At 45.4% G+C, this 57,671-nt stretch carries 46 protein-coding genes and 2 riboswitches (2 of these 48 cut by a window edge); of the genes, 16 read left to right on the forward strand and 30 right to left on the reverse strand.

The window, feature by feature from the left end:
- From K0I73_RS15110 to K0I73_RS15120, 3 genes are all read left to right on the forward strand, one after another.
- A protein-coding gene (locus K0I73_RS15110; RefSeq protein WP_220061889.1) for an OmpA family protein crosses the window boundary here: on the forward strand, window positions 1–182 show its end. It extends 253 nt beyond the left edge of the window; the window shows 182 of its 435 coding nt (coding positions 254–435); the start codon falls outside the window, past its left edge; the stop codon is at window positions 180–182.
- A 481-nt stretch (window positions 183–663) separates the two neighbouring features.
- On the forward strand, window positions 664–2,073 hold the full coding sequence (locus K0I73_RS15115; RefSeq protein WP_220061890.1) for a cytochrome C biosynthesis protein: 1,410 nt from the start codon (window positions 664–666) through the stop codon (window positions 2,071–2,073).
- A gap of 134 nt (window positions 2,074–2,207) precedes the next feature.
- Window positions 2,208–2,405 carry a cytoplasmic protein gene (locus K0I73_RS15120; protein WP_220061891.1) on the forward strand — a complete coding sequence of 66 codons (198 nt, stop codon included), beginning with the start codon at window positions 2,208–2,210 and terminating at the stop codon, window positions 2,403–2,405.
- 66 nt (window positions 2,406–2,471) lie between these two features.
- Here the strand turns inward: K0I73_RS15120 and K0I73_RS15125 are convergent, their stop codons facing one another.
- The 4 genes from K0I73_RS15125 to K0I73_RS15140 form a co-directional block, all read right to left on the reverse strand.
- On the reverse strand, window positions 2,472–3,638 hold the full coding sequence (locus tag K0I73_RS15125; protein WP_258405203.1) for a sensor domain-containing diguanylate cyclase: 1,167 nt from the start codon (window positions 3,636–3,638) through the stop codon (window positions 2,472–2,474).
- A 124-nt stretch (window positions 3,639–3,762) separates the two neighbouring features.
- Complete coding sequence (gene ahpF / locus K0I73_RS15130) at window positions 3,763–5,328, reverse strand: alkyl hydroperoxide reductase subunit F (protein WP_220061892.1); 1,566 nt, start codon at window positions 5,326–5,328, stop codon at window positions 3,763–3,765.
- 177 nt (window positions 5,329–5,505) lie between these two features.
- A complete protein-coding gene (gene ahpC, locus K0I73_RS15135; RefSeq protein ID WP_220061893.1) occupies window positions 5,506–6,075 on the reverse strand; it encodes an alkyl hydroperoxide reductase subunit C in 570 nt (189 codons plus the stop codon).
- A 210-nt stretch (window positions 6,076–6,285) separates the two neighbouring features.
- Entirely contained in the window at window positions 6,286–7,029 is a 744-nt protein-coding gene (locus tag K0I73_RS15140; RefSeq protein ID WP_220061894.1) for a spermidine synthase, read from the reverse strand.
- A gap of 591 nt (window positions 7,030–7,620) precedes the next feature.
- On the opposite strand from K0I73_RS15140, the gene K0I73_RS15145 reads away from it, so the two are divergent.
- Both K0I73_RS15145 and K0I73_RS15150 read left to right on the forward strand, forming a co-directional pair.
- Window positions 7,621–8,166, forward strand: a complete 546-nt coding sequence (locus tag K0I73_RS15145) for a mechanosensitive ion channel family protein (RefSeq protein ID WP_220061895.1) — start codon at window positions 7,621–7,623, stop codon at window positions 8,164–8,166.
- A 14-nt stretch (window positions 8,167–8,180) separates the two neighbouring features.
- The gene (locus K0I73_RS15150) at window positions 8,181–9,152 is read left to right on the forward strand and encodes a magnesium transporter CorA family protein (protein WP_220061896.1); all 972 of its coding nucleotides are present in this window, start codon (window positions 8,181–8,183) and stop codon (window positions 9,150–9,152) included.
- 86 nt (window positions 9,153–9,238) lie between these two features.
- On the opposite strand, the gene K0I73_RS15155 is transcribed toward K0I73_RS15150, so the two are convergent.
- Window positions 9,239–9,976 (reverse strand): dienelactone hydrolase family protein, encoded by a 738-nt coding sequence (locus K0I73_RS15155; RefSeq protein ID WP_220061897.1) that lies wholly within the window; start codon window positions 9,974–9,976, stop codon window positions 9,239–9,241.
- 225 nt (window positions 9,977–10,201) lie between these two features.
- Entirely contained in the window at window positions 10,202–11,191 is a 990-nt protein-coding gene (locus K0I73_RS15160; protein WP_220061898.1) for a 2-hydroxyacid dehydrogenase, read from the reverse strand.
- Window positions 11,192–11,480: 289 nt separating this feature from the next.
- Between K0I73_RS15160 and K0I73_RS15165 the strand changes: the two genes are divergently transcribed.
- The 5 genes from K0I73_RS15165 to asnC all read left to right on the forward strand — a co-directional run bounded on the left by K0I73_RS15165 (window position 11,481) and on the right by asnC (window position 14,184).
- The gene (locus tag K0I73_RS15165) at window positions 11,481–11,891 is read left to right on the forward strand and encodes a hypothetical protein (RefSeq protein ID WP_220064407.1); all 411 of its coding nucleotides are present in this window, start codon (window positions 11,481–11,483) and stop codon (window positions 11,889–11,891) included.
- Window positions 11,866–12,399, forward strand: coding sequence for a class I SAM-dependent methyltransferase (locus tag K0I73_RS15170; RefSeq protein ID WP_220061899.1), 534 nt, complete (start codon window positions 11,866–11,868; stop codon window positions 12,397–12,399). The genes K0I73_RS15165 and K0I73_RS15170 overlap by 26 nt, the downstream gene beginning before the upstream one ends.
- A gap of 58 nt (window positions 12,400–12,457) precedes the next feature.
- Window positions 12,458–12,745: a hypothetical protein gene (locus tag K0I73_RS15175; protein WP_220061900.1), complete on the forward strand. Its 288-nt coding sequence runs from the start codon at window positions 12,458–12,460 to the stop codon at window positions 12,743–12,745.
- Window positions 12,746–12,830: 85 nt separating this feature from the next.
- Window positions 12,831–13,508 (forward strand): bifunctional tRNA pseudouridine(32) synthase/23S rRNA pseudouridine(746) synthase RluA, encoded by a 678-nt coding sequence (gene rluA, locus K0I73_RS15180; protein WP_220061901.1) that lies wholly within the window; start codon window positions 12,831–12,833, stop codon window positions 13,506–13,508.
- Window positions 13,509–13,722: 214 nt separating this feature from the next.
- On the forward strand, window positions 13,723–14,184 hold the full coding sequence (asnC, locus tag K0I73_RS15185) for a transcriptional regulator AsnC (protein ID WP_220061902.1): 462 nt from the start codon (window positions 13,723–13,725) through the stop codon (window positions 14,182–14,184).
- Window positions 14,185–14,263: 79 nt separating this feature from the next.
- On the opposite strand, the gene K0I73_RS15190 is transcribed toward asnC, so the two are convergent.
- From K0I73_RS15190 to K0I73_RS15205, 4 genes are all read right to left on the reverse strand, one after another.
- Window positions 14,264–18,061: a S8 family serine peptidase gene (locus K0I73_RS15190; RefSeq protein WP_220061903.1), complete on the reverse strand. Its 3,798-nt coding sequence runs from the start codon at window positions 18,059–18,061 to the stop codon at window positions 14,264–14,266.
- A gap of 310 nt (window positions 18,062–18,371) precedes the next feature.
- Window positions 18,372–19,478 carry a succinylglutamate desuccinylase/aspartoacylase family protein gene (locus tag K0I73_RS15195; RefSeq protein WP_220061904.1) on the reverse strand — a complete coding sequence of 369 codons (1,107 nt, stop codon included), beginning with the start codon at window positions 19,476–19,478 and terminating at the stop codon, window positions 18,372–18,374.
- Window positions 19,478–20,833 carry a lysine-sensitive aspartokinase 3 gene (lysC, locus tag K0I73_RS15200; RefSeq protein ID WP_220061905.1) on the reverse strand — a complete coding sequence of 452 codons (1,356 nt, stop codon included), beginning with the start codon at window positions 20,831–20,833 and terminating at the stop codon, window positions 19,478–19,480. The genes K0I73_RS15195 and lysC overlap by 1 nt, the downstream gene beginning before the upstream one ends.
- A gap of 131 nt (window positions 20,834–20,964) precedes the next feature.
- Window positions 20,965–21,138, reverse strand: a riboswitch (Lysine riboswitch).
- Window positions 21,139–21,268: 130 nt separating this feature from the next.
- On the reverse strand, window positions 21,269–21,700 hold the full coding sequence (locus K0I73_RS15205) for a DUF3293 domain-containing protein (RefSeq protein WP_220061906.1): 432 nt from the start codon (window positions 21,698–21,700) through the stop codon (window positions 21,269–21,271).
- Between the two features lie 570 nt (window positions 21,701–22,270).
- Here K0I73_RS15205 and arcA point away from each other — a divergent pair.
- Window positions 22,271–22,990: a two-component system response regulator ArcA gene (gene arcA, locus K0I73_RS15210; RefSeq protein ID WP_220061907.1), complete on the forward strand. Its 720-nt coding sequence runs from the start codon at window positions 22,271–22,273 to the stop codon at window positions 22,988–22,990.
- A 356-nt stretch (window positions 22,991–23,346) separates the two neighbouring features.
- Here arcA and K0I73_RS15215 read toward each other — a convergent pair whose 3' ends face one another.
- From K0I73_RS15215 to K0I73_RS15235, 5 genes are all read right to left on the reverse strand, one after another.
- Window positions 23,347–24,978, reverse strand: coding sequence for a sigma 54-interacting transcriptional regulator (locus tag K0I73_RS15215; protein WP_220061908.1), 1,632 nt, complete (start codon window positions 24,976–24,978; stop codon window positions 23,347–23,349).
- 351 nt (window positions 24,979–25,329) lie between these two features.
- Complete coding sequence (locus tag K0I73_RS15220; protein WP_220061909.1) at window positions 25,330–26,556, reverse strand: DcaP family trimeric outer membrane transporter; 1,227 nt, start codon at window positions 26,554–26,556, stop codon at window positions 25,330–25,332.
- 67 nt (window positions 26,557–26,623) lie between these two features.
- On the reverse strand, window positions 26,624–26,983 hold the full coding sequence (locus K0I73_RS15225; RefSeq protein ID WP_258405204.1) for a cytochrome c3 family protein: 360 nt from the start codon (window positions 26,981–26,983) through the stop codon (window positions 26,624–26,626).
- Between the two features lie 66 nt (window positions 26,984–27,049).
- A complete protein-coding gene (locus K0I73_RS15230) occupies window positions 27,050–28,726 on the reverse strand; it encodes an FAD-dependent oxidoreductase (RefSeq protein WP_220061910.1) in 1,677 nt (558 codons plus the stop codon).
- Window positions 28,727–29,693: 967 nt separating this feature from the next.
- A complete protein-coding gene (locus tag K0I73_RS15235; RefSeq protein ID WP_220061911.1) occupies window positions 29,694–31,946 on the reverse strand; it encodes a S9 family peptidase in 2,253 nt (750 codons plus the stop codon).
- A gap of 209 nt (window positions 31,947–32,155) precedes the next feature.
- Between K0I73_RS15235 and K0I73_RS15240 the strand changes: the two genes are divergently transcribed.
- Window positions 32,156–33,145 (forward strand): class 1 fructose-bisphosphatase, encoded by a 990-nt coding sequence (locus K0I73_RS15240; RefSeq protein ID WP_220061912.1) that lies wholly within the window; start codon window positions 32,156–32,158, stop codon window positions 33,143–33,145.
- Window positions 33,146–33,638: 493 nt separating this feature from the next.
- On the opposite strand, the gene K0I73_RS15245 is transcribed toward K0I73_RS15240, so the two are convergent.
- Window positions 33,639–34,133 carry a P-loop nucleotide/nucleoside kinase family protein gene (locus tag K0I73_RS15245; protein WP_220061913.1) on the reverse strand — a complete coding sequence of 165 codons (495 nt, stop codon included), beginning with the start codon at window positions 34,131–34,133 and terminating at the stop codon, window positions 33,639–33,641.
- A 281-nt stretch (window positions 34,134–34,414) separates the two neighbouring features.
- On the opposite strand from K0I73_RS15245, the gene K0I73_RS15250 reads away from it, so the two are divergent.
- Complete coding sequence (locus K0I73_RS15250; RefSeq protein WP_220061914.1) at window positions 34,415–35,305, forward strand: tyrosine-type recombinase/integrase; 891 nt, start codon at window positions 34,415–34,417, stop codon at window positions 35,303–35,305.
- On the forward strand, window positions 35,302–36,399 hold the full coding sequence (locus K0I73_RS15255) for an IS91 family transposase (RefSeq protein ID WP_220061915.1): 1,098 nt from the start codon (window positions 35,302–35,304) through the stop codon (window positions 36,397–36,399). Before K0I73_RS15250 ends, K0I73_RS15255 begins: the two co-directional genes overlap by 4 nt.
- 264 nt (window positions 36,400–36,663) lie before the next feature.
- Here the strand turns inward: K0I73_RS15255 and K0I73_RS15260 are convergent, their stop codons facing one another.
- The 9 genes from K0I73_RS15260 to K0I73_RS15300 all read right to left on the reverse strand — a co-directional run bounded on the left by K0I73_RS15260 (window position 36,664) and on the right by K0I73_RS15300 (window position 46,544).
- The gene (locus tag K0I73_RS15260; RefSeq protein WP_220061916.1) at window positions 36,664–37,128 is read right to left on the reverse strand and encodes a hypothetical protein; all 465 of its coding nucleotides are present in this window, start codon (window positions 37,126–37,128) and stop codon (window positions 36,664–36,666) included.
- A 1,667-nt stretch (window positions 37,129–38,795) separates the two neighbouring features.
- Window positions 38,796–39,428, reverse strand: a complete 633-nt coding sequence (gene cobO / locus K0I73_RS15265) for a cob(I)yrinic acid a,c-diamide adenosyltransferase (RefSeq protein ID WP_220061917.1) — start codon at window positions 39,426–39,428, stop codon at window positions 38,796–38,798.
- A 79-nt stretch (window positions 39,429–39,507) separates the two neighbouring features.
- Complete coding sequence (locus K0I73_RS15270; RefSeq protein WP_220061918.1) at window positions 39,508–41,091, reverse strand: cobyric acid synthase; 1,584 nt, start codon at window positions 41,089–41,091, stop codon at window positions 39,508–39,510.
- Between the two features lie 18 nt (window positions 41,092–41,109).
- Window positions 41,110–41,634, reverse strand: coding sequence for a bifunctional adenosylcobinamide kinase/adenosylcobinamide-phosphate guanylyltransferase (gene cobU / locus K0I73_RS15275; RefSeq protein WP_220061919.1), 525 nt, complete (start codon window positions 41,632–41,634; stop codon window positions 41,110–41,112).
- On the reverse strand, window positions 41,631–42,398 hold the full coding sequence (locus K0I73_RS15280; RefSeq protein ID WP_220061920.1) for an adenosylcobinamide-GDP ribazoletransferase: 768 nt from the start codon (window positions 42,396–42,398) through the stop codon (window positions 41,631–41,633). Before K0I73_RS15280 ends, cobU begins: the two co-directional genes overlap by 4 nt.
- A gap of 58 nt (window positions 42,399–42,456) precedes the next feature.
- Window positions 42,457–43,485, reverse strand: coding sequence for a nicotinate-nucleotide--dimethylbenzimidazole phosphoribosyltransferase (gene cobT, locus K0I73_RS15285; RefSeq protein WP_220064409.1), 1,029 nt, complete (start codon window positions 43,483–43,485; stop codon window positions 42,457–42,459).
- A 53-nt stretch (window positions 43,486–43,538) separates the two neighbouring features.
- On the reverse strand, window positions 43,539–44,612 hold the full coding sequence (locus K0I73_RS15290; RefSeq protein ID WP_434086687.1) for a FecCD family ABC transporter permease: 1,074 nt from the start codon (window positions 44,610–44,612) through the stop codon (window positions 43,539–43,541).
- Complete coding sequence (locus tag K0I73_RS15295) at window positions 44,612–45,499, reverse strand: ABC transporter ATP-binding protein (protein WP_434086688.1); 888 nt, start codon at window positions 45,497–45,499, stop codon at window positions 44,612–44,614. Before K0I73_RS15295 ends, K0I73_RS15290 begins: the two co-directional genes overlap by 1 nt.
- Window positions 45,500–45,618: 119 nt before the next feature.
- Window positions 45,619–45,810, reverse strand: a riboswitch (cobalamin riboswitch).
- 131 nt (window positions 45,811–45,941) lie between these two features.
- Window positions 45,942–46,544, reverse strand: coding sequence for a histidine phosphatase family protein (locus K0I73_RS15300; protein ID WP_220061922.1), 603 nt, complete (start codon window positions 46,542–46,544; stop codon window positions 45,942–45,944).
- A gap of 389 nt (window positions 46,545–46,933) precedes the next feature.
- On the opposite strand from K0I73_RS15300, the gene metH reads away from it, so the two are divergent.
- Window positions 46,934–50,656 (forward strand): methionine synthase, encoded by a 3,723-nt coding sequence (gene metH, locus K0I73_RS15305; RefSeq protein WP_220061923.1) that lies wholly within the window; start codon window positions 46,934–46,936, stop codon window positions 50,654–50,656.
- Window positions 50,657–50,868: 212 nt separating this feature from the next.
- Here metH and K0I73_RS19180 read toward each other — a convergent pair whose 3' ends face one another.
- The 5 genes from K0I73_RS19180 to katG form a co-directional block, all read right to left on the reverse strand.
- Window positions 50,869–51,000: a hypothetical protein gene (locus K0I73_RS19180; protein ID WP_258405205.1), complete on the reverse strand. Its 132-nt coding sequence runs from the start codon at window positions 50,998–51,000 to the stop codon at window positions 50,869–50,871.
- Between the two features lie 48 nt (window positions 51,001–51,048).
- Window positions 51,049–52,122: a DUF6765 family protein gene (locus K0I73_RS15310; protein WP_220061924.1), complete on the reverse strand. Its 1,074-nt coding sequence runs from the start codon at window positions 52,120–52,122 to the stop codon at window positions 51,049–51,051.
- 71 nt (window positions 52,123–52,193) lie between these two features.
- Window positions 52,194–52,472 carry a hypothetical protein gene (locus tag K0I73_RS15315; RefSeq protein WP_220061925.1) on the reverse strand — a complete coding sequence of 93 codons (279 nt, stop codon included), beginning with the start codon at window positions 52,470–52,472 and terminating at the stop codon, window positions 52,194–52,196.
- 23 nt (window positions 52,473–52,495) lie between these two features.
- Window positions 52,496–53,158: a hypothetical protein gene (locus tag K0I73_RS15320; protein WP_220061926.1), complete on the reverse strand. Its 663-nt coding sequence runs from the start codon at window positions 53,156–53,158 to the stop codon at window positions 52,496–52,498.
- 736 nt (window positions 53,159–53,894) lie between these two features.
- Entirely contained in the window at window positions 53,895–56,165 is a 2,271-nt protein-coding gene (katG, locus tag K0I73_RS15325) for a catalase/peroxidase HPI (RefSeq protein WP_220061927.1), read from the reverse strand.
- 787 nt (window positions 56,166–56,952) lie between these two features.
- Between katG and K0I73_RS15330 the strand changes: the two genes are divergently transcribed.
- Window positions 56,953–57,671, forward strand: partial view of a S9 family peptidase gene (locus tag K0I73_RS15330; RefSeq protein WP_220061928.1) — the start only. The gene runs 1,324 nt beyond the window's last position; 719 of the gene's 2,043 nt are visible here — the first part of the coding sequence; the start codon lies at window positions 56,953–56,955; its stop codon lies off the right edge, out of view.

Below are 57,671 nucleotides of genomic sequence, written 5' to 3' on the forward strand. Positions count from 1 at the left end.
ATCGCCGTATCGAGCGTGTTCGAAACTATTTATCACAATCTGACTATAACCACCCCATCGTCACTCGTATCCTCACCGCAAGTAGCACAGACTCACGCACATTAAGCATTCATTGGTGCCAACAGGAGCATCAGCAAACCATTGTCGCAGACGCAAACCAAACTCATCACAATCTTGAATAGTGTTAGCTTGCTCTGGCTGAGTCCACAAAATCGATATCTATTTATTTCTGAAGCCAAAAAGCGGTGCTAGTTAACACTTTGCGTACATTTCAAGATTTCCATAGCAAATCTAGAACATAAACTTAAACTCCCCTTTTTTGCACAGTAAACTGTTGCTAGGCCTGTTGAACTTTCAAGGTTGTTTCTGCAGCGAATTGTTGGGTATTCACACAAGACAGAAGCTTTGTAGTGTAGTTATTCTACATAATAAGCTGACAACGAAGTAGAAATGACCAACAAACGCTGCCCGAAGGATTCGGCGAAAACCATTTTACTCTTCGTTAAGTGAATTCTGCTTAGGTGATTAGGCTGCAATCCACTGCCTCGATTAAAGCGTTTTTGTCTCGAACAAAATTCAACCAGCAAAGATCAACAGGTTCTAGAGGATTAATCCCTTTATCATCTTGCTCTTGATTTGGTAGACACTTCCCGGGGAGGGAATATGTTAAGACCCCTTGTTTTATGTTTGTTAATACTCTTTAGTGCGATTCCATCATTTAGTCAGGCTTCTGAAAGTCAAAATCCGACGACGGATACATGGCATTATGTAGACGCGCAAGGTCAACTAAAAATCAAGTTATACTTCTTCTGGTCTAAGACCTGCCCTCACTGCGCCGAGGCTCATCCATTCATCGATGCCCTACCTGAAAAATATCCTTGGATTGAACTTGAGTCCCATATGGTTTCAGCAGAAGGAACCATGAATAAATGGCAGCAGATAGCAAGTGAAACTAAGGTTGAAGCACGTTCTGTTCCTTATATAGCCTCATGTGAAAAAGCCACCGTGGGATATAGCAGCCAAGCCGTGACGGGTGAGTATATTTTACAAAACCTCAAAGCATGCTATCTCGCATTAGGTGGAAAAATCGATGAAGCCGACACTGATATAGCGCAAGTTAATACTCCTGCAGATGATGCATCTCCATTATTTGCCACTTGTAGTGAAAGTGCAGAGGAAGGTACCTGCGATTTAGGCTTAGGCAACAACGACGAAACTCAGGTTAGCAATGTACAACCTATTGAATTGCCGCTGATTGGAGTGATTGCACCAGAAACACTGTCTCTTCCTGTGCTGACAGTAGTCCTTGCAGGAGTCGATGCATTTAATCCATGCGCCTTCTTCGTCTTACTCTTCTTACTATCGATTATGGTCAACGCCAAAAGCCGCAGTCGCATGCTGATCGTTGGCGGGATATTTGTCTTTTTCTCAGGCTTTATCTACTTCTTATTTATGATCGCTTGGCTCAATATTTTTGAGTTACTCGGCGCTGGCAGCGATGGAGGACTGATAATTCTAGGCGCAGGGCTAATGGCGCTCATTGCAGGTACGATCAATATTAAGGACTATTTTTTCACTAAAGGTGAGGTCACCTTATCAATGTCTGCTGAGAATCGCACCGGACTGATAAAGCGTATGGGCAAACTCACTAGTGCTAGCAGTATGGCGGCTATGATAGCCGGCACTGTAGTATTAGCCATCCTTGCCAACGCATACGAACTATTGTGCACAGCAGGATTCCCGATGATCTACACCAGCGTCCTTTCGATGCATGAACTCCCATCTATGGAGCGCTACATGTATTTGGTGTTTTATAATATCGTCTATGTGATCCCGCTTGCTGCCATTGTTATTGCCTTTAGCGCGACTCTAGGTAAACGTAAACTGACGGAAAAAGAGGGGCAAACCCTAAAACTGATGTCCGGCATTATGATGATTGGCCTAGGCGGAACATTAGCGGTAGACCCAACGGCGCTGCAAAATGTTACCTTAGCAATAGGCTTAATCGCGGCCTCAATCGGTTTAACCTTTGTGGTGACGCTAACGAGAAAACTGGTGACTAAAAACAGCTAATGAGTCGTTTCTTGAGGGTGAGCACTCTTGGTTAAAGTTCACCCTAAAGTTTTACTAAGCTGAGCCGATAATACTGTAGTTAAGATGTGTCATCCCATTTAGCAACAGACATACATCAGTGTAAGGCGGTAATTATGGCAGTAACAGTTGGGACAAGTAATCTTCAACCAAACCTAAGCAATGGAAGCGTTGGTGTTAAAGTCGCTCAACTTGCTAAAGAGCAACAACGGGCAGAGGGAGAGATTGCACTACAACTGATAGAGGCGGTGGATGCTGCTCCTAGCGCAGCACCTGTTGGTAATAGTGGTCACAATATCAATACAACAGCTTAGTTAGAGCTAAATCGATAAAGCCCCTCCTTTCAGAGGGCTTTTTTATGCAGGTAAAAATTAGCGCGATCATACTTGCTCAGCATCATGGGCTTTGGCTTTTCCACTGCAATAGCCGTCGCGCCCCGATGATTTAGCCTGATAGAGGAGAAGATCAGCTCCGCGAGTAACATCGCCGACCTCAAGACCTGGTTGCCACTGACAGACCCCCTGAGACACTGTGATATAAGGACTAACATCTGAATCGGGATGAGGGATCTTAACCTGTCTGAGAGCCAGTTTTATTTTATCTGCGATGTACACCGCCCCTTCAAGGGCGGTATCGGGCAAAATAATCGCAAACTCTTCACCACCATAGCGACAAGCCAGATCTCGTGGCCGAGAAGCAATACTGTGTAACAGTTCTCCAATTATCTTCAAGCACTCATCGCCAACCTGATGCCCTTCACTATCATTAAGGCGCTTAAAGAAATCGACATCAATCAAGATTAACGATAGGGGCGTACTATCACGCTCTGCAGCCTTAACTTCTTTCAGCATAACATCATCAAAATGACGCCTGTTACTAAGATTTGTCAGTCCGTCAAGAAGTGCCATCTGCTTAAACTGTTGTAAAAGCTGTTGCTTCTCAATATCACTCAAGATAGCCTTTTTAAACCATTCTATTAACACGTTTTGTCCTGAGATAATGATCACCAGCAAACAGATAAACTTAGTCACTGCAAAAATCGGGGTTTCTGGTATTTCAATCAGGCGAATGATCAGGCCGATCATCATCAAAGGTAATATACTGATGAGTAACCATCTGCGCTTTGGAAATAGTGAAATAGCGAAAGTAAACACCAAAATATCGACTATGGTTTCAGCGCTATTTAAGGCGTTGTATTCGCTGAGCACTTCGTAAGAGGTAGTGAGATAGAACTGGCCAATGATGAAGATAATCCAAGCAGCCTCTAACACTAAGATATAGCAACATACCAAGCCAAGACTACGTTTCTGTGGTTGCTTATAAATGACGCCTGCAAGCCCAAATAGAGACGCACACAGAACAGGAAGCTCTAACGTAATAAGCTGCTGAACTGTAATGATATGTGTTTTTTGCAACATAACGGCGAAGAAGATCGCCGTCAGCAAAAACATCGATAGCAACGCCACCCACTTAATCGATTGAGTAAGGTACTGATGAGTTTCTTCTATGACAGCCTCATCGAAGCTTTTTGGCATATAATTATTCACTACCTAGAAAAACTCCTCAAATTTGCCAATAAAACACAACCATACTCAATAAATTAGCTAAATTATATAGTCGAATAAAAAACAGCCAGCATATAGCTGGCTGTGTTTAACTCAATATACCGCTTTAAGCAGCAATCGTTTCGGTCGATTCGCTGTGGCGAATTAGATAATCGAACGCGCCTAATGAAGCCGTTGCACCACTCCCCATCGCAATGATGATCTGCTTATAAGCCGAGTTAGTTACATCTCCCGCAGCAAATACACCCGCAATAGAGGTTTCACCTTTGGCATCAACGATAATTTCACCTCTGTTGGTCAACTCGAGGGTATCTTTTAACCACTCAGCATTGGGTACCAATCCTATCTGAACAAATATACCGGCTAACTCGACATGATGACTTTCGCCTGTCGCTCTATCTGTGTAGTTAAGTCCATTGACGCGAGTACCATCACCCGTCACTTCCGTGGTCATCGCCTGAGTAATAATCTTGATATTACCCATTGAGGCAGCTTTGCGCTGTAAAACCTCATCGGCGCGTAATTTATTGTCAAACTCTAACACTGTGACATGTTCAACGATATTGGCTAAATCTATCGCAGCTTCAATCCCTGAGTTGCCGCCACCAATCACCGCAACTCGCTTACCTTTAAACAGTGGACCATCACAATGCGGACAGTAAGCCACACCTTTTCCGCGATACTCCTGCTCACCGGGTACGTTCATTTCACGCCAGCGAGCACCTGTTGCGAGTAATATGGTTTTACTGCGCAGCACGGCGCCACTTTCTAATTCAAGCTCAAATAGTTGACCAGATTTTAGACTCAAAGCACGCTGATTATCCATAATATCGACATCATACTCGTGAACATGGGCTTCTAAATTGGCAACCAGTTTTGGTCCCTCTGTCGCTTTGACAGAGATAAAGTTCTCAATACCGACGGTTTCAGCCACCTGCCCACCAAACTTATCGGCGACGATGCCTGTACGTAATCCTTTTCGAGCAGCGTAGATAGCCGCCGAGGCTCCTGCTGGGCCACCACCAACCACTAAAACATCGAACGCCTCTTTCTGATTAAGTTGTTCTGCCTTGCGACTACTCGCATTGACATCGAGCTTATTGAGAATTTCAACAACACTGATCCCACCAACTGAAAACGCTTTGCCATTGAGATAGACCGAAGGCACCGCCATGATATTACGCTCATTCACTTCTTCTTGAAAAAGTGAACCATCGATCATGACATTGGTAATATTAGGATTAATCGCAGCCATCATATTCAGAGCCTGCACAACTTCAGGGCAAGTTTGACAACTCAGTGACACATAGGTCTCAAATTGATATTTACCAGGTAGCGCGCGGATCTGCTCAATTAGCTCACTATCGAGCTTGAGTGGATGTCCACCCGTGTGCAATAACGCCAATACTAGTGAAGTAAATTCATGCCCCATAGGTAAACCAGCAAAGGTGATTTCACTTTGAGTTTCTTTATTGGTTACAGTCATCGACGGAGTACGCTTACCCTCTGATTCGGTCAATGACACTAAATTTGAAATAGTAGTAATATCAGTTGCTAACGACCTTAACTCTTGGGCTTTAGGGCTATCATCTGCCGACACGACAAGTTCAACTGGGCGCTTGAGGTTTTGCAGATAAGTAGTCAGCTGATTTTTTACATTCGCATCTAACATGGAAACTCCTAAAAATAAGACAATGATTAATGAATCAAGAAAACTAAGATAAAAAACCAGCTCACACTTTGCAGGGGGCGAGCATGAGCTGGCGAGGAGATAATGGGGCTTAGTTACCAACCAAGCCTTATCAGATAAGGGAGATGAATCCTCATCTGATAGGAGTTAGGCAACTAATTAGATCTTACCAACTAGATCTAAAGATGGTGCGAGTGTCGCTTCACCTGGCTGCCATGCAGCTGGACATACTTCGCCATCGTGAGTTGCAACATATTGAGCAGCTTGGATCTTACGCACCAACTCAGACGCGCTACGACCAATACCCAAGTCATGAACTTCAGCAACCTTGATTTGGCCTTCAGGGTTAATCACAAAAGTACCACGAAGCGCTAGGCCATCCTCTTCGATCATCACACCAAAATTACGTGTAATAGTGCCAGTTGGGTCGCCAATCATTGGGTAATTGATCTTGCCGATAGTGTCAGAACTATCGTGCCATGCTTTGTGAGTAAAGTGAGTGTCGGTAGATACTGAGTACACTTCAACGCCCATAGATTGTAGCTTCTCGTAATGGTCAGCCATGTCACCTAATTCAGTTGGGCAAACAAAAGTGAAATCAGCTGGGTAGAAGAAAACCACTGACCACTTACCTAATAGATCTTGCTCGGTGACAGAGACAAAGTCGCCATTGTGGTATGCAGTTGCAGAGAAAGGCTTGATTTCAGTGTTGATGATAGATTGTGTCATTTATAGCTCCATTTACGTTATTAACGGATTTTGTTACGGGTTGATGGCAACTGCCGAAACCCAGTATTCGTTGTCGATGGAGTAATAATAGCGACTGTAGATAATTAAATATAACGGATAAAAGCTATCATGCTAATCGATTTTTATAATTGAACTATGTTTTCAACTGAAAAACCGATTAGCCAAAAGATGAAGTCTTTTAAATAATAATCATTGCCAGTGCTCAAAACGAGTAAGGCTGCGCACTAAAGGAAAGTCGAGTTGTACTGATAGTTGCTGTGCATCTGCTTTCAAACCACTGCTGCTAATATCTCTGGCGACTTTGCCAGCGATCACAACCCAGTTGCCACCTCCTGTTAAGCAGGCTCTCACCTCGGAAAAGTGGATCTGCAACAAAGCTAACAATTCCCGATTTTGGCTATGTTCCTTCCAGCAATTAAGCACCAAATAACCATCGGCTTTTACCATGCTTGATGCATTAGCTATAAATGTCTCGGTCAATTGATTCTCGTCAACACCCTCTGCCCCATAGATATCGGCAAAGATAACATCGGCTTTTTTATGATCACGCTGCACTAAAAACTCAGTCGCATCTTGATGAATGAGCGAGAGCTTCTTACCTATGGGAAGTTGAAAATAGCGTTTAGCCACCTCGATCACGCTAGCCCTAAGCTCGACTGCGGTGACATTGATCGCCCGATCGTAATTACGCAATGCGTGAATAAGTCCCCCACCACCGAGACCCAATACAATCACTCGCTTTGGCTTAATAAACAGTAACACCAATAACATAGCTTGAAGGTAGGTATGTTGAGGAATATGCGGTGCGCTCTTGAGTAATTTGCTTTGTTCATCGCTGTCGCCAAATGAGAGTAAACGTATGTCTCTATCTTCGAGTACGATCACTGGCCCGAACTCATCTTCACTGCGGTGTATCGTCTGATAATCTGTCATGCAATTTCCAAAATAAGCGCATTACCATTAGCGGCTCATTTCTTTAGTACCAAAGAGCCAATATTATGAAGTAATTGCCAACGTAACACAGCAATTATCCCTAATATGCACTAACAACTTCGTCGAGCCAGTCATTAAATAAGCTGAACTCGGGTTAAGAGATGGCATAACGCTAGATGAATTAGCCGTTTTACGCTTGTTTCATCTCAAACTTGTCATTTGTTTTGCTAACAAGGCGTATTTACGCGTCAATAGGCCGCCTATTGCAAGTAAATCCAACGCAGTTAGCGGAATAAAGGGCTGTTTGAGATACGTTTATTATCCCGAGTTCAGGTGAAATAGTGATTGAGTTGAATCAACTTTATCTGCATGCGCCTTGAACCACGCCACTTAAATCCACTAAACAAAAAACTCATCACGCAAACAAGAGGAACAAGTCTAGATACCTTGTAACTGTGGTAAAAATTGTAGTCAAAGCGCAACGTGACTTGGCGATCCCAAGGCTAGAATCAATGGTTATCGAACGATTAATTGCATAAAAGTAGTCAATGTAGTATTTGTTTAAAATCTTATGTTTATAGCAATTTACCCATGACCCAATCACTACTTATTATCAGTCTTTATATTGTACTTTTTGTTTTCGGCCAACGTCTACTCAACAATTGGGTTAACAAACTGGCACAGTTAAAACAGGTCACCCACACCCGCGCTAAGTTGGTTACTCAATACATAAGCTATCTGTTTTTCAGCGTTATGGCTTGCCTAATGATAGTGTCTCTGGGGATTGAATATCAGCAGGTTTCCCTGTTTATCTCCTCTGTTTTTGCTGTATTAGGCGTCGCATTGGTCGCACAGTGGTCGATACTCAGTAATATCACCGCAGGTATACTGATCTTTTTCGTATTTCCGTACCGTATTGGCGACAAGATCAAAATCATAGATAAAGATGAAGATGTGAGTGGCGTTATTGCCGAAATCAGCCTATTTCACGTACTGATAGAACGAGAAGACAATATAGTCATTACCTACCCTAACAATTTGATGTTACAAAAAGGGGTACTAAAGTTATCCAACAAAGCCCCGAAGGCTATCGCTATCGATGAACACAAAGATCATACCCAGCAGCAAAGCGATTAAATAGAGGTGTAAGCATGATAACGACCTTACTTTACCATCCCAAAGACGACACTTTAGTCAAGGGAGATGATTCGGCTATCGCGACCTGGCAACAGAGCGAGGACAGCATTATATGGCTTAATATCGAAGGGGAATTAACCGCATCGCTGCAACAACAATTACAACAGACCTTTGGCTTACACCCATTGGCGCTTCAAGATGCCTCTCGCGACAGGCATCCCCCAAAAATTGAAGGCTTCAATGATCACACCTTTATCATCCTAAGAGGATTATCTGCTGACTCAGAATCGATAGACTGCGATAACATCCTACTGGCACTGTTTATCAGCGAACGTTTCATTATTACCCGTCATTTAGAGCGTTCGTTAAGCATTGAACGCACCATAACAGCTCTCGAATCGGGTTCACTCTCATTAAGCGCTGGCACGGGTGCAATAGCACTAAAAATAAGCCGCTTTGTGATTAAGCGCTATCATAAAATCTTGTTTGATCTTGAAGTCCGCCTAGAGGAACTTGAATCGGTAATGCTCACCACTGCCGATGATAAAGTACTCGCCGAAGTAGTACTTTATAAAACGGATCTCACACGGTTAAGACGTAATTTTCACTATCACGTGGAATTATTTAATACCTTACGCGATGAACAATTTGCACCATTCGACGCTAGCTTAGCCCATGAAATTAACGATGTATGTGAACATCAACATCGTGCCGCCAGTCTCGCGGATCTCTTCTATCAGGTCTCTAGCGATCTTATCGATGGTTATATCTCGATTAGCGCTCATAGGCTAAACAATATTATGAAGGTACTCACCATTATCACAGCTATCTTTGTCCCATTAACCTTTATCGCAGGTATTTATGGGATGAATTTTGAGTACATTCCCGAGCTAAAACATCACAATGGGTATTTCATCGTCTGGGGAGTCATGTTGACCATCACTGCGGTATTGATCTGGCTATTTAGAAAGAGAAAGTGGATTTAATTTGATTCAATAAATAGGCGAACCTTAGTTCGCCTATTTATTATGCTTCAAAAATACTAATTGGCTGGCTTGAGGTTCTCCATAGACTAACGCAGGACTCGATGGAAAAAGGCCACCGCTTGCTGATAGATCTGTAACGCCAACGCTGGATCGTACCTGTCTCCTTCGTCACGCATAAACGCATGTTGCGCATTAACCTCATGCCAACTAAATGTTCGTCCTGTCTCTGTTAGCCTGTCATAAATAAGCTTACGCCCCTCTCCAGATACATGAGGATCTTGCTTGCCGAACACCAATACTAACTCCCCCTGAATATCGGCGGTTCGACTCAAAGAGTCATTACCGTTATTGCAAGGTAGCGTATTTGAATGAATATCTGTGGGATAAAGACAAAATGCACCAACGACATCACTGTTTAGCGCAGCTCGATAGGCTAAATGGCCACCGATACACACGCCCATCGCGCCAACTAGACTGGTGCAAAATGGTTGGCTTTGGGCAAATGCGACCAAGGCTTGAGTGTCGCTATCGTGGTGCTCTAACCCTTTAGTAAACTTATCCTCATTGCCTTTATCTTTACCCGCATCATCATAGGCGAGAACGGTTCCGATAGGATTGAGTTCATGGAACACTTCAGGCACTAGGACGACAAAACCATGCCCTGCTAGCATCGCTGCCGCTCTTGCAATAGGTGCGGTCTGCTGAAATATTTCAGAATAGAAAATGATAGTAGAAAACTGCCCTTCGGCATCAGGACGATAGAGATAACATCTCATTGTCCCGGTAGGGGTATCTATATCCTGCACATCCTGTTTAACCATCATACTCACACCCTCAGGCTAATAAATTTGATTATAATCTATCAGCCCAACAGATGAATGTCAGTTATCGCTAGTAAATTAAATAAGCAATCTGATTATTGATCAGAAAACACGAACTAAAACCCAGCCCATATTAAGATAACGCGTTATTCTCATTATATAATTCCTAGCATTACCTCTCACATTATTATGTTCAACCATAACCAAATAAAAATGAGTAAGCTGTAATTAATAGAGCTGATTTGGACACACTTCGCCATTCAGTAACTGTTTGATATTAGTCAAACTAGTATGCGCAATAGCACCTAATGCTTCCTCCGTCAGGAACGCTTGGTGGCCAGTAAAGATAACATTATGACAAGCCGATAAACGTCTAAATACATCATCTTGAATGATCTCATTTGACTTATCTTCAAAAAATAACTCTTTCTCATTTTCGTACACATCTAAGCCCAATGAACCAATTTGACCCACTTTCAAGGCCTCCATGGCATCGATTGCGTTAAGTAATCCACCACGACTGGTATTAATAACCATCACTTTGGGCTTCATCTTAGCAAAGCTCTCTTGATTCAGTAGGTGATGATTATCTTCGGTCAACGGGCAATGCAAACTAATGATGTCACATTGCGGATACAGTTCATCTAAGGTGCAATATTCGACGCCTAAATCGAGCACGGCTGGATTTGGGTAGGGATCATATGCGAGCACTTTACAGCCAAAGCCAAGCAAGATTTTTATGGTGGCAACGCCAATCTTGCCCGTCCCAATCACACCAACAGTGCGGCCATACATATTAAAACCAACCAAACCCTCAAGAGAAAAGTTCGCGTCACGAGTGCGCTGATACGCCTTATGTACCTTACGATTAAGGGTCAACATCAAGGCTATGGTATGTTCGGCAACCGATTCTGGAGAATAAGCAGGTACATTGACCACTTTCAAACCTAAGCGTTTTGCCGCGACGAGATCGACATTATTAAAACCTGCACAACGCATTGCGATGATCTTGGTGCCATTTTTAACTAATTCGACTAGCACCTCCTCACACAGAGAGTCATTTACAAAGGCACAAATGACTTCATAACCCAGCGCCAACTTTACCGTTTTCATACATAGACGAGAGTCAAAATATTCAATGTGAGCACCAAAGGCACTATTAGTGCGATTGAAATGTTCCATGTCATAGTACTTAGCACTAAAAAAACCTATTTTCATTTGTCGTTACCTAATGTTGTCTTTGCAATGTATTAAGCAGCGCTCAATACCCTATTGAAGATACTCGTTATTTCATAACGAATATGACTGCCAAATCTAAACTATACCTAAGTATAACCAAGCATTGTTGGCGATTGAATAATTGTCCACCTGTAAGCTTGGGGTCAGCTGACAAATGCTGCATAAAGCACAGTTTACCGAATAATAGAGCGCTGATCTCTGTGGTTAAATGTGTTTTCGAATATTTCCTGATAAGCTGACCACTAAATTAATCCACTGTACAAATCATATGGGACGAAAGCAGATCTCCGAAAGACAGTTTTGGGTACAAAGACTGAGTAAAACCAGCTTGAGAGCATTACACATTCTAGGTGTCGTTGGCGCTGGCGGAGGCATTTTATTAGACGTACCTAAGGCGGATTGGACCCTTTATTGGACTATCGCCATGATATCTGGCTCTATCTTAATGTTATGGGAAGTATTTCGTGATTGGCGCTGGTTAATTCAGCTTAAAGGTGTGTTAACCCTGGTCAAGCTTGGACTATTAAGTTTGTTCATCCCACTCGCGAGTTACAAACCTGAACTCCTGATAACGATAGTACTCTTATCTGTGGTAGTTTCTCATGGCCCAGCTGGCCTGCGGCACTATTCAATTATTCATAGGCGACGGATCGATGGAAAAAAAGAGATTAAAGGATAGCGCATCAGAGTTACTGACAAATAACCTTAACTTATTAAACATCAATAGCCGCGCTCAAGTATTAGACTTGGCCTGTGGGAGTGGCCGAAATGGTCTATGGTTAGCAGAGCTGGGCGCACAAGTCACTTTTATTGATAGAGATCTAAGTCACCTCAGCAAACTTCCAACAAACTGTCACTCAGTCAAATTTGATCTAGAAACGGGTAAAAAGCTCTCTCTGGCGCAACAAAAATTTGATCTCGTTATCGTGTTTAATTACTTACACCGACCACTCTTTGAGCCCATTAGGCAGATGCTCAAGCCTAGTGGACTAATAGTATATGAAACCTTTATTACGACTCAGGCAGAGTATGGACGACCAAAAAACCCTGACTTCCTGCTACGCGAAAACGAACTTTTAGATGAGTTCAGTGATTTTGCGACTTTGCACTATTTCCAAGGTAATGTAGGCTGTGAAGATGCCCCTTGCTTTAAAGCCCAATTGATCGCCCAAAAGCCTATCAATTAAAAGCAGATCACCTAAAAGCAAGATTAAGCTTCATTTAAAAACAGCATAAGGATCTCATATGTTTCCCTACCCAGAACAATATCGACTAGCAGCACCGCCGCTGATAACAGCATTTATGGTGGTGTGGTCCCTATTGTCTAGGGCACTGCTTGGTGACGCTAACCCTATTGGTTTTTATCCATTATTTATGCTGTTTCCGTTAGTGATCTTACTTCACGGGCATTTGATTTGGACAGCTAAAGGAATGGAACGATTAGATCAAGCCATCTATGCCTTCATTCACCTCTCGTTAGCATTCGTTGTATGGACTTTTGCCATAATGCATGTCAATGGTCACAGCCTGTAAAACCAGATTAAACTTAACCCGTTTTCCTTGCTCGCAACTAAGGTAACGGGTATCTTTGCTGCCGCTAAAAAATTTTGAATTAACTATGACAAATTTTGTGTATGCTCCACCCACTTCGCCTTGGCTAGATGTGGTTTATCAAGATAAAGATATTATTGTAATTAATAAGCCATCGGGACTACTTTCTGTCCCTGGGCGCGATCCAGCCTATCACGATAGTATTTACTCGAGAGTACTAGGCGAACATCCCAATGCCCAGATCGTTCACCGTCTCGATATGTCGACCTCGGGTATCATAGTCGTCGCCCTTAGACGCAGCGCAGAGCGGGAGCTCAAGCGTCAATTTAGAGATAGAGAGACTCAAAAAACCTATTACGCCAGAGTCGCGGGACACCTAAAACCACAAATGGGAACCGTTGATCTTCCGCTTATTTGCGATTGGCCTAATCGGCCGAAACAAAAAGTCGACCACAAAATAGGTAAACCTTCTACCACACATTTTGAAGTGGTTAGTAAGGCCAAGCGTTCAACCTTAGTCAAATTGACCCCGATCACAGGTCGTTCTCATCAACTTAGAGTGCATATGATGGCCCTTGGTCATCCAATCCTTGGTGACAACTTTTACGCCGATCCGTTGGCGAAAAGCCTAGCACCAAGGTTACTACTGCACGCACAATCACTCACCATAAAACACCCTTATAACGGTGAGTTAATGACCTTTTCGACAGAGATCCCCTTTGTTGAAGTGACTCAGCAACAGTGAGTTAGCACCTCGAATCTCGCCGTCTCTGGACGGCTTTGTCTGACCACAAAACTATTGCGCTAAATGCCACTCTTCGCTTCCATATCTAGCAGCAGTAAAACACTCTCATTAAGCTAATTGATGCTATATCTAGCTATTAACACAAAAAATTAGCCGTTTAACAAAAAATGCCGTAAATTAATTAACAATATTAGTCATTGTGCGGTATTTATTGATGGATAACTCATTTCAACGAGATCAGCTCGACAATCAAATTCTTTCAGCTCTTATGGAAGAAGCTAGAACCCCATTTGCCGAGTTAGCCAAACGATTTGGTGTCAGCGCAGGAACAATCCATGTGCGTGTAGAGAAGATGAAACAAGCAGGAATTATCACTGGCGCGCAAATCACTGTAAACCCAAAAGCATTAGGCTATGACGTTTGCTGTTTTATTGGTATTAATCTCAAGAGTGCTGGCGACTACCCAGCCGCTATCGCTAAATTAAACGCGCTTGAAGAGGTCACCGAAGCTTACTACACCACTGGCAACTACAGTATTTTTGTCAAAGTTATGTGCCAATCAATTGATGGCTTACAACACGTCTTAATCAACAGAATTCAATCTATCGACGAAATTCAATCCACCGAGACACTCATTAGTTTACAAAACCCCATTGTTAGAGCAGTAAAGCCTTAAGTGGAATAATTAAAAGACAACCCATATAAAAGAAAAAAGGCTAACTTTCGTTAGCCTTTTTTATTACTTAACAAATATACTAAGCTTTAAATTTGCGACGCATCCATACAAATGGCAATAACATCAAAGTCATCCATCCAGCCGCACCACCATTATCTACTTTAACAGATTCAGCAATTGAAACATGAGTCGTAGCGACATCGGAGTTACCATTACTATCAGACACTGTTAACTCAAAAGATAATATCATTCCTTTGCTGTCAACTTCAGGAGCCTTGAATGTAAACGATGCAGCAGACTTATCAATTTGAACAGGTGTGCCTCCTGTTTGTACCCACTGATACTTTAATGCATCATCGTTGCCATCAAACGATGAAGAGCCATCAACTGTAATACTTTCACCCTCATATCCTGTAGCCGGAGAGCTAGCCATCGCAACTGGCGCAACTTCAGCGACACCAAACTTTAAAGTCTCTTCTATAGTGTCACCATCACGCTCATTGGTAAGCTTAAGCGCATAAGGATAACCTGCTTTAGTTGGAACCAGATCAAACCCTACTGACAAGTTTTCACCAGAAGAGGCCTCTTGAACAACAGTCCAAGTAATAGTATTACCTTCCATCACACCGTCATGAGAAATATTAGCGACCTTATGACCAGCAGACATCTGGGCACTAAAACTATATTCTCTGTCTTCATCAGTAAAGTTAGGCTCGACTTCAAAGCTAACACGACTTGCCTCACCTGCGACCATCGCATCAGAGAGATTTGTCATATGTGTGACATCGTTTGTACGAACAACGCTGTAAGGCAATTGAACCATAGCCGACTTATCACCCGACTCAAGAACAACGATACCAGCAGAGTTTTTATTGGTATCCCAATTAAATGTCAGGTTAAACTTACCATCGGCTTCATCAACGACTACCGCAACATCATCACTTTTGGACTCATCATTAGCCAATACTGAAGTAATTTTCACAGTAACATCATCACTTCCACCTGGGGTCGACGCTTTATAGCCGTCAACAACGATGTAATAAACACCAGCAGGTAAGTTAGTAAATGCTACCGCTTCGTCAGAATCAGGGCCAGCACTGCTTCCAATCTTAGTAAAGCTCGCATCCAAAATTCGAAGATCTACATCTGGTGCTGTTTCAGAAGAAGTAGAAAAGATGACATTGCCTAAGTCACTAGAAAACTCAACGCCGGTATAATCGAAACCATCTTCGGGTACACTCAATACCGTTGGTTCGATTAGATTCGACGCTTTATCATAGGCTCCAGCAGTGATATTACTTAGTTCATTAGAAGTAAAACCACTATAGGTAATACTACCTTCTGAGCGTGAAGCAGTAATAGTTAAGCTATCTGGTAAGTTATCACCGTTAGACTTCACCGCAACAGGAAGCTTAACCTCTGGCATACCGTCAGAAGCGAGCTTGATATTGGCAAAATTCCAACCTGCGCTTGCAGCAGAAACATCAGCTGTAACTGTAAGCTCTTGCGTTTCACCCGCCTTCAACTCAAAAGTACTAGGCATTACGCTAAGAACTAACCCGTCGGTAGCACCTAAGCTACTAGCAGTCCACGCACCATCTTTAGTCGCCTTAACCGTTCTTGTCCAAGTACATTTCTCTACGCACTTAGCGTTCGCCATTGTTGCTAAGTTAATTTGAGAAGGTTGTCCACCTAAACTAGGATCGGCTTTAACATAGTCAACATAGCTCTCATCCATCACTAAACCAGTTTTAGCAGCGGCCTCGACATTTGCATAGCCAGCACCCATGTCAAAGAAATCTGATGGTGTTGTGCCATCATCTTTAAGGGTCGTTTGATTAGCGGTCATCATCAATGCAGACTGAACTTCAGCTGGCGTCCAATCAGGATGGATGCTTGCCAAGAGTGTTAAAGCTCCGGCGATATGTGGGCTCGCCATTGATGTACCACTTAGGAATGCGTAGTCACTTGGATCTGGAGAAGTTTTAAATGCATCAGACTGGTCATTAGCGTAAGCAGCAAAAATACTGACACCTGGTGCGGCAATTGAAGGAGCAATAACATCTGGTACTGACTTGTTAGGCCCACGAGATGTAAAACCAGCAGCAATACGTGCTAGTTTGTCATCATGGATAACCTCTGTGCCGCTTATGGTCGCTTTGTGATCTGCACCGCTCGCTAACCACGCTCGAAGCACATCACCTTGAGCAGCATCGATATGAATAGCAGGTAATACGTGAGCATCTGCAACAACAGAATCAGCGCCACCACTAACATTAGCCAAAACTAAAGCTGAGGCACCACCAGATTTAACATGACGACCTTTATCAACTCGTGCAATTTCACCACGATCACAAACTACGATGGTATCTGCGGCAAATGTGTTCTCAGGGAAAGGCTCAAGACACTGTGCTGGATCATGATCAGGATCATTAGGATTTTCATAGTCACCAGCATACACGATAGACCCTGTATAAGCTCCAGTCATCGCTTTACCTTTTAGCGCTGCAGGAGCTGCGGTATCACCACCGCTAAATCCACTAATTTCCTTTTCCGAAAAATCACGATCATGTGTATATGCAGCAACAGTTGTTAACCACGGCGCGTCACCTGGCGAACCAACTGTTTCAGGTCCTGGACCAGAGTTCCCCGCAGATGTCGCGACATGTATACCCGCTTTACGTGCAGAGAGGAATGCAAGAGCATCGGCGTCGTTCCAAGGATTACTCGAACCACCACCAATAGAATAGTTAAGAGCATCAACACCGTGTTCAATAGCATGTTCAACAGCTAAAACAGTTAAAGATGGGAAACAACCACCAAATCCAACATCATCATCTTCACCGGGAAGACAAACCTGATATGAAACAATGTTAGCGTGAGGAGCAACCCCAGACATTGAATCAAAAACCACACCAGTGTCCCCACCGTCAACATCTGGGACGTTGGTACCCACTAGTACGTTACCCGCTGTCGTACTAGCCGTATGAGAACCATGCCCATTATGATCTTCACCATTTGTTGGCACATCAATATCATAATCGAGATATTTATCCGTTACAGCAGGCCAACTATGGACACCAATCAACTTATCGTTACAAAGCTCTGGATAATCAACTGCACAATCACCTGAATAAACACCAGGTCCCCAAGGGTTGGTATGGTCATACTTATCGCCGCCAACATCAGCAAATGATGGGTGATCGGTATTAACACCGGTATCGATAATACCAACGATCATTCCTTCACCTTTACTTTCTACACCAGTAGCATCACCACTCCAAATTGCTGGCGCTTTAATTATTGCAGGACCAGAGTCAGTCATTGGCTTACGTAACACTTCTCGTTGAATCTGGGCGATTCCTGCAACGCTAGCAAGCTTAGCCGCTTCATCCTGAGTCATCTCAATGACCATGCCGTTATAGGCCAGAGTCGTTCTCTGCTTAACGTCCAACTTACCTAATAAAGCGCGCGCTTTAGATAAAACTGAATCTTGACGAGAAGTAAGCAGGGAGCGGTAAGATGTTACATTCTTACTATTAATATCAAGCTTACGATTCTTATACTTAACCACTTCAGCGGAAGTAGCCTTATACCCTTGAATCCCTCCTTGATAGAGTGCTACAGGGCTGTCAGTAAGGCGAACAAAATATCTATATTTTCCTTCTGGTAGATCATGTTCAGGTGAAAAAACAGCTCGATTACGTACAACCTGCTCCTGAGCATAGGACTTCGAATCCACCTGAGGAATATGGTTTTTGACGCTGGCTGACTTAGTTACGGCAACCGTGGGGGTTTGAATCGAACTTATTGAAGCAGCACTCGAAGACATGCTTAATAACGCAGTAGAGACTGCAATCGCGATTTTAGTTTTCACTTGTCAATTCCTTAACTTCTTATAGTATTTTTGTTATGTCGGCTCTATCAATTGATAAAATCGAACCTAGCGCGCTCCCTTCCCAGAATAATCACTAGGCCAATGCAAATTCGTCAGCACATTTATCTGACGAAGCATACCTTTTAACACGGAATGAACAAAAAAAACAAGTTAGAAACAAAAGAAGTTTGTTTGAAACAGGATGACAATTAGAAAAGAGATGATGGATATCATTAACCGTCATCTAAAATCGCAACACGAAGGGTAAAAAAGCCATATTTACATAAATTACAAATAGTTAAAATTAATTTTAAAACTCAAAAACATTCGTCATCACTTTATACAACTCGGTCCCTTGATAAACAGATGCTGACGCAAAATGCAAAATAGGAACACAATCTAAGGTCACCGCTAAGGAGCTGAGCACTTGGTCTGAGCCGTAAAGATCTAAACGCAAAATATTCGCTAATGGTTGACCCACCTCTAAAGGTTGACCAACTTGAGCCAAGTACTCAACCATACCACCAATGGGAGCATGGTATTTTTTATAGTCCTTTAAGTAACAGCCAAACCTTTGCATCTTAGCGGGTGCAACACGCTCACCTATAACGCCACGATGGCTCAAGTATGCCATAATGCCCTGGGCATCGACCAAAGCATCTTCTAAATCGATACGTTCCTGTGAACCGAGTTCCAAGGTAAATGCAGAGACTGGCACGGCAAATTCTCTCCCTTGCGCTTTAAGATGTTCGCTAAGTTGCCACCAAGGACAAAATATCGACTCATCCATTGCACCACCAAACTCATTGGGGATCAACAAGGTATAGGGAATTGAAAACAAGGCCGCAGCCTGAGCATCATACTCAGGACAATAAAGATGCTTACAGGATTTTGGCCCCGTATGGAGATCGAGTACGATATCCGCTTGGTGCCCCATCTGCTGCAGCATCACCGCTTGTTGATGCCCAGTTGTCACGCCCCACTCATTCGTAAGACGCATCTGACACTGCTCGAGCAACATGGCTCGGTAAGCTTGAATCAACTCACCATCCGCTAAATGACTGTGCTTGACGTACCAAGCAGCGACATCGACTTTATGGTCAAAATATTCACGATTCCAGTTTACCCCAGTGATCGGATCAAAACGACCAAGGGTAAACTCACCGCTTTTTTGATTAATACCTAAGGGGTTAGCCAAAGGCACTAAGGTTATACGGCCCAGCAGCTCACTATTTTCGAGCAAGCGCATAAGCTGATAGATAACCGCGTTACCCTGCACTTCTGCACCATGCACATTGGCTTGAATATAGACGCTAGGTCCCGATATCGAATCAGGCTTAAACTGAAAAATAGGCAGTTCTAAATCTTGCCCTGTCGCCAATTCGCCAATCTTAAGCGTGGTTCGAGTCGGTTTCATTAGGCACCTTCAAATAGGTTTTCATGCAGCGAACGAACGACTTGCGCCGCTTCAGACTCTGCCACCAAAACACATAAATTATGTGGGCTCGCTCCTTGACAGATCATCCGAACATTATGGGGTTCTAGTACCTCAAATACCCGGCGGCAAACACCTGGTGTTGAAGCTATCTTGTTTCCAACAATAGCAACCAAGGCTAACTCATCCTCAACGCGGACCCGACAATGCTGAGACAACTCTTGCAGTAGCGCTTCACTCAATAAGCTACTACCCGCCGAATCGGAACCCGTTTTATCTAACGTAAGCGATACATTCACTTCAGAGGTAGTGATCAAATCGACACTGATTTTATGTCTAGCGAGAGTGGCAAAGGTTTCGGCTAAAAAGCCTTGAGCATGTAACATCTGCAAGCTATGAAGATTCAGTAAAGTTTGATCTCGGCGCACTGCAACGGCGCGATAGATGGGCTCATCACTCACTTGATGGCGGATCCAAGTTCCACCCCGTTCAGGTTCTTTACTCGATCCCACAAACACCTGAATCTTCTGCCTTACCGCTGGCAAAATTGTCGCAGGATGTAGCACTTTGGCACCAAAGGTTGCCATCTCTGCCGCCTCATTAAAGCTGATCTCGGCAATGGGTTTCGCATTCGGAGCCAAACGAGGATCGGTAGTATAGATACCTGCGACATCGGTCCAAATTTCTACAGCCGATGCCTTAAGCGCCTCGGCAAGTAAAGCCGCAGAATAGTCGCTACCACCACGTCCCAAAGTTGTTGTAGCACCTTGTTCATCGGCACCAATAAAACCTTGGGTTACAATACGCTGACTTTTTAATAGCGGCGTTAAATGCTCACAGCATAAAGATTCTATCTGTTCTATTTGAGGTTCTGCACGACCAAAATGACTATCGGTACGCATGACTTGGCGAACATCAAAAGCAGAGGCTGACTCTCCTTTCTCACGCAGTACGGCGGCAAAAAGGGCTGATGAACACTGCTCACCTTGAGACAGTAACTCATCCATCGTCGCCTTGCTACGCTCCAGGCTAAGAGACTCACTTAACACCGCAATACGGCTAAGCACAGCATCTAAACGCGCAGCAACATCACTCGGACGACCTAGTTCATCGAGGATCTTATATTGAATCGATGCAATATCTTTCAACAGTTGCTGACGTCGACCATCATCTAACTGTGCTTGAGTAAGCTCAACCAGTAGGTTAGTCACACCACTAGAGGCACTGACAACTACGACACGCGTATCGGAACTGGCAAGAATAATATCGGCGCAACGACTCATAGACTGATAGTCAGCGACGGATGTGCCACCGAATTTTGCAACAACAATAGACATTAGCTCACCTCAACTAGAATGATTGAGACAGGCAATAAAACTTGAATAGTTAACATGATTACGCTCCGAACTAACTTCGTTCGAAGAGCCTGGTGCAAAGATTACGCACCCCAAGACGGGAAACAGCGATCACCACCAGAAGCTCTCCACCAAAACAGGTGACAATCGACGGGATTCAGCCCTGACGACCGATAAACAAATGAACCAAACAGATGCCTATCTCGGCGTTAATCTCCCTCATAAACCGTCATCAGAGTTTGGACTCTTCAAGTTTACTACCTAGTTAACGCTCCTCTTCTGTATCTCAATCAATAATGATTAAGATGGACGAAAATTAGCAAACATATATCTAACAAGTCAACGATATTTATTGTATTTGAGCAAGTTTCTTGTCTAGCGAAGCAAATCCTATCTATCTTAGCTGCAGCGAGGCCTTTAAGAATAGATATCTGGCAGCTCGCTGACCAAACTGACCCTTGCTGAAAAGCTCCCCAAGGAGAGTTCGCTATAGTTAATCAAGCAGGGGACAAGTTGCAAAAGATCTTCCTCTACATAATAGATAGCGTTTTGATTAAACACCCGAGCTAACGCAACAGCATCTAGCTTGTCCATAGGTATCGCCCAGCTTTTTTCCATATGTTGCTTATCTAATGAACAGCCAACTACAGATCGGTAGGGATATTGTAACTTCACGATATGCCTTTGTAGTTGTCTATCTAATAAACGATTCTGCGAGGGGGTGAGTATTTCACCTCTTGGGTTGTGAGCGGTAATTATTGCGAAGGATAGTAAAGGAGAAAATGTTTGGGTTAGTAGAAATTGTGTTTGCTGATAACAGTGCCAAAAATGTTCAATCTCAGTACTCATCACTAAATCATTCCTAAATTAGACTCAGCAAATTATAGCAAAATAGCGCGAAGTTCCTATCCCTGTGATGCAGGTCACCTTATTAACTTTTATTAATCCCTTTAATAACAGATGGATAAAGACAAATACGTGATATAGATCAAATCTGAAAGTAAATTTGTTAACATTTCATTTGTTAACAAATGACTAAAACGAGTACAATGAACACCGAGATTCACTTCCACTCATCTAACGATGAAACACTTTTTGCTACCCCTTGCTCCAGAAGCAGTAACTTAAAGTTAGTCAATTTTCTGTATAAAATGTGAGCTTAGGCTGTTTTAACATTTAAACTTGAAAATAGTTAATAGTTAAAGGAACTATTTCCTACTACTGTTAATCGAAGTGAATACTGTTCGCGTAGCTTCTTATCAAGATACGCATACTTTACTAATCATGAAGTGTGTTGCTGTTTCAAGCCAGTTTGATGAAAACACTTACGTGAATCAGTAACTGTAAGAAAAGATAGGCCACGGCACCACTTGGCGCACATGGTTAGGACAGGTTTAAACAAATATTAGGTAATTAAATATGCAAAACCCGCACATTCTGATCGTTGAAGATGAAGCCGTTACCCGGAACACGCTAAGAAGTATTTTCGAGGCTGAAGGATATGTGGTAACTGAAGCCAATGATGGCGCAGAAATGCATAAAGCAATGCAAGAAAATAAGATCAATCTAGTTGTTATGGATATCAATCTTCCAGGCAAAAATGGTCTTTTATTAGCTCGCGAACTCCGTGAAATCAATAATATCGGTCTAATCTTCCTAACGGGCCGTGATAATGAAGTTGATAAGATTCTAGGGCTTGAAATTGGTGCGGATGATTACATCACTAAGCCATTTAATCCTCGTGAATTAACTATCCGAGCTCGTAACTTGCTAACTCGTGTAAATAGCACTGGCGCAGAAACTGAAGAGAAAAGCTCAGTTGAATACTACCGCTTCAATGGTTGGAGCCTAGAGATCAACAGTCGCTCATTGGTAAGCCCACAAGGTGAGTCTTACAAGTTGCCACGTAGTGAATTCCGCGCGATGCTTCACTTTGTTGAAAACCCAGGTAAAATCCTGACTCGTGCAGACCTGCTAATGAAGATGACAGGTCGTGAGCTTAAGCCACACGACCGTACAGTGGACGTTACGATTCGTCGTATCCGTAAACATTTTGAAAGCTTACCAGACACGCCAGAAATCATCGCAACGATTCACGGTGAAGGCTATCGTTTCTGCGGTAACTTAGAAGAAGCATAAATCACATCCAGCTAGCGCAAATGTGATTCGATTCGAAAAGCCAGTCTAACGACTGGCTTTTTTGTACATGGATTGTATTTATCCCCGATGGCCATGGCTGGACAATGAGGGGATTTGTGTCTGGAACACTTATGCCAAAGCCCAAGGATGGATAGCTTTGGTATTTGTACATGGATTGTACTTATCCCCGAAGCCTATGGATGGGCTAAGAGGGGGTTTGTGTCTGGAACACTTATACCAAAATGACTTGAAGACTAGCAAACGGTTACAAAATTAAGGTATGTACTAGCCAACATAATAGACCCGCCTTTACCTCATTCAGAAGGTAATAAATTGTGCTAAACATGAAATATCACTTACATTGCACCATATTCTTTTAACTTTCGATATAGCGTTGCCAGGCTCATCCCTAACTTCTCTGCGGCCTGAGTTTTATTGTTATTGAGTTTTTTTAACACCGCTAGAATATAGTCCTCTTCCACCTGATGTAACGCTCTAATGTCTTCCGATACTGAAGGCATGCACAGACCATCACGTATTTCATCTGGTAAGTCTTCTGGCATAATCTGCGGCCCAGGACTCAGCACCACCGCCCGCTCGATAGTATTCACCAACTCTCGCACATTCCCAGGCCAAGAGTAATTCAACAGTAAATCTGCTGTTTTATAATTAAATCCAGTATGCTCTCTTCCAAGCTCTTGATTAAACTTCGCCAAAAAGAAACGGCTCAAGGGTAAAATGTCTTCTGAGCGTTCACGCAGTGGTGGAACAACCAGCTCAATGACTTTCAAACGATAATAGAGATCTTGACGAAACTCCCCTTTTTCAACCGCGTCTTCAAGACAACGATTGGTCGCCGAGATTATGCGCACATCAACACTAATCGTCTCCGTATCACCGAGTTTTCGTATCTCTTTTTCCTGTAAGACTCTTAATAGTTTCACCTGTAACGCAGGTGATAGTTCTGCCACTTCATCCAAAAATAAAGTGCCCCCATCAGATGCCTCAATCAAGCCTTTCTTGGTCGTTTCCGCACCAGTAAAGGCTCCTCGCACATGTCCGAATAACTCATTTTCTAGCAAGGTTTCATTCAGTGCGCCACAGTTAATCGCAACCAGTGGTTTATCTGCTCTAGGTGACTGACTATGAATAAATTGCACCAACTTTTCTTTACCAACACCACTCTCACCAGTAACAAGCACTGATGTCGGTACTTTCGCCACATTGATTGCCAGCGCCAATAGTTTGCACATTTCGTAGCTCTTAGACACCGGATAGCCATCGGCCATTGAGCGATACTGCATAGATGAGTTAATTCGATCTTGCATATTTTGCGGCAAAGCATCACCCCAACATTGCAAATTGCCAAGCTGCGCTGCAACACTCTCATTGCAGATACCATCATAGATAGGCAAATAGGGCTTGATCTCCTCCCCCCACTCCTCCAAGTAATTACCGCTGATATGGCAATAGCTATCGCCTTTGGCTTTGCATTCTTCCTCAATAAAGTAAACGGTACGATTTTCAATGTTTGATACGTAACCACTGGCAAAACCTATATGCTCCCAGCAAACAGGCACTTCACTTAAACCGCGTAGCTGCAAATGCTGCTCTGCTTCATATAGGCTTATCGCATGGGTTTCAATTAGAGGTTTTGCTTTAATTCCGTCGCGTCGCTGACGGCTAAGAATTTCTCCAAAGCCACACATAGAAAAAAGCAAAGGTCCAAGTTCACCATTACGCGCTTCTTTCCAAACATCCGGCATTTGGCGTTTTATCTGCTCCGCTAACAGCCAACCTCTTATATAACCTGAGCGCACAACAAGGGACTGTGTCATCTCTTGCCCAAGTCTTTCGCATAGCTCCATCTTATGTAAACCATGAGAAAAAATATCTGTCATATAAAGTCTATGACCAAGAAAACTCATTGCCCCACCTCTGGGTTTAAAAGACAGCAATTCTCTTAAGTCTAAGTCCAAAGTATTCATACGTATCCAGTAGCGGCAAAAGTCACATCATAACTCAGTTAACAAAAAGTCAACGTGACTACCTTCACCTAATTTAATCATTAATCGGCATTACAAAAATAGAGTGCGATGAGTGGGAGGATTTACGACTTAAATCATTAGAACACAGCCAGATCACAACATACTTCAGACGACTAAAAAATGCTGCAGGTTCAGAAGGTTTGTTGTATTACGAACACACTTCCATTTCAGAGGGGGCTTGGCTCGAAATAAGCAAAGGCACCTAAGTGCCTTTGCTTGTATGGGGCTTCAGATTCGCATTCTTAAATTTAACGATAGAACAACACCGAATCGAATCAAGCCTCTTTATGCTTAAAAAGTGTAGCGCAAATAAGACTGCGTTCGCACCATATCGCCTTCTGCACTCCCCATATTTTCAACATCACCGAAGCGGGTTCCCACTGCAAACTGCAAGTCTTTGGTGATATCCCAGTACAGATTAGTATGCCATGAAAAGGCCGTTTTATTAGCCATAGCAGTCAAGGTACCACTGTCAAATGCATCTTCGTCCTGCTCTGAATACCCAGCCCCAACCTGCCAGCGTATACTTGGACTCAAGGCGAACATGATGCCACCAGTCAAACTCTGATAACCTAAGGTTTCAATATTACCAGTGTTGTCTATGCCAGCTCCGGCGTTGAAGCCTAGCCCTGCATAACGGCCAATACCATCACCAATAGTATAATTTAATACAGCCTTATGACCCTGCCCAAACTTCACACTCGCACCCAAAGCAAAACCGTAACCAGTGCTCTTTTGCCCACCTAAGTCAAATTGACGAACCACTGCACGAGGACTAATTGTTACAGGCCCCTTAGCAAGAAAATATTTGACGACTAAATCTGGCAGTGTCTCTTCACTTCTCGCATCGTGTACACCGTTACCGTTGGTATCCAAGTTAACGTATCGAATTGGCGTGCCACCGATATTAGCCATCCCATAAGCGGGATTCTCTAAACTAGCCATCAGGTACTGCCCTGGACTCAAATTGTACTGATAGCGAACTTGTGCTTGGCGTATAAATGAATTACCCGGATCTGAAGAAAAGTCCATAGACGGCAATGAACTGGCAAAATCCATGAAGGCCGTCCAAGTCTGTCCCACGAGTATGGAACTGTCCTCTCTATCGATATTAATATAGGCATGACGGATTCTAAAACCATGGCTATTTGACCAAGTAGGACCATCTGAATCGATATCAGCGAAGAAATCCCCTTCTACATGAGAGGAAATGGTTCCTATATCTGAATCGGTTTTAGTTTTCAGGTAAACACGGCTCTCTCTGGCCGTCATATTAAAATGGTTAGTATCCGCGTTAGCTGTGCCGTCAATGGGAGTACCATAGACACTGTAAAGGTGACCGTTATAAGGTGCAGTAACAGTACCGTTAGAATCGAAAGTTGCCATGCCCTTGATATAGCCACCCACTTTTAGGTCGGTATCCGCCACCTTAAAATCAATTGAATGAGCCAGTGGAGATAAAGACAAACCTATAATTAGTGGTAACAGTGCTTTGCGAGTATTTATCATTTTCATCATTTCCATCCTTTGTTAAGCCAAATCCAATCATGAGATTTGGCTTTATAATCAAATAGGTATAAAACTACTAAGGCAGTTTTTTGAACTCAAACCTTGGGTGACAACCGATACAAGCATTCTCAGAAGGCTTATGTTGGTGATGGCACGAGTTACAATTAGTCTCGGTATCGTTGTGACGATTTTTATGAGGATTGGTGGGCTGTACATCTTTTGTTGTTGCAGCAAGCTCTTGCGTGTCATGACACTGCAAACAAGCGAACATTGGAGCAGGTTGTTTTTTCTTAACATCGCCATGACAATCTGAGCAGTTAAGTCCCGCATTAGCATGGAGCTTACCCAGTTCAACAGCCTCTGCAGAAGCGACTCCATTTACACAGAACACCATCGCAAAAGTAAGCAAGAGTTGGTACATTTTCAAAAATTTCATCTTTTTTATCCCATGATTTTATTTATGATAGGAATGGCTATCAGTATTTACCTATCCCTTTTAGCCCTACAACTTGGCAACGTACTTACCTGTCAAATACCCAGCGGTATAACAACGACCTAAAGACAGCCCGAATACAGTTAGCGGGTAATCAACGCCACCATAAAAACCGCCGCCAAGGTTGCCAACAACGTATAAACCGCCAATGGGTTTGGCATCCGCATCAAGTGCTTGGTAATTGTCGTTAACCAACATTCCTGAACAAATAGCCGACACTCGTACCCGACGATGGATGCCATAGAAAGGCGCTTTTAGCACTGGCACCATTTTTGAGGAATGTTTACCGAAATCATCATCCTGACCTTTTTTACACAACTCGTTATATCGTTTGACGTTAGCTACGAATGTCTTTGGATCGCATTCCAGTTTCACGGCAAGTTCTTCCAGAGTATCGGCTACGTAGGTATTTGTGAGGGATGGATAGACACCAGTCTTTGGCGCAGGATCTTCTGGCATATAGACTTTCATTTCTTCAGGAGAATATAAATGTCCCGGCCAGTCAGCTGCTTGCGTCATGTAATCAGAGTCGAATACTTGAGAGTAATGCCCCGCATTTTGTTCATCACGCAAGTAGTTATTCAATAGAGACATCTCAACAGTCTCATTGACAAAACGCTCACCTTTTCGATTCACAGCTAAAAATGGCATATCGCACATTGAAGCTGGACCAGCATCAAAATCATGGAGCATCTTAGTGTGGCCTACAGGTTCAATCACACCACCAGCCCAATACGCCATCGCGAAACCATCACCGGTACGGTCTTGCTGCTTGCGCTCAAAGTTTTTCAAATCGGGGATGAAATAATTGCTCATCGCTTTATTATTCTGGTAATCACCAGTCGACAAAATCACGCCTTTTTTAGCCATATACTTGTGATATTGACCATCACGAGATTGAGCGATCACACCGATCACTTTGCCTGATTTATCTTGGATTAGCTGTTGTGCAGGCATGTTGAAAAAGAACTTAACTCCAGCTTTCTCAGCAACCTTAGCAAGCGCGCGCATACCATCACCAGCAGTGTATGGCTTAGGACCGAAGACTGAAGACACAAAGTTAAGTGGGTATTCGCTAACCCCATGAACACCATGCTGTGGTTTAGTGCCTAGGTCTACGACTTGAGCGCCCCCTTGCTTAGCCCGGTCGATAACCCAAGATATCGCTTCACCTGAGTGGTAAGCCCAGCTTCTCAAAAGACCAGGATGACAACGATGAGCACTATCTTTCATCAAACGAGAAACCAAGGCTTCGACAGAGGCCTTAGGGGTGGTTTTTAAATTGATACCTGAACCAAAGTTACCCTGTGAGACGACAATAGACTGCTTTTGTAACACGGCAACTTTAGCGCCATTCTCAGCAGCCGACAGCGCAGCAGGAACACCTGATGCACCAGCACCAACCACAACGATATCAAAAGTTTGTGTAGAAACAATATCCTTATCAGCAATAGCTTTTGGCTTAGGTAGAAAATTCAGCGTCGCCTCGCCATCGATACTGTGAGCAAACTCTTGGCTAGAAGGCGTTGCGGCTGTCGCCATTCCGCCAGTTAACCCAGATACTGCTACGGCTCCGGTACCAACGGCCGCACGAGTCAGGAAAGTACGTCGTGAAATACCGTTTCTCAAAGTATTTTCTGTATACGGATCTAAAGCGATTTGTTCATTATCACTTTCTTTATTCATTACTGATACTCCTATTAATTATGATTATGGAGAGGCCAGCTAATCATCATTTCGAGCCATTAAGTTTATGCAACCCTTCTGATACCCAGGCTCAGCATAAAATTCAGTAAGACTTAAATATCAGCCACTTCTATATAACGACTCTTCACAACATAAAGATTAATAACCAATCCCTGCAAAACGGATATGTAAAATCCAAACAAAACGAACACAAGGCTCATTTAATCATTTTATTGCAGAAGCTATGCCAAAAGAGTAATCTAGCTCAAATCATTGATTTTAAAGGATTTCATAAAACAAAAAACATGAAAGCCATTTAATAATGAGAAATGAATTGTCATTTGATTAGTAGGGGCGAGAAAATTAAATAGTGAAGTAGATCAAATTAGAATCACGCTAATTAGAAATAACAGAAAGACAACAGATGTCACATTAAATTTATTATTGAGAGCAAAACCCAATCATCCCCAATGAAATAATTAATCATATAATAAATGCATCTTAATAAGTCAAAAAATAGTCCTATTCCTAATCTATTAAATACTATTTAATAGAATTATCATCCTCCACCCTTTAATTTTGCGAAAAGTGATTATTCAATTACGATACAAAAAAGCTCAGGCAGTGCTATTAGCGTGAGAAATAACAGTGCCATTCTATGCATCAATTCCATCAAGCGGTGCATTTCACTTCGAATTACTCGCCAACCACAAATACAACTTAATCAAATGATAGGTGATGAATGAGTGACCTGAACGTACGACTCAGAGGTAAATTTATGCCTAAGAATAGGCCATGAATAAATCGACTTAATCCCAGTAATGAAAACAATACAGGGTTAAGCCGACCTAAAGACAATGTGCTTTTAATTATCCCTACACGACTCACAAAAAAGCCCTGCCGCTTCTTCAAGCTACAGGGCTTCCAAATTAATGGTTAAAACGGACAGCTTAGTTGACCGCTAATCTTAGTGCTTCAGTTGCTTCTCTAAGAAGTCCGCCAGCGAACGATAAAGATGGGTTCTCACCTTCTCGCCGCGCATCGAGTGCTTAGAACCTGGGTAGTCAATCATCTGGAACAGCTTGCCCTCATCCTGCAGCGCCTTGTAGACCCGAGTACTGTTTTCAAACAATACGTTATCATCGGCCATGCCGTGATACATGAGTAGCCCTGACTGATAGTCTTTCACATAGGGCAGTACGCTACTGGCCTCATAACCTTCGGCATTACTCTCTGGGTGAGACAAGTATCGCTCGGTATAATGAGTATCATACAGCGACCAATCCGTCACTGGCGCCCCAGAGATCGCCGCTTTAAAGTGGCTTGGCGCTTTGAATAGGCTCATTAATGCCATATAGCCGCCATAACTATGGCCATAGATGGCAATATTATCACCATCGACATAGCTCAGGCTGCGGAGGTAATCGACACCCGCCTTCTGATCGTTCACCTCAGCCTCACCTAAACGCTTATAGATCACATGTTCAAACTGGGTGCCGCGATGTGCCGAGCCGCGATTATCCAATTGAAACACGATAAAGCCTTGCTGCAGTAGATACTGGGTAAAGTAGTCATGTTCGCTCCAACTATTAACCACCAGCTGAGCATGAGGGCCGCCGTACACACGCACCACAACTGGGTACTTTTTGGTGGCGTCAAAGCCTGTGGGTTTAAACAGACGATATTGCAGCGCCTGAGCGTCTTCGGCCTTTATTTGGCCAAACTCGGGCAATTGCCATTGGCCAAAGAAGGGATATAAGGGATGAGACGGATCCACTTTATTTTGCTCTACCCAAGCTAAATGCTCTCCTTTTGCGCCATGTAAGCTGATCTGCGGCGGTTGGGCTAAGCTATTAAAATAGTCGAGATACACAGCTTGATTGTCGGCAAATACGGGACTATGCATACCACTGCGCTCGCTTACCTGCTCAACCTTGCCACCTTTTAACGGCACTCTGAACAGGTGTTTTTCGATGACACTTGCTTTGCGGCCAGTGAAATAAACCCAGCCCTGTTTTTCATCGATAAATTCCACCTCGTCGACCGCCCAATCACCACGGGTCAACTGTCTGATCAAGCGCCCCTGTAGATCGAAAAGATAAAGGTGGTTGTAACCATCACGTTCCGATGCCCAAATCAACTCGGGCTGCTTTTTCAAAAAATGCAGATCGTTATTAAGGTTAACCCAAGCATCACTTTGCTCTCTAATAACCGTGACTGGCGCCTCGTCATCTCTTAAATCTACGATACGTAAGTCTAGGGTCTGCTGATCGCGACTTTGCCACTGAAACGATAACAGCTTACTGTTTGGCAGCCATTTGACTCTTGGCAGATAGATATCTTTGTCGTCACCGATATCGATCCACTTAACTTTTCTATCATTAATGTTCACCACTGCTAGCTCGATGGTGGCATTGTTTTTACCCGCATAGGGATAACGCTGCTCGGTGAGCTTAATACCATCGGCATAAATCTCGTTACGCGTCACCTGCTCGACACCCGACTCGTCGATACGGGTAAAGGCGATAGCCGATTCATCGGGTGCCCACCAGTAGCCTGTCATGCGGTCCATCTCTTCTTGAGCGACAAACTCTGCCATACCATTTTTAATCGCCCCGCCACCGTCGGTAGTCAGCGCGGTTAAGGTATTGTTTTTCAGATTTAGAACATAAAGGTTCTGATCGCGCACAAAGGAGACAAAATTACCTTTGGGAGAAAGCTTCGCATCGGTAGTAAAGCCTTCACCTGTTGGCAGCGCCGCCACTTTGCCATCGACAATAGAGTAATAATAGAGCGCCCCAGATGCAGGAATTAAAATAGCCTGACTATCATCGGACCAAAAGTATTCCATGATCCCTTGACCATAGATGCGCTGACGTTCGCGCCTCGCCTTCTCTTCATCTGAGAGCTCAGCGCTTTTTAAGCGATCGGCATTGAGTAAGATTTGCTGCTTACCCGTACCCACCTCCATCTGCCAGAGATCATATAAGTATTGATCATCACTACGCCCTGCAAGATAGGTGACGAGCTTGCCATCGGGTGAGAGCTTTAAGCCTCGAGGACTACTGCCAGCAAGCGCAGGCGATGCATAAAGTCGTTCGATGGTTAAAGGTGTGTTGCCACCAGCAGGCTGCGCTAAGCCTACCTGAGAAGCGATTACAGATTGAGATAGAAACATAGGCACCGCCATAAGGGCTGAACTTATCCATTTTTTAGTCATTATTATGTCCTGGATATAAAAACGAATTCGATAAACCTGAGTAGCATACAGGCTCGAGCATTTTGCCTCAAACCAGCAAAAAACAAAAACTGACCACTTTGGCACTGAAAAAGCAGCAAAACTGGGGTAGAATCGCCGACATAATTAAAAGATATCATCTGGATCTGGCCTTAAGCGTAAGCTTAGCTCTCTATGTCATAGGAAATAACATGCAAACTCTGGCGAAAAACCTCAGTTCACAAGGGATTGAAGCCCCCTTATCTCAACTTATTCTTACCCTAGCCGATACCTCCAAAGCAATTAGCCATGCTGTTCGTCATGGCGCATTAGCGGGTGTACTCGGTGCTACCGAGCAAGAAAATGTTCAAGGTGAAACCCAGAAAAAATTAGATATCATTACCAACGACATGCTAAAAGATGCCCTAAAAGCCGACAGCACTGTGCGCGGTCTAGCATCTGAAGAAGAGGACGATGTCGTCGAGGCTGGCCAAAGTGGTGATTATTTGGTGTGTTTCGATCCACTCGATGGCTCATCAAATATCGATATTAACTCGCTAGTCGGCACCATCTTCTCGGTCCTGCCGGCACCAAGTGGTGAGTTGAGCGAGCAAAGTTTCCTGCAATCGGGTCGCAAGCAAGTCGCCGCAGGATATGTACTTTATGGTCCGTCTACCATGCTAGCGCTAACAACAGGCAAAGGGGTACAACTGTTTACCCTAAACCCTGAAACCAACGAATACCTGCTGACCAATGAAACTATGTCGATCAGCAAGGACACGAGCGAATTTGCCATCAACATGTCAAACCAACGCTTCTGGGAAGCCCCAATGCAGACCTACATTAGCGATCTGCTACTGGGTAAAATTGGCCCTCGCGAAAAATCATTCAACATGCGCTGGATTGCGGCCATGGTGGGTGACGTGCACCGCGTACTGTCACGCGGCGGCCTGTTTACCTACCCAACCGACAACAAGAACCCAGAGAAGCCATACAAGCTGCGTTTGATGTATGAGGCGAATCCTATGTCATTTCTTGTAGAGCAAGCAGGCGGTAAAGCATCGACTGGTTATGAGAACATTATGGATATCGCGCCGAGCCACATCCACCAGCGCGTGGCCGTTATCTTAGGCTCTGCCAACGAAGTCGATGCCTGCCTTGAATACCACAGTGTTGATTACAGCGAAGAGCCAAGCCTGTAGGCGTTAGCTAATTGCCCGCTTCACTCGCAACAGAAAAAAGTCGTCAAGGGCGACTTTTTTCTTATCCCTAACTATGACATTTTGAGCTATTAGTTACTTACAGCGTCTTGCAGATTAGGTTTCACATAGCTGATGTCAACGTTGACCTTCATGGTGTTGAATTGCTTGCAGCAGGTGAAGCGCATGGATACCCAAATGTCGTGATCACAGGATGTGAAAGAGGACCTATTCGTGCAGGTACTTCTGTGACACGCCGCAAGTACAACCCCTGTAGGCTCTGCTCTGGCATCTGATGTGAATGGATTCACAAATGCCGCGATGACATGGATGTCAGAGAGCGGTCATGTCACGGAAGGTCACAGCCGCACCTACACCAAGTTATCACTCTCTTCAATTTGGCCTTACCACTCCAAATCTACCTCCTTTTTCATAACGCCGCGCTCTGCGGAAATTTGGGAGCGCTAGCGAGTAAATTTTCCGTAGCAGCGCCTTATTATGCATTTTGCGCCACTTTGGTTGTATTGAAGCCTTCCTCGAGGGTGGGAGCCATAAAATACTTTGTAACCTGCTCAAACATATCTGGTGTATCAGTTGCCGCTCTTTCAGGCTGTTCTTCGCGCCGTTTTTCAATCTGTTTTAAACAGACCTCATTTGGCAAGTCGATGTATACCAAATTATGTGGAGCTTCAACCTCGGAGAAAATACTCCGAAACCAATCTCTTTGTGACAGAGTATTTGCCGGGAAGTCCATCACCACATTGGTTCCCGCAGACAACATGGATTGTACAAGCTTTTTAATCTGCGGCTTAAGTAGATTTGAATATTCGATATAGTCATTTAGTGATGAAATCTTATTTGGGTAAAGTGACGCAAGCCATTCATCTTCTGAAAGTAATACTGCATTGCCTTTCTGTGCGATTTCGCTAGCTTTGGTAGATTTTCCTGCACCCATTTTTCCACAGAAGAAGGTCAATGTTCCTTTGTTCATTGTTGCTCTCTATTTTGATGCATAGACATAATGACTCCCACACAGTGCTAGCCTCCGCTTCTCTCTCTGAGAAATTTAACGCCTGAATAATGTGTGAGCGTAGTTTGGCAATTTTATTGCGTCGTTTGCAACTAAAAATGACAAACTATTGTGAATCACTCTTAAATGCTTTGTTGAACGAAGCCGCTGTGCGGCAGAAGAGATAACAAGCCTCTTTGCCCTACCATCCTAAATACTTTCTAGAGACGTTCCATTTGGAGCGCTAACCTAGGAGTATTGTCATGAACACATTCGAACAACAACGCTTTGATTTTCTTTATGAACAACATCTTACCAACTTAACCCTACAAGGCAAGCGACCCGCAACCATCGACGCTTATAGTCGTGCAGTCAGGCGTATTGCGAACTACTTTGATTGTTGCCCCGATAACCTATCTACTGATGATTTGAAGCGCTACTTTGCCGATTTAATCGCATCACACTCATGGAGCACTATTAAACTTGACCGTAACGGCCTGCAGTTTTTTTACCGTCATGTTCTCAATCAGGAGTGGCAGTGGCTCAACATCGTCAAGCCGCCACAGGTAAAACGTTTGCCCGATATTCTAACCCCTGCTGAAGTCGCTATCGTCATTAGCCTCACTCATCAACTGCGTTATCAGGTGTTCTTTTTGGTGCTCTACAGCATGGGGCTTAGGCTTGGCGAAGGTATTTCAATGCAGGTGGGGGATATCGATTCACAGTTAATGCAGGTGCATATTCGTAACGCTAAAGGCGGTAAAGATAGGTTGGTTCCGTTGCCTAAACGTACTTTACTAGCACTGCGTTATTACTGGAAAACCCATCGCCATCCCCGCTACCTGTTTCCCGGTAAAGATAACAAGTCTGACTCATTGATAGACAAAGGTGGGATCCAAAAAGCGCTAAAACGCGTCATTGCTGAGTGCAACATTCATAAATCCATCAGCCCGCATAATCTACGCCATAGTTATGCTACACACCTGCTAGAACAAGGGCTAGATCTGCGCTCTGTTCAAAGCCTGCTCGGCCATAACAGCCTTAATACCACTGCTCGATATACACGACTTCCCCAGATCACTCGCAAGAATACCGTCGAGGCAATTAACTTGCTGACAGAGGGGTTAGCGCTGAAGTGGGAGTGTGGCGTATGAAGTTCATCGATATTTTACGTGACCATCTTGATGCGTTTAATCAGGCATACGAGCAACAGATAACAACCGCGATGCGACAAGCCATTTATTCGATGCTCAGCTGCCGCACCAATACTGAACGCACGAGTCATTGGGCCTGTCAGAGTTGTACTCATACCACTGATTATCCACTCTCATGTGGTCACCGGAGCTGCCCTCTATGCCAGCACAACACCACGACAGATTGGCTCAACAAGCAGCAAGCTAAACTACTGCCCGTTGAGTATTACATGGTGACTTTTACCCTACCTTTTGAGCTTCGAGTCATTGCAAAACATCAACCTGAGTTGATCTATCAAGCTATGTTTTCTGTAGCTGCCAGCGTGCTAAAAGCATTCGCAAAAAACTCAAAGCAACTCGGTGGAGAGGTTGGCTTTACTGGCGTACTGCATACCCACAACAGGCGTAGAGACTACCATCCGCATATTCACTTCATCATTCCCGCAGGTAGCTTCAACAAAGCCAAAAATCAGTGGTTGAAAAGCAGAGGTAAATATCTGTTCAACGCTTTTAATCTCGCCACTGTGTGGAGAGCAAGATTGCTTAAACAACTGACCAAAAAACTCAACATCATGTTACCAGAACACCTACCTAAGAAGTGGGTAGTCGATTGCCTGCATGTGGGCAAAGGCTTACCAGCTCTAAAGTACCTGTCCCGATACCTCTATCGCGGTGTATTACCCGATAAGGATATTATCAGCGACATAGATGGCCAAGTCAGCTTTAAGTATCAAGACAGCCAGAGTAAAACGACAAAAATACGTACCTTACCTACGGTGAAGTTCTTATGGTTAGTGCTGCAACACGTATTACCCAAAGGGCTACGACGAGTCAGAGATTATGGCTTGTTGCAAGGTAGCAGTCGAAAGATTCGTCAGCAGATCCAGCTAATGCTTGCGGTTGCTGGTGCGCTGCCTCAAGTAGTAGGAAGTCTGGAAGTGCCAGAGCTAAAGCGTACTGTGGTGAACCGCACTTGTCCTTGCTGCCGTCAGCCGATGCGCTTCATGGGCATTCATCTCAACAGACGACCGACGAGTTCAATGTTCACAGCCTAGCGCTGGAAGAATAAGGATAACGGTAACACTGAGTTAAAAGAAGGGGAGTAAATACAACACACTGATATAGCGGGACTTGTCTAATTGGCTGCTTTGCTAAGGGCTAGATATGTTCTGGTGAAAACAAACTACTGACCAATCATTCAAACAGACCGAACTCTCGATCTGTTATTTACAATTAAAGGTATCAATCGGGCTTGTTCAACACTCGGGATAAGGACGCGGCTGCGCGCGGCCTATCCTTATTTGTTATGCCTTACTTGTTTAAAAACGATGATACAAAATTATTGATAATATAATACATAACATTTTACGGTGGGTATCCTCCATAGTTTCTATGTTATTCTGACCTCTAGCTATTGCAGCTTTTACTCTTCCAGCAGCAGCTAACACCAAATCAGATTGATCCCAATCCTCAAAACCACCTTGCTCAAGAATAATTCTGTACTCTTCTCCAGTCCAAAGACGCCCATCCTTTTCAATATTTGCCCAGTCATTTTTGCTAAAATTGACTGCTACTTTATCTTCGTGCATATGATAATTACTAGGCGGAATGACTGAGGCTACCTGAAGAATCAGCTCATTAAGTTCTCTTGCAAATGAATTTTCCTCTTCAACATATTTGTATTCATCGTCATCCCAGTATAAATCCCAATTAGAGCGTATGTGCTCAAGTGGCAATAGCACCAATTCAAGCAAAATATCACTATCATCAAAAAAGGATTTCATCTGAAAATTCAATTTAATACTCCAGAGGCATAACGATCGTGGTTCACGAGCCGAAGGTCTCGTGTAACGGGTTGTTCTTTACTTTCGGAGAGAGGAGGTTATCGCTACTCAATCCGTGAGCTCTTATTCCATGCCCTTGGGGCTTAATTGATGCCCCCTGCGGCGTGAGGGAAGCATCGCTGCTTTACTTGAAGTCAATTGCAGGTCTCTTTGAAAGCTTCGCTTTACGAGCCTTAGCAAGTGCCTTCAAGCTATCATAAATGAGGCGTTTCTTCCATCGCGTTTGGCTCTATCTATTCCTTCGGCTAGACTTAAATATCACTTCTTTTTTGCTGAAAATCGTCTACCGCAGGTCAAGAACATTTTATTAGTGCGCATGCGCGTTTACCTCGTTGGACCAGTGAAAACGCGCACAGTTAACTATCTGTATGTAATGAACTTATAAGCATTCTGTTAAATATACCATCCGGAAAAACGCGCATGCGCGTTTCCCAAACCTATTATCTAACCTATAGCTTTTATAATTATATGATTTTAATCACATTTATTTATATTGGAATGTGAAAACGCGCACGAAGTTGGGATAAAAATCGTCATGATTTCAATATGACTGTATGCCTGTCCAGCTTTTAAGCATTGCAACATTTGAGTGAAATGGATGAAAATTTCTAGGCAAGAAAGTCTGCTTGTAACTACTCCGCAAACCAGGTGTTAACTCACTTTGGGGCAAAAGCACGTTAGCTTTCTACTCGCCACTCACACCAAATGAAGCAAAATCGAAGAGAGAAAATAACCTTGTGTAGATGCAGCTGAGGGTATCGAAAACATGGATGTTTTCGTTAAGCGGCCAAGGATGGCGCAAAGCGTCCCGAAGCTGTATCTGCACATGAGCCTGCCGCAGGCAATTAACTCCCATTGAAGGTATGACCTTCAAACACACTTAACAAATTAGATGCAGCCAAACGCAACTAAGGCTAATCCAAAAAATGCCAGACCGTCATCCTAAGGCCAGCACACTTTGGGGCACAAGTACGTTAGCCTTTATCTCACTAGTCGTATCAAATGAAGTCCAATCGAAGAAGCGTTAGAGATAGGTGTAAGCGCGGTTTTGGCCTTTGAAATCATGGCCGAAAATGTTCCTGACATTTTTCGGCATTCCCTCCGTCCTTGGAGGTCAGATGATTTCGCAGAGCCCACATGGAAGTACTGGCAACGATATCCCTATCTAAAAGCCAGTTCGACAATCCCTGTCTCTCGTTCATAAGCACGAAGCTATGCTTCACTCACCGAGCCAAAAGAGTGCTTGCACATTCCTAGCCGGACAGGCGTTAAGTAACAGCAAAGGTACGACCTTCAAGCTCACTTAACCCATTCCCACCCAGCCAAACGCTACATAAGCTAATCCAGAAAATGCCAGACCTTCATTCCAAGGCCAACCCACTTTGGGGCAAAAGTACGTTAACTTTTTACTCGCCACTCACACCAAATGAAGCAAAATCGAAGAGATAAAATGACCCAGTGTAAGCGCGGTTTTGGCCTTCGAAATTATGGCCGAAAATGTTCCTGACATTTTTCGGCATTCATGCACTGGACAGGCGTTAAGTAACAGCGAAGGTTCTCCCTTCAGGACTTTCAATAAATGAACAGGCAGCCAAACTCTATCTAACTTAATAATCAAATCCGATTTGCGCTTTAACCCCAGCTTCAAAAGCATGCTTTATCGGTTGCACTTCACTCACAGTATCGGCTAACTCTAAAATTGCGCGATGGCACGCCCTACCTGTAATGATCACATGCTGCATGGACGGTCGATTCTTAAGGGCGTCAAGTACGCGTTCTAGCTCAATGTAGTGATAACTCACCATGTAGGTCAGTTCATCAAGCAAGATAATATCTATGGTGTCATCTTTAAGCAGGGCTTCAGCGGCCTCCCACGCTCCCATCGCCGCTAAGGTATCTTTCTCTCTGTCTTGGGTCTCCCAGGTAAACCCTGTGCCCATGATATGAAACTCGACTCCAACCTTCTCTAATACGTTACGCTCTCCACAAGGCCAATTACCCTTGATAAATTGCACTACCGCCGCCTTTTTACCGTGACCGACGGCGCGGGTAATATTGCCAAAGCCACCTGTAGACTTGCCTTTGCCATTACCTGTAAGTACCAGTAGTACCCCTTTTTCGATTTGCGCCTGCGCTATTTTAGCATCGACCGCCGCTTTTACTTTTTGTTGGCGAGCCTTATGACGCTGCGCCTTTAGTTCATCTGTGCTCTTGCCAATATCATCCGTCTTGTCTGTCATTTTCAGTCCTATTCATTCGCTTAGAGCTTAGTGGTTTTCTTTTTCTATTGTTCGAAGATTATCTATCTCAGCTAAAGATCTATGTGCTTGCCGAAATAATCGCTGAGAGTCTTTGCATATCCATATGTTCGGCTAACATATCCGCCAATCGGTCTAACTGCACTTGCCTCAGAGCATCGATATCTATGGTGTCAGGGCCCATCTTTCCTGACTCGCTCATGCCAGCTCGCTCCATACCAGAACAGCCCACTCCGGCCCAAAACAGCAATAAACTGCACGCCTCTGGGGTATCAAAAACGCCATGAAGATAGGTACCCAATATCTGCCCATCAGAGGATAGATAGCCATCTTGGAACTGACGACCATCATCACTGTTTAGGGTCATTAGTGCCGCTTGCTGAGAGAGAAGCTTAGAGCGGCCACAATGGATCTCATAACCACTCACCTTAGCTTGTTCACCGAGTAGATTTAAACAACCTGACACTTGGGCTAAACGCTTATCTGGGGTCAACTCAGTGACTATCGGCAGAAGGCCGAGGCCATCACTCTCGCCGCTCACTCCCTCGACACCTGAAGGGTCATCAATTGCGAGCCCGAGCATCTGGTAGCCGCCGCAGATCCCTATCACCTTACCGCCATACCTAAGATGGGTTTTAATCAATTTGTCCCAGCCGTTATTCAACATGGTCATTAAATCTTGGCGAACGCTCTTACTGCCGGGCAAAATAATCAGATCCGCTTGGGGCCCTGTGCCATCAAATCTTGAGGTCACTGTCACATAATTAAAATCAATATCTGGATGTAAGCGCAGGGCATCAAAATCGGTATGATTGCTAATGCGCGGCCAAACCAACACCAACACCTTAAGTTTCGCTTGAGCGGATTTGTGCGGCGCGACCATTAACGCATCTTCGGCATCCAGGTGCAGATCGTTAAGGTAGGGCAATACGCCTAACACAGGTTTGCTGATCTCTTTTTCAAGCCAATCTAACCCCGATTGCAGCAGGCCAATGTCGCCGCGAAAACGGTTAATCACCACCCCTTTAATTCGCGCACGTTCCGACTCAGACAACAGGGCTAAAGTGCCGACAATATGGGCAAACACGCCGCCTTTATCGATATCGGCAATTAAGATAACCGGGCAATCGACCTCTTCGGCAAACCCCATGTTAGCAATATCGCCTTCACGCAGATTGATCTCAGCAGGGCTACCCGCCCCCTCAACCATAACGAGTTCATACTGCGCCGTTAATCTTGATAGGGAATCAAGCACCGCCGCCATCGCCTTAGTTCGATAGCCCGCCGCATCTTTGCCAAAATAGGTTTGGCCGTCCATATGAGATAGGGCTTTACCTTGCACTATCACCTGCGAGCTAGTGTCAGAACTTGGCTTTAGCAAAATAGGATTAAAATCGGTATGGGGTGCCAAGCCACAGGCAACCGCCTGCAACGCCTGTGCTCGGCCAATTTCGCCACCATCAGCGGTTACGGCACTGTTTAGTGCCATATTTTGCGGCTTAAAAGGTGCGACCTTGACACCTTTACGCGCAAAGTAACGGCACAGACCTGCCACCAAGGTACTCTTACCTGCATCTGACGTGGTGCCCTGCACCATCAAGATTGATGTTTTATTGCTATTTGATGACACAGTTATCCAACTCATTCATTAACTATTTAAGCCTCACCGCCCCTTCAAGATCATAGGTAATCCAGCGGTAACCAACACCACCTCATCGGCTAACTTTGCGATGGCCTGATGCAACCACCCCGCCTCATCAACAAAGCGGCGACTCAAAGGATCGCCAGGTACCACGCCAGTGCCCACTTCATTGGAAATTAATATTATCCTTCCCGGTAACCTCGATAGTGCGCGTAAAAAATCGGCTTTAGTTTGCGACCAATCGCTACTGGGATTAAGCAGGTGATTAGTCAACCACAGGGTTAAACAATCGACCAAGATAACTCGATCGTTTTTAGCCTGCTTAATTAAACACTGGCTCAAGTCTAGTGGACACTCGAAGGTTTTCCACGCCAGCGCAGCTCGCTCTATTTTATGACGCTCAATACGGCAAGCCATCTCATCATCAAACGCCTCGGCCGTTGCCACAAACAGACACTCATCCCCCTTGGCGACATAATTGGCAGCGAGCTTGAGGCCGTAGCTAGATTTACCGCTACGCGCACCACCTAAAATAAAATGGATCATGACACGAGTGCCAGAATAAACAGATACACAGTGAGTTCACTCACCTGTTGCGCAGCCCCTAAGGTATCGCCAGTATAACCACCAATTTGCCGCCTAAAGCCCCAAATTAACAAGTAGCGCAGCACCAGCAACAAGGCGCACAGACCCAGCGCTGCAGTGATCCCGCTAACCCAAAGGGCTAACACTCCTGTTATCAACAAAATAGCGAGTTCATTTAAGGTTTGTGACTGGGCTAAAGGTTTACTCTTACTGCTGGCATCTTCACGGACATAGGCCTCAGAAAAAATAAGCGATGCCGCCAGCACGCGACTCAGACAATGAGATACGATAAGCGCACTCACCACTAAATGTGGCGCATATAAAGCGATCTCACTGAGGAGGACAAACTTAAATAGCAGCGCAAAGACCAGCGCGAGTACGCCATAGGTGCCCACACGGGAGTCTTTCATGATGCTCAGTTTGTCTTGCAGCGTCCAGCCACCACCAAAGCCATCGGCGGTATCGGCTAAGCCATCTTCATGAAAGCCCCCGGTGGTAAGCACACTTGCGATCATAGCCAGCACTATGGCGATGCTACTGGGGAATAACTCGCTGGCGATCACATAAACCAGCGCACTTATGCCACCCACGACTATGCCAACAGCACCAAAGTAACGACTCGCTTGATTAAGCCGCTCGCTGTTTACCTCGACCCAGCTCGGCATAGGAATACGCGTAAAAAAGCCCATGGCGATAAAAAACAGGCCCAACTCTTTTCTGATCATCTTTCTCTCATCATCTGCGTTAACTCCTCAAGCCCTCAAGCTTACGAACCGTCCTGCCTTAAATCTCAATCGACAACTCTTGTAAGCTAGCCATCTCGTTATAAAAAGCGGCGGCGGCGCGCACTAAAGGTAAGGCTAATGCCGCACCAGAGCCCTCACCTAAACGCATGGACAACTTAAGCAGCGGCTTGGCTTGCAGATGGGTCAGCATTAACTGATGGCCGCGTTCATCGGATTGATGGGCAAAAATCATATAATCACGAGCGGCGGGCGCTATGGTTGTCGCCACTAACGCCGCAGCCGTGGCGATAAAACCATCGACGAGTATCAACATCTGATGCTCAGCAGCGGCCAACATGGCCCCTGTCATCTGCACGATTTCATAACCGCCAAGGGCTGCTAGTACGCGATAAGGATCTGATAGTTCCTCACAATGTAGATAAAGCGCTTGCTCAATAAACATCTGTTTGCGGGCGAGGGTCGCCGAATCGATACCTGTGCCACGTCCAACACAATCGGCCACATCTAACTTTAAAATCGCCGCCATAATCGCTGCTGCAGAGGAAGTGTTGCCTATGCCCATATCGCCAAACGCGATAAGGTTAGTACCATTGTTATGATGTAAAGTGACGCGTTCGAAGGCCATAGCAAAACCTTGTTTTACCGCGCCTAAGGTCATCGCACTCTCTCGATGAAACGCCTTTGTTCCTGCTCCGAGCCTGTGATTAATTAGGCGTTCGTCACCTTCAATAGGGGTCGCAATACCGCAATCTATCACCTCCATATCGAAACCAGACTGAGCACAAAAAACGTTAATGGCAGCACCGCCATTGAGAAAATTCTGTACCATCTGCGTCGTTACTTCACTCGGCGCAATTGACACACCAGAAGCCGCAATCCCATGATCGCCAGCAAACACCAGTAACTTAGGATGACTAATCGCTGGTGACGTTTCCCCCAACACTTGCGCTATCTGCAACGCTAATGGCTCAAGCTCTCCCAATGCTCCCAAGGGTTTGGTTTTACCATCTATTTGGGCTTGGATCGCTTGATCAAACTCATGACTCACCGGCGTTATAGTAAACATCTCTTTCATCTTACTGCGTCCTCACCTTACTGCACGAGAAACCGATACGAGGGCTATCCACGTCGCTTGGTTGCTAAAATAAACAAAAAGAACAAGCTACCGATAACGGCAGTGATAATGCCGATTGGCAATTCTTGATAACTCAGCAGGCATCTTGCCAACACATCTATCCAGATCATAAACAGGCCACCGACCAAGCCTGTGATCAACAAGGCAAACCTTCCAGGCAACAATAGCCGCACCATATGAGGGATCATCAACCCCACAAAACCGATACCGCCGCAATTGGCCACCAGCACGGCGGTAATTAAAGAGCAGAGCAGCAACATACCTAGGCGCAAACGCTGTACATTAATGCCTAAGGTATGCGCGGTCTCATCACCGGCTTTCATGGCTAAGATCTGACGTTTAGACAACAAGATGATTGCCGTGGCTAAACCTATCACCACCAAAGGCAGAGTAAGCCCTGCCCAGCTTGCCTTGGCAAAACTCCCCAGACTCCAAAACAGCACAGAAGCCGCCGCCTGAGGACCTGAAAAATAAAGCAACAGACTGGTCAATGCGCCAAACATAAATGATACCGCCACCCCTGAAAGCAACATGCGCTCGATCTGAGTGCTCATGGCTCGACCACATAGTGCCAGTACCATAAGCACAGAAAGCCCCGCACCGATAAACGCCCCCATGGGCAAGCTAATGCTATTTATTAATGAGCTAGGGAGTGTGCCCGACATAGTCTCTGAGTTGCCAAGTAGGGTGATCACCAATACCGCACCAAACGAGGCGCCCGAAGAGATCCCAAAGAGATAGGGATCGGCAAGGGGATTTCGCGTAACGGTTTGCAATACCGTACCCGCTATCGCAAGACCAAAGCCCGCGATAAAAGCCAGCAGAATACGTGGCAATCGCAGCTCCATCACAATCCGCGATGTCACGCTGCCGCTTGACTCACCGCTTAGCGCGCCAACAATGGCATCAATAACCTGTTTGACACCTATCTCGGCCGCACCAAAACTGGCGGCAAAAATAGGGGTTAACAGAGAAAAGAGGGCAATCAATACCGCGAACAGTATGACTCGCTCTACCCTATTTGCGCCCAAGGAGCGCTGCATTACCTTGGTGATCATCAGCCCTTACCCTCCTTCAGATCGCTCTTTGTGAGAAATCTGCCATTGGCTGAGGTAACGCCTATCGCGTCACCATGGACTAGGTCACCTTGCTCGCCTAGATGGGAATAACCGTAAAAATAGTTAATCTGCGGATTACCATGTTGTGGATGGGGTAATACCTGACAGCATACGCCAAAGACCTCACCAATCTGCTGCTCTGTAAGCACCTCTGCAGGCGAGCCTTGGATCACCGATCGCCCTCTATTAAGCAGCAATAATTGATCACACAAGGCACTGGCTAAATTCAGATCGTGAATAGAGATCACCACGGTAATATCTAAGGATCGCAGTAGTTCTAAGATCTGGATTTGGTAACGAATATCGAGGTGATTTGTCGGCTCATCGAGGATCAATAACTTAGGCCGTTGCACTATGGCTCGAGCAATCAATGCCCGTTGTTTTTCGCCGCCCGAAAGTTGCTCATAAGATTGATTCGCCAGCTCACTCAAACCAACCGTGGCAAGCGCATGACGTACCTGCACCTTATCTTGCTCGCTTGTGAGGGAAAATGCGCCTTTATGGGGCGTGAGTCCTAAGGCAACTAACTGCGCCGTCGTCATATCGAAATGATGGGGCGTATCTTGCAAAACCACAGCCACTTGCTGTGCAAACGCCTTAGCCGATAGATCGCCAACGGAATGACCAAATAGACAGATATCGCCTTTACTGGGAGTCAAATATCGGTAAAGGCAACGCAATAGCGTCGATTTACCTGCGCCATTAGGGCCGATGATCCCAAGCATTTTACCTTGGGACAGCGACACGCTGACATCTGACAAAATTTGGCGTTCGCCGCTGTGCCAGCATAAACCTTGTGCGGATAAGGCAGAAACGTCTTTAATCACGGGCACCAACCCAAGGTGCGGTCTTAATGCACAGGTATAGCGCTGCAATAGATGAAGACAGGGCAATAGCCCAAAATGTAATGGTCATGAGTAGCTCCCTCAAGTCACCCGCTTGAGTCATAAGGCTATAAAGTAAGGCAGGTATCCTGACTCGTGGTTAACCTAAGGTATTAGCAGCCTTATTTAACACACTCACAGTTGCGGGCACAGTTTGGGCTGATGGCAGTTTGCCTTCCCAATTCCCTATTAAGTTTGAGTTGCTCGTCTCTTTAGCAGAGGCGAATCTCAACACCTTACTCTCGACATCTTTCGCTACTGAAATTTCGCTATTGAAAGACACCTAAAAATTGTTGGTTATTATGCGGCATTTCAAACAAGAGACAAGCACTAGCTGTCGTGCCATCAAACAAGCACAGCCCCGCTACCACTTACCTCCTATGATTCAGCCCCAATGCAGTCGCCAAAACCCCTTGCCATCGTCAGCTCTGTAATGGGTAATTTTAACCACACAGGCATACTCAAGACTCATTCGAGTATAGAAGCCTACCGACTTAGTGACTCCCAAGGCCTTGGACATTAAATAACGAATAACGCCACCATGAGTGATAAGTAATAACTTCTCACCACTGTACTGACTAACGAGATCATCGACCAGCTCATCGAGGCGCAGTTCAAAGGCCGACATAGCTTCACCTTCAGGTAAAGGATATTGCCAAGGATCTTGCCAATAAGCCGTTAACTCTTCGCCATGCTCTTCGTGTAATACCGGGATTTCATGGCCATCCCAACGGCCAAAGTAGATCTCCTTTAGGCGTTCATCAAAGCGCATGCTCATCCGTCTTTTACTGGCGATATGTTCGGCAAAACTGGCGCAGCGGATTAAAGGCGAACTCACTACTCTGTCAACGGCTTCGGGCAACTTAGCATAGGCCAACTGCATCTGTGCAAAACCGATTTCAGTCAGCTGAACATCGCAATGGCCTCGCAGCAGATTACCACCTTCACATTCGCCATGACGCATCAAATAAAGCGTTGTTTGAGTCATATTAAAACAGGATCGACTTGCTTGAGTGTAATACTTAAGGAGGATACTCTTAACCGATAACACATTGCAATACATGATGATTAAGCTTTTGATAATTTACAAAAATCTATAGCAATATCCATTTAATCAATCGCCTAGGTACAGTCTCTTCATTGCCTAAATCGCTTATAACTTAGCTAGGTTATTAGTCCACAAAGGTTATACTATTTTGACTTGCCCTAAGCGCTATAAGTCGATTAATATAGGTAAGAAGTATAGACGTCTATACGTTTATACTTCCAGATAAGAATAACAAACGGTAACGTACCCTTAATCACACTGCATTAACCTCATAACGACGGTTTCCATGCAATGGCTAGTTAGAAGTTAGTAAAAATAGGTAGAATTTTATGGCGACCCATACCCCTGTTAAGCATGTAAGACAGATAGCACCGCAGATCATCGAGCAGCTCAAATCGCAGATATTGATCCTCGACGGCGCAATGGGCACCATGATCCAAGATCATAAGCTTGAGGAAGATGCCTTTCGCGGCGAACGTTTTAAAGATTGGCCCTGCGATGTAAAAGGCAATAACGATCTGCTCGTACTGACTCAGCCAGCCATTATCAAAGATATCCATAAGCAATACCTACTCGCTGGTGCCGATATTATCGAAACCAATACTTTTAACGCCACTCGTATCGCCATGGCCGACTACGAGATGCAGGAACTGTCCGCCGAAATAAATCTAGAAGGTGCAAGGCTTGCACGCGCCGCGGCCGATGAGGTCAGCGCTGAAACGGGTCGTGCTTGTTATGTCGCTGGGGTACTAGGCCCCACCAACCGAACCTGCTCGATTAGCCCCGATGTCAACGATCCCGGTTATCGCAATGTCAGCTTCGATCAACTGGTTGAAGCCTACCGCGAATCCATTGAAGCGCTCATCGAGGGCGGCGCCGACATCATCATGGTGGAAACCATCTTCGATACCCTCAACGCTAAAGCCGCACTGTTTGCGGTTGAGAGCATATTCGATGAGATAGGCCAGCGTTTACCCATCATGATCTCAGGCACCATCACAGATGCCTCGGGTCGCACCCTCACGGGACAAACCACTGAAGCCTTTTACAACTCCTTGCGTCACGTTAAACCGTTATCGATCGGCCTTAACTGCGCCCTTGGTCCACAAGAGCTGCGTCCCTACGTTGAAGAACTATCAAAGATTGCCGAATGTTATGTGTCGGCGCACCCTAACGCGGGTCTGCCTAATGAATTTGGGGGCTACGATGAAACCCCTGAAGAGATGGCGGAGGTTATCGGTGAATGGGCGCAAGAGGGCTTTCTGAACATCATTGGCGGTTGCTGCGGCACTACGCCAGCACATATTAGCGCCATACGCCAAGCGGTTATCGAGCACCAAGCCCGTGAATTACCTAATATCCCAGTCGCCTGTCGCCTGTCGGGGTTAGAGCCGCTTACCATAGATGAGAACTCGCTATTTCTAAACGTCGGTGAACGCACCAACGTCACCGGCTCGGCCAAATTTTTACGCCTGATCAAGACTGGCGAGTACGAAGAGGCGCTGTCGGTTGCCCGTGAACAGGTCGAAAGCGGTGCCCAGATCATCGATATCAATATGGATGAAGGGATGCTCGACGGCGTCGAGGTAATGCAGAAATTCCTCAACCTTATCGCCTCAGAGCCTGATATCAGCCGAGTACCGATCATGATCGACTCCTCCAAATGGGAGGTGATTGAGGCAGGACTAAAATGTATTCAAGGAAAAGGCATCGTTAACTCCATCTCCCTCAAAGAGGGCGAAGAGAAGTTTATCGAGCAAGCCACTCTAGTAAAGCGTTACGGCGCAGCCGCCATTATCATGGCATTCGATGAAGTCGGCCAAGCCGATACCAAGGCGCGTAAAATCGAGATCTGTACCCGCGCCTATCGGGTGCTGGTCGATAAGGTCGGCTTCCCGCCAGAAGATATTATTTTCGACCCCAACATCTTCGCCATCGCCACAGGCATTGACGAGCATGACAACTACGCCGTCGACTTTATTGAAGCCACTCGTGAGATAAAGCGCACCCTGCCCCACGCGATGATCTCGGGCGGTGTGTCGAACGTGTCGTTCTCATTCCGTGGTAACAACCCTGTGCGTGAGGCGATTCATGCAGTATTCCTCTATCATGCGATTCAAGCGGGGATGGACATGGGGATCGTCAACGCGGGTCAGCTGGCGATTTATGACGATATCGACAGCGAGCTAAAAGCACGCGTCGAAGCGGTAGTGCAAAACCTGCCTTGCCCAGTGGCTGATTCCAATAACACCGAGCAACTACTTGAGGTCGCCGAGAAGTTTCGCGGTGATGGGAGCCAAGTGGCTAAGAAGGAGGATTTAGAGTGGCGCAGCTGGGAGGTGAGCAAACGTCTTGCCCATGCTCTAGTGAAAGGCATTACCGACTTTATCGATGAAGATACCGAAGAAGCAAGACAACAAGCCACTCGGCCACTGGACGTGATTGAAGGCCCGCTCATGGATGGCATGAACGTGGTCGGCGACCTCTTTGGCTCAGGTAAGATGTTCCTGCCACAAGTGGTCAAATCGGCGCGGGTAATGAAAAAAGCGGTCGCCTATTTGAACCCCTATATCGAACTAGAGAAGGTCGAAGGTCAGTCCAACGGTAAAATCTTGATGGTCACCGTAAAAGGTGACGTGCACGATATCGGCAAAAACATCGTTGGCGTAGTGCTGGCCTGTAACGGCTATGAGGTGATCGATCTTGGGGTCATGGTGCCTGTGGAGAAGATCATCGAAGTCGCCAAGGCGGAAAATGTCGATATCATCGGCATGTCAGGCCTGATCACCCCGAGTCTCGATGAGATGGTGCATAACGTTAAAGCCTTCCATAAAGCAGGGCTCACGATCCCGTCGATCATTGGCGGCGCGACCTGCTCGAAAATTCATACCGCGGTTAAAATCGCGCCCCACGCCCCAACAGGTGCTATCTATATTGCCGACGCCTCACGCGCCGTGCCTATGGTATCCAAGCTTATCAGCAATGACACCCGTCAAGCCACCATCGATGCCGCCTATGATGAATATCAGGTGATGCGCGACAAGCGTAACTCACAAGAAAAGCGCAAACAGATCATCCCTATCGCCGCCGCACGCGACAACCGCTGCCAGCACGATTGGGCTAACTACACCCCATTTGTGCCTAACCAACTCGGGCGTCAGGTGTTCGATGACTACCCACTGGAAGACTTAGTCGAGCGTATCGACTGGACCCCGTTTTTCCGCAGCTGGGAACTGCATGGCCATTTCCCGAAAATCTTGGACGACAAGGTGGTCGGTGAAGAAGCCCGTAAGCTATTCGCCGATGGCAAAGCCATGCTTAAGCAGATCATCGACGAAAAATGGCTTACCGCCAAAGCGGTTATCGGCCTGTTCCCTGCCAATACCGTTAACCATGACGACATTGAGCTCTACACCGACGAAACCCGCACAACAGTGGAGATGACGACCCACCACCTGCGGATGCAGATAGAGCGCGTAGGCAACGATAACTTCTGTCTGGCTGATTTTGTCGCCCCCAAACACTCAGGTGTTGCCGACTACATGGGCGGCTTCGCCGTCACCGCAGGCCACGGCATCGACGAGCATATTGCCCGTTTCGAAGCCAACCACGATGACTACAATGCCATCATGCTCAAATGTTTAGCCGACCGCCTAGCCGAAGCGTTTGCAGAGCGCATGCATGAACGAGTGCGTAAAGAGTTTTGGGGCTACGCCGCAGACGAAGACTTAGATAACACGGCACTCATTCGTGAAAAATACAAAGGTATCCGCCCAGCACCGGGTTACCCCGCCTGCCCAGATCACACCGAAAAAGGCTTGTTATGGGACCTACTTAAGCCAGATGAAACCATTGGGCTTAATATTACCGAAAGCTACGCCATGTTCCCTACCGCCGCCGTATCGGGTTGGTATTTTGCCCACCCACAATCACGCTACTTTGGCGTGACCAATATTGGCCGCGATCAGGTAGAAGATTACGCCGCGCGTAAGGGGATAAGTGTGGAGGAAACCGAGCGGTGGTTAGCACCAGTATTGGATTATGATGTTTAGTGGGAAGTGATCTGGAGTCATCACCTTGACTCCTTTGATTACCCAAGCTTTGCTTGAACATTAGTACTGAGACTTCAACTCACTAACCCATACGGCCTTGCGGCCGAGGTAAGTCGTGGGTCTTCAACCCACACCCGAGCCAAAGGGGAAAAGCGCCTGTTCCCCTTTGGCAAATCCCCCGGCGCCCCAGACGAAGTTGTTTTCCCTCGTGCTTATGGATAAATCGCTACCGCTGCCGAAGGATGCATCCATGCACCTGCGGAAGCTAGTCGGGCATCCATGCCCGCCTCACGCAATTTATTCCAACGCCCTTCGGCAACTTCGATAGGGACTTGTTGTAGCATCTGACCTCTTAGGTATTAATCAAAGTCATCTAAAATTCATTAACAATTTTATGCTAAACAAATTCCATATTTTGGTAGCACATCATGCAATATATCGAATCTATGAGCCTGAAGAGCATCATGGAACATTTTCCAATCAGAGCTTAAAAATGGGCTATGATATTCAAACGTGTCATCTTCTTGATCTTTAGGTGCTAGTTGACCTATCGATTCATGCTTCCATGAACCCTCGCCTTTGGCTATATAAGTCAAGGTCTCAGCACCAAAAGAAAACTTACCTTCTGCAATTGCGTCTAGCCATCTACGATGTCTGACCTCTCCATCGTCATCATTAATACCTGCTAGCATCTCCCTAATCACCAACGCATCTTCCTCAGGAATGCCAGTCACAACATCTAGATTTACTGTCGAATCACCACTAATAAAGCATTTCATTGCACAACACATGCTATCAACGGCATCGAAGAAAATTTCTCTGTTATCTCGCTCGACTTGAACTCCAAGACCATTTTTATACTGCCAAGTAATGTAAGGACGATCGGGATGACTCAACGCAGCCCCATGACCTAGAGGATAAGCTTCACTCAAAAAGAAATTCGTAATTTTAGAAAGAAAGTTCTGATCTAATTCTGCATCACTACTTTTCAGCTCTGACACTTCATTGACTTCATGTCGATTACCAGTAAACCCTTGATGAGCAAAGGTATCAGCATAAACGTGCATACTAATTCCTAGGCGATGAAGCCCATAAGACTTAGCTTTATCTGCTATAGCCAGCTTTAACATATCCCTAGCGATAAAACTATCCGGTTTACAAATCAACTTATGTATGAAGCTACCAGTTGGATTCTCTCCAGCAGGCAAGCCCGCATTGCCTGGCAAAAAATGAAATGCCGCCCAAGCTTGGTGGTTCGCTAGTTCGTCAAAATTACTATAGTCCAGCATCTTATGAGCAGATGCTATACGGTAATACATCGCACCATTGGTAAATTTGATGACGCCTCCATTGGTTGCGTCATCCACATACTGAGCACTGTAAGCAACCTTAGAAGCATCCTCTGCATCAAAACCAGCAAATCTGGCTGCAATGTAAGTTAGCGCATGATGTCCATCTATCTGCATTTTTAACTCCCTTAATAGATTCTATTAATTATTGCTTGTCTGCATTTCTGTCTAGGCTACTTAACAAAGCGCTACACTAACTTTTCCAAGAGCTTTAACGTTACCTTGGCAAAATCCTCCCCATTGGCGACGATTTTGTTTACTTTATTATTTTGTTCTTCCGCTGATTTCACGATCTTCATCAACTCTGTAAATGTCTTCACATCACCAGGCACAGGAAAGAGCTCCGTTACCTCTTTATCGGTCATACGCGTCAATGAAGATATTTTCGACGCTAAATGCTCATCTGTTTTATTTGCACTGGATGCAATAGCACCATCTATATCCAATTCGTCCCAGTCAATAGGCATCTCATTACTCCTTTCTTCAGGTTTTAAAGTGAGTTTTTCAACTCATTCAATTTGTCTAAATACTTCTCAGCCGATTTTACTTTCTCATCTACATCTCTGGTTTTACCCAATAAATCAGCCACAATGGTGTCCGTTCGATTTATGATTGATGTGACTCCACCTTCTGAAATACCCGCGAATTCCAGATAGCGATTTCGGTTCTCAGCAACTTCAGATGCGGAAAGCAAAAAGCTAGTAATACTGTTATTAATTGCTCTAGCCTGAGCATATTCCCCGCGGATATTGTCTTCGATAGTGCTTTCCAGCTCATCAAGAGGCTGGATAAGCTCACGTCGCTTGGCATTGATTTTTGCCTGCAACTTAGGCCCAAGCTTTACAATAAACATTAGCCTTTGCGTTTTATCATTTTCTCTTACTATTGTTTCCCATGCTTGGGCAATCTGAGGTGTTCTAAAGAATTCGCTCGCAAAGGTAGGAACCCATTCTTCATCGATGAAGCGATCTACCTCTTTTCTTTTTTGATCAAAATATCGATTGAGTAAAACGACATTTGAACTCTCTATTGCACTAATCCGATTACCTAGTTCAACTGAGAGTTCTGGAGCTTCTGGAGGGATTGCAGTACAAGCTGATAAACCTATCAAACCTACCACAATAAGTGATTTTCTTAGAATAACAAAACTCATACATATCCTCGTAAGATCTTAAAAATTAAGCAATCAAAAACCTTAACCCGGTTGTAGAGCGACGATATAGAGATGTAAAACAGGAAGCTATAAAGAAATCTTAGTTTCTTATAATCCATCTTCCTTGATGCCGATACATACACAACGCAGTGCGAATTAAAATGCGTCTTGGGTCGTCCTTGTTGCACATTTATTGCTCAGACCAAAATACAGTCATACAACAAATATGTCTAGCCTTTATGAAGCATACTTTTGCCTTACGATATCAACTACAGCAAATAGTTAAGCTTCATCTAAAGCTGTCTAGAATAAATTCAGGTTGTGGCTACAACAAATCCCCATCGAAGTTGCCGAAATACATAAGTGAAAATGCCGTATAGCCATCATGGACGGTGGCTAAGGCTCGGGGGGACAGGAGTCCCATCCGAGTCGTTAGGCGATTTTCATTGGAGTATGAGGGCAAACAACTTCGTCTGGAGCGTCAGGGGGGATGCAAGGGCGAAGGTCATATCAATGACCGTTTTGAGCGAGAGGCAAGGATGCCGAACTGGCTTTTTACAAGGAAGTATTTGGCGAGGACGAGCAGCCTTCTTGCCCGGGTGTGGGATGGAATCCCACGACGTAAATATCCAAACTAAGTTTGAACCAATACATAGATAAGCCGTGAGGCATCACCTCCCAAAGGGAAAGAGATAACCCCACGACTCGCAACGATCATCTGACCAACACTCTCCTGTTATCTATCTAGATTCATCACCTTGACCCAGGCGGCAACGAAATCATCGACAAACTTCTGCTTAGAGGTATCGAAGGCATATACTTCGGCGACCGCACGCAGTTCAGAGTTAGAACCGAAGATGAGATCCACCGAGGTGGCGGTCCACTTAGGTTTGCCGCTGCTGCGATCCAGCCCCTGATAGATGCCATCAACATCAGACTTCTGCCACAGAGTAGACATGTCTAACAGGTTGACGAAAAAGTCATTATTAAGCGTGCCGGGACGCTGGGTCAGAACCCCATGCTTCACCCCTTGATAATTGGCATCGAGTGCCCGCAGGCCACCGACTAACACTGTCATCTCGGGCACCGTCAGATCCAGCTGGTCGGCTTTGTCCACTAACATCTCGGTAGGCGATTTATAGCTGCTGTTAACGTCGAAGTAGTTTCTAAAGCCATCGGCATGTAATTCCAGCAAGCTAAAGGAGTTCTCGTCTGTTTGTGCCTGTGTAGCGTCACCTCGTCCTGGGGTGAAAGGCACGGCAACCTCGAAACCCGCCTGCTTGGCGGCCTGCTCTACGGCACTTGCACCCGCAAGTACGATAACATCGGCCAAGGAAACCTGGCTTTTGTCGGCGCCCTTATTAAAGTCGGCGCGAATCGCCTCCAGAGTCTTAAGTACCTTGGCGGTTTCGATTGGGTTGTTCACCGCCCAATCCTTCTGCGGAGCTAGGGCGATACGGGCCCCATTGGCACCGCCACGCATATCTGAATGACGATAGCTCGCCGCCGAAGCCCAAGCCACACGAACACGTTCGGCAACGCTAAGCCCAGACTTGCCTATTGCCTGTTTAAGCTGCTTGATATCGCCGGCACTGAGACGTGACTGGGTCTTCTGGTCGATGGGGTCTTGCCAAATGAAGCTGCCCTGAGGCACCTCTTTACCGAGGAAGTTACGGGCAGGCCCCATGTCTCTGTGGGTCAACTTGTACCAGGCCTTGGCAAAGGCCAAGCGATACTCTTCTGGATCGGCTAGGAAGCGCTCGGCGATCTTGCGATACTCGGGGTCATACTTGAGCGCAAGATCTGCCGTGGTCATCACGGGTGCATGAAACTTACCTTTGACATGAGCATCGGGCACGGCCTTGTGCACCGACTCATCGGTTGGGATCCACTGGATCGCACCAGCAGGACTGCGGGTCTGCTGCCAGTCGTAGGTCAGCAAGTTACTCAGATAGAGCGAGGTCCACTGAGTGGGCGCCTGAGTCCAGGCCCCTTCCAGGCCACTGGTGATGGTATCTTCAGAGTGGCCCTTGCCACACTTGTTGTGCCAGCCCAGCCCCTGAGCTTCGATGCCTGCCGCGGCAGGTTCTGCCCCCAGACAATCTTTCGGCTTATGAGCACCGTGCATCTTACCGAAGGTATGGCCGCCGGCGATAAGTGCCAGAGTTTCCTCATCATTCATCGCCATGCGGGAAAAGGCTGTGCGGATATTCTTGGCCGAACCTAGCGGATCTGGCACCCCTTTAGGGCCTTCTGGATTGACATAGATGAGTCCCATGTGGGTCGCGCCTAAGGGCCTTTGTAGCTTGCCGTCTCTGTCTTCACGATCGCTGGCGAGCATCTCGACCTCCGGCCCCCAGTACACCATGTCTGGTTCCCAATCGTCATTACGGCCACCGGCAAAACCGAAAGTCTTAAATCCCATGTTTTCCAGGGCGACATTACCCGCAAGCACGATAAGATCGGACCAGGAGAGCGCTTCACCATATTTTTGTTTCACCGGCCAGAGCAGGCGGCGTGCCTTGTCCAGACTGGCGTTATCGGGCCAACTGTTTAGCGGTTCGAATCGCTGCTGTCCACCACCGGCACCACCACGCCCATCCAAGGTGCGATAGGTACCTGCGCTGTGCCAGGTCATGCGGATGAAGAAAGGACCGTAGTTGCCGTAATCGGCAGGCCACCAATCCTGTGATTGGGTAAGCAGCTGGTCAATATCGGCCTTTACCTGGTCGAGATCCAGCGAGTTGAAGGCCTTAGCGTAGTCGAAACTGCCGCCGTAGGGATTGGAGCGGGCGTCGTGATCGCGTAGCGCGGAAAGATCCAATTGATCGGGCCACCAAAATTGTTTGCTCTTGGTTTGAAACGCTTTGGCAGTGCCAGTGACGGCGGTCCCTTTGGGTTTAGTCATCTGTGCGGAGTTTTGCTCATCGGCGACGGCTGGGTTAAACACCAACAAGGCACTCACTAACGCCGCAAGCGTTTGCTTGTTTACTGTTTTTCCTTTCATGTTTAGCTTCCTTCAGGTTAATTTGGCTTCGCCGAAGCGAAGCCTATTGTCAGCCCTGAGAGGATTTCACCAAGCCACCAAAACAAACGAGAGACAGCATGCGACAAAGCTAAATTCTCAGGGCATTATTTAGTTATCAGGAATATATTAGGGAGAACAGGCAAAAGCTTATATCGAATAAAAACGATTATCTTAATCGGTAATACAGAATCTTGATGAAAAATGCTAGGTTTGAGTTGTGCCCAGCAAGCCTCAACTCCGAGATCCACTCTCGATACCTAAAAGATCTAGCATGATCACATCAATGTGATAAATGACGACAACAAAGCCCCATCAGAGTCATTCGGAGTTTTAATTGGAATATGAGGCACCAACCTAATGCATGTAACTTTGTTAGGGGCGGCACGGAGAGATGCAAGGTGAATAGCCACCTCTGGTAAATACGCTAATGAGCAAGAGGCAGGGATGCCGAACTGGTCCTTGTATAAGGACATATTTGGGATTGCCCTTGATGCCCCTCTTGCCCTAGTGTGGAATGGAATTCCACGACTTACCTCGGCCGTAAGACCGCATGGCCTATGGGTGAGAAACCCACAATGTACTCGATCGCAAGACACCCAAAAAAAATAGTAACAGTCAGCCCCGAAACTTATACGCCAAACTAATACGCCAAACTAATACAAAATTAATATCCAGCATCTACAATAGACACGCACTAACGAACTAATCTAACTAACAATTCATAGTCTGATGTAAACCAAACTATCAAGTAGAAGGAGATCCACTCGTGAAGAAAGTAGGGATTCTATTAATCTGCCTGCTGATGCCCTTTGCTACGGCATTTGCACAGGCCACTAAACCGCTTTCAGTCGATGTGCTGTGGCAACTCAAACGTATTGGCAGTCCAATCATCTCACCACAGGGAGAATACATTGTCGCGCCAGTCACCCAATATGATGTCCCAGAAGATAAGGGCTCAACCCAGCTATGGCTATTTGCTAAAGATGGTTCGAGCCAACGTGCCATTACCGCCGAAGGGATGAGAGTCAGCGAGCCGCTATTTTCCCCCGATGGCAAAACCCTAGCCTTTGTCAGTAAGCGCGACAAAGATGAAGATGGTCAAATCTATCTGCTGCCAATGGGTGCCCCCGGTGAGGCCCAACGGCTAACAAATGTGCCAGGTGGGGTTTATGGCATCAAGTGGGTAGGTGAACATCTCTATTTTATTAGCCGTATTTATCCTGATAAAAACTGGGATGAAATGGCTAAGCAGTTAAAAGCAGACAAAGACACCAAAGTCTCTGCCCATCAATGGAATGCCCTGCCCTATTCAAGCTTCGATCATTGGATTGAAGAGGAGCGTCAAGCCCATATCTTCCGTATCGCGGCTAAGGGTGGTGATATAGAGGCCGTTACCCAACCGTTAGAAATCGAGTTACCTCGCTCTTCGCAAGGGGCTGACAGCTATGATATCGACCCAAGTGAAACATGGGTGGCGTTTAACGC

Source organism: Shewanella mesophila (assembly GCF_019457515.1).
GTDB lineage: Bacteria > Pseudomonadota > Gammaproteobacteria > Enterobacterales > Shewanellaceae > Shewanella > Shewanella mesophila.

Bases quoted from the DNA above. Each gene is read 5' to 3' on its own strand.
- K0I73_RS15115 (WP_220061890.1), top strand. From the start codon at position 664: ATGTTAAGACCCCTTGTTTTATGTTTGTTAATACTCTTTAGTGCGATT.
- K0I73_RS15120 (WP_220061891.1), top strand. From the start codon at position 2,208: ATGGCAGTAACAGTTGGGACAAGTAATCTTCAACCAAACCTAAGCAAT.
- ahpF (WP_220061892.1), bottom strand. From the start codon at position 5,328: ATGTTAGATGCGAATGTAAAAAATCAGCTGACTACTTATCTGCAAAAC.
- ahpC (WP_220061893.1), bottom strand. From the start codon at position 6,075: ATGACACAATCTATCATCAACACTGAAATCAAGCCTTTCTCTGCAACT.
- K0I73_RS15140 (WP_220061894.1), bottom strand. From the start codon at position 7,029: ATGACAGATTATCAGACGATACACCGCAGTGAAGATGAGTTCGGGCCA.
- K0I73_RS15145 (WP_220061895.1), top strand. From the start codon at position 7,621: ATGACCCAATCACTACTTATTATCAGTCTTTATATTGTACTTTTTGTT.
- K0I73_RS15150 (WP_220061896.1), top strand. From the start codon at position 8,181: ATGATAACGACCTTACTTTACCATCCCAAAGACGACACTTTAGTCAAG.
- K0I73_RS15155 (WP_220061897.1), bottom strand. From the start codon at position 9,976: ATGATGGTTAAACAGGATGTGCAGGATATAGATACCCCTACCGGGACA.
- K0I73_RS15160 (WP_220061898.1), bottom strand. From the start codon at position 11,191: ATGAAAATAGGTTTTTTTAGTGCTAAGTACTATGACATGGAACATTTC.
- K0I73_RS15165 (WP_220064407.1), top strand. From the start codon at position 11,481: ATGGGACGAAAGCAGATCTCCGAAAGACAGTTTTGGGTACAAAGACTG.
- K0I73_RS15170 (WP_220061899.1), top strand. From the start codon at position 11,866: ATGGAAAAAAAGAGATTAAAGGATAGCGCATCAGAGTTACTGACAAAT.
- K0I73_RS15175 (WP_220061900.1), top strand. From the start codon at position 12,458: ATGTTTCCCTACCCAGAACAATATCGACTAGCAGCACCGCCGCTGATA.
- rluA (WP_220061901.1), top strand. From the start codon at position 12,831: ATGACAAATTTTGTGTATGCTCCACCCACTTCGCCTTGGCTAGATGTG.
- asnC (WP_220061902.1), top strand. From the start codon at position 13,723: ATGGATAACTCATTTCAACGAGATCAGCTCGACAATCAAATTCTTTCA.
- K0I73_RS15195 (WP_220061904.1), bottom strand. From the start codon at position 19,478: ATGAAACCGACTCGAACCACGCTTAAGATTGGCGAATTGGCGACAGGG.
- lysC (WP_220061905.1), bottom strand. From the start codon at position 20,833: ATGTCTATTGTTGTTGCAAAATTCGGTGGCACATCCGTCGCTGACTAT.
- K0I73_RS15205 (WP_220061906.1), bottom strand. From the start codon at position 21,700: ATGAGTACTGAGATTGAACATTTTTGGCACTGTTATCAGCAAACACAA.
- arcA (WP_220061907.1), top strand. From the start codon at position 22,271: ATGCAAAACCCGCACATTCTGATCGTTGAAGATGAAGCCGTTACCCGG.
- K0I73_RS15215 (WP_220061908.1), bottom strand. From the start codon at position 24,978: ATGAATACTTTGGACTTAGACTTAAGAGAATTGCTGTCTTTTAAACCC.
- K0I73_RS15220 (WP_220061909.1), bottom strand. From the start codon at position 26,556: ATGATGAAAATGATAAATACTCGCAAAGCACTGTTACCACTAATTATA.
- K0I73_RS15225 (WP_258405204.1), bottom strand. From the start codon at position 26,983: ATGAAATTTTTGAAAATGTACCAACTCTTGCTTACTTTTGCGATGGTG.
- K0I73_RS15230 (WP_220061910.1), bottom strand. From the start codon at position 28,726: ATGAATAAAGAAAGTGATAATGAACAAATCGCTTTAGATCCGTATACA.
- K0I73_RS15235 (WP_220061911.1), bottom strand. From the start codon at position 31,946: ATGACTAAAAAATGGATAAGTTCAGCCCTTATGGCGGTGCCTATGTTT.
- K0I73_RS15240 (WP_220061912.1), top strand. From the start codon at position 32,156: ATGCAAACTCTGGCGAAAAACCTCAGTTCACAAGGGATTGAAGCCCCC.
- K0I73_RS15245 (WP_220061913.1), bottom strand. From the start codon at position 34,133: ATGAACAAAGGAACATTGACCTTCTTCTGTGGAAAAATGGGTGCAGGA.
- K0I73_RS15250 (WP_220061914.1), top strand. From the start codon at position 34,415: ATGAACACATTCGAACAACAACGCTTTGATTTTCTTTATGAACAACAT.
- K0I73_RS15255 (WP_220061915.1), top strand. From the start codon at position 35,302: ATGAAGTTCATCGATATTTTACGTGACCATCTTGATGCGTTTAATCAG.
- K0I73_RS15260 (WP_220061916.1), bottom strand. From the start codon at position 37,128: ATGAAATCCTTTTTTGATGATAGTGATATTTTGCTTGAATTGGTGCTA.
- cobO (WP_220061917.1), bottom strand. From the start codon at position 39,428: ATGACAGACAAGACGGATGATATTGGCAAGAGCACAGATGAACTAAAG.
- K0I73_RS15270 (WP_220061918.1), bottom strand. From the start codon at position 41,091: ATGAGTTGGATAACTGTGTCATCAAATAGCAATAAAACATCAATCTTG.
- cobU (WP_220061919.1), bottom strand. From the start codon at position 41,634: ATGATCCATTTTATTTTAGGTGGTGCGCGTAGCGGTAAATCTAGCTAC.
- K0I73_RS15280 (WP_220061920.1), bottom strand. From the start codon at position 42,398: ATGATCAGAAAAGAGTTGGGCCTGTTTTTTATCGCCATGGGCTTTTTT.
- cobT (WP_220064409.1), bottom strand. From the start codon at position 43,485: ATGTTTACTATAACGCCGGTGAGTCATGAGTTTGATCAAGCGATCCAA.
- K0I73_RS15290 (WP_434086687.1), bottom strand. From the start codon at position 44,612: ATGATCACCAAGGTAATGCAGCGCTCCTTGGGCGCAAATAGGGTAGAG.
- K0I73_RS15300 (WP_220061922.1), bottom strand. From the start codon at position 46,544: ATGACTCAAACAACGCTTTATTTGATGCGTCATGGCGAATGTGAAGGT.
- metH (WP_220061923.1), top strand. From the start codon at position 46,934: ATGGCGACCCATACCCCTGTTAAGCATGTAAGACAGATAGCACCGCAG.
- K0I73_RS19180 (WP_258405205.1), bottom strand. From the start codon at position 51,000: ATGCTACAACAAGTCCCTATCGAAGTTGCCGAAGGGCGTTGGAATAAA.
- K0I73_RS15310 (WP_220061924.1), bottom strand. From the start codon at position 52,122: ATGCAGATAGATGGACATCATGCGCTAACTTACATTGCAGCCAGATTT.
- K0I73_RS15315 (WP_220061925.1), bottom strand. From the start codon at position 52,472: ATGCCTATTGACTGGGACGAATTGGATATAGATGGTGCTATTGCATCC.
- K0I73_RS15320 (WP_220061926.1), bottom strand. From the start codon at position 53,158: ATGAGTTTTGTTATTCTAAGAAAATCACTTATTGTGGTAGGTTTGATA.
- katG (WP_220061927.1), bottom strand. From the start codon at position 56,165: ATGAAAGGAAAAACAGTAAACAAGCAAACGCTTGCGGCGTTAGTGAGT.